The 56,872-nt window shown below is 73.7% G+C and carries 51 protein-coding genes and 1 pseudogene (2 of these 52 cut by a window edge); 16 read left to right on the top strand and 36 right to left on the bottom strand.

Going from position 1 to position 56,872, the window contains the following annotated elements; translation table 11 throughout:
- Nucleotides 1-560 carry the 5' portion of a sporulation protein gene (locus tag ACQP12_RS08110; RefSeq protein WP_433289176.1) on the bottom strand. Its footprint begins 229 nt before the window's first position, so 560 of the gene's 789 nt are visible here — the first part of the coding sequence; the start codon lies at nt 558-560; its stop codon lies off the left edge, out of view.
- A 226-nt stretch (nt 561-786) separates the two neighbouring features.
- On the opposite strand from ACQP12_RS08110, the gene sigB reads away from it, so the two are divergent.
- Complete coding sequence (sigB, locus tag ACQP12_RS08105) at nt 787-1,773, top strand: RNA polymerase sigma factor SigB (RefSeq protein WP_433286289.1); 987 nt, start codon at nt 787-789, stop codon at nt 1,771-1,773.
- Between the two features lie 140 nt (nt 1,774-1,913).
- Here sigB and ACQP12_RS08100 read toward each other — a convergent pair whose 3' ends face one another.
- The 3 genes and pseudogenes from ACQP12_RS08100 to ACQP12_RS08090 all read right to left on the bottom strand — a co-directional run.
- Nucleotides 1,914-4,469, bottom strand: a complete 2,556-nt coding sequence (locus ACQP12_RS08100) for a GNAT family N-acetyltransferase (protein ID WP_433286287.1) — start codon at nt 4,467-4,469, stop codon at nt 1,914-1,916.
- A gap of 25 nt (nt 4,470-4,494) precedes the next feature.
- Entirely contained in the window at nt 4,495-5,676 is a 1,182-nt protein-coding gene (locus tag ACQP12_RS08095) for an acetoin utilization protein AcuC (RefSeq protein ID WP_357942177.1), read from the bottom strand.
- A gap of 41 nt (nt 5,677-5,717) precedes the next feature.
- A pseudogene (locus ACQP12_RS08090) lies at nt 5,718-6,582 on the bottom strand (sulfurtransferase); the annotation flags it as partial.
- Nucleotides 6,583-6,710: 128 nt separating this feature from the next.
- Between ACQP12_RS08090 and ACQP12_RS08085 the strand changes: the two are divergent.
- Nucleotides 6,711-7,367, top strand: coding sequence for a metal-dependent transcriptional regulator (locus ACQP12_RS08085; RefSeq protein WP_433289174.1), 657 nt, complete (start codon nt 6,711-6,713; stop codon nt 7,365-7,367).
- A gap of 22 nt (nt 7,368-7,389) precedes the next feature.
- Here ACQP12_RS08085 and ACQP12_RS08080 read toward each other — a convergent pair whose 3' ends face one another.
- The 4 genes from ACQP12_RS08080 to ACQP12_RS08065 form a co-directional block, all read right to left on the bottom strand.
- Nucleotides 7,390-7,938, bottom strand: a complete 549-nt coding sequence (locus tag ACQP12_RS08080; protein WP_433286284.1) for a hypothetical protein — start codon at nt 7,936-7,938, stop codon at nt 7,390-7,392.
- Between the two features lie 87 nt (nt 7,939-8,025).
- Nucleotides 8,026-8,268, bottom strand: a complete 243-nt coding sequence (locus ACQP12_RS08075; RefSeq protein ID WP_357942169.1) for a DUF5522 domain-containing protein — start codon at nt 8,266-8,268, stop codon at nt 8,026-8,028.
- Between the two features lie 35 nt (nt 8,269-8,303).
- Nucleotides 8,304-9,281 carry an asparaginase gene (locus tag ACQP12_RS08070; RefSeq protein WP_433286282.1) on the bottom strand — a complete coding sequence of 326 codons (978 nt, stop codon included), beginning with the start codon at nt 9,279-9,281 and terminating at the stop codon, nt 8,304-8,306.
- Nucleotides 9,278-9,919: a class I SAM-dependent DNA methyltransferase gene (locus ACQP12_RS08065; RefSeq protein WP_433286280.1), complete on the bottom strand. Its 642-nt coding sequence runs from the start codon at nt 9,917-9,919 to the stop codon at nt 9,278-9,280. The genes ACQP12_RS08070 and ACQP12_RS08065 overlap by 4 nt, the downstream gene beginning before the upstream one ends.
- A gap of 186 nt (nt 9,920-10,105) precedes the next feature.
- Here ACQP12_RS08065 and ACQP12_RS08060 point away from each other — a divergent pair, with 186 nt between their 5' ends.
- The 3 genes from ACQP12_RS08060 (at nt 10,106) to ACQP12_RS08050 (ending at nt 13,104) form a co-directional block, all read left to right on the top strand.
- Complete coding sequence (locus ACQP12_RS08060) at nt 10,106-11,362, top strand: MFS transporter (protein WP_433286278.1); 1,257 nt, start codon at nt 10,106-10,108, stop codon at nt 11,360-11,362.
- Between the two features lie 96 nt (nt 11,363-11,458).
- Nucleotides 11,459-11,800 carry a YciI family protein gene (locus ACQP12_RS08055; protein WP_433286276.1) on the top strand — a complete coding sequence of 114 codons (342 nt, stop codon included), beginning with the start codon at nt 11,459-11,461 and terminating at the stop codon, nt 11,798-11,800.
- 32 nt (nt 11,801-11,832) lie between these two features.
- Entirely contained in the window at nt 11,833-13,104 is a 1,272-nt protein-coding gene (locus ACQP12_RS08050; protein ID WP_433289172.1) for an RNA polymerase sigma factor, read from the top strand.
- A 19-nt stretch (nt 13,105-13,123) separates the two neighbouring features.
- On the opposite strand, the gene ACQP12_RS08045 is transcribed toward ACQP12_RS08050, so the two are convergent.
- The 4 genes from ACQP12_RS08045 to nrdR form a co-directional block, all read right to left on the bottom strand.
- A complete protein-coding gene (locus tag ACQP12_RS08045) occupies nt 13,124-13,849 on the bottom strand; it encodes a nucleotidyltransferase domain-containing protein (RefSeq protein WP_433286274.1) in 726 nt (241 codons plus the stop codon).
- Nucleotides 13,850-14,021: 172 nt separating this feature from the next.
- Nucleotides 14,022-14,969, bottom strand: a complete 948-nt coding sequence (locus tag ACQP12_RS08040) for a DUF2332 domain-containing protein (RefSeq protein WP_433286272.1) — start codon at nt 14,967-14,969, stop codon at nt 14,022-14,024.
- Nucleotides 14,970-15,080: 111 nt separating this feature from the next.
- Nucleotides 15,081-17,978: a vitamin B12-dependent ribonucleotide reductase gene (locus ACQP12_RS08035; protein WP_357942153.1), complete on the bottom strand. Its 2,898-nt coding sequence runs from the start codon at nt 17,976-17,978 to the stop codon at nt 15,081-15,083.
- Between the two features lie 35 nt (nt 17,979-18,013).
- On the bottom strand, nt 18,014-18,508 hold the full coding sequence (gene nrdR, locus ACQP12_RS08030; protein WP_357942151.1) for a transcriptional regulator NrdR: 495 nt from the start codon (nt 18,506-18,508) through the stop codon (nt 18,014-18,016).
- Between the two features lie 544 nt (nt 18,509-19,052).
- Between nrdR and lexA the strand changes: the two genes are divergently transcribed.
- Nucleotides 19,053-19,835, top strand: a complete 783-nt coding sequence (gene lexA / locus ACQP12_RS08025) for a transcriptional repressor LexA (RefSeq protein WP_433286269.1) — start codon at nt 19,053-19,055, stop codon at nt 19,833-19,835.
- Nucleotides 19,836-19,889: 54 nt separating this feature from the next.
- Here the strand turns inward: lexA and ACQP12_RS08020 are convergent, their stop codons facing one another.
- The gene (locus ACQP12_RS08020; protein WP_433286267.1) at nt 19,890-21,494 is read right to left on the bottom strand and encodes a hypothetical protein; all 1,605 of its coding nucleotides are present in this window, start codon (nt 21,492-21,494) and stop codon (nt 19,890-19,892) included.
- A gap of 50 nt (nt 21,495-21,544) precedes the next feature.
- Nucleotides 21,545-23,008 (bottom strand): GTPase HflX, encoded by a 1,464-nt coding sequence (gene hflX / locus ACQP12_RS08015; protein WP_433286265.1) that lies wholly within the window; start codon nt 23,006-23,008, stop codon nt 21,545-21,547.
- 196 nt (nt 23,009-23,204) lie between these two features.
- Here hflX and ACQP12_RS08010 point away from each other — a divergent pair, with 196 nt between their 5' ends.
- A complete protein-coding gene (locus tag ACQP12_RS08010; protein ID WP_357942143.1) occupies nt 23,205-24,677 on the top strand; it encodes an NAD-dependent malic enzyme in 1,473 nt (490 codons plus the stop codon).
- 110 nt (nt 24,678-24,787) lie between these two features.
- On the opposite strand, the gene dapF is transcribed toward ACQP12_RS08010, so the two are convergent.
- Genes dapF through ACQP12_RS07995 form a run of 3 tightly spaced genes read right to left on the bottom strand, consistent with a single transcriptional unit; the run spans nt 24,788 to nt 27,259 of the window.
- On the bottom strand, nt 24,788-25,633 hold the full coding sequence (gene dapF, locus ACQP12_RS08005) for a diaminopimelate epimerase (RefSeq protein ID WP_433286262.1): 846 nt from the start codon (nt 25,631-25,633) through the stop codon (nt 24,788-24,790).
- A 7-nt stretch (nt 25,634-25,640) separates the two neighbouring features.
- A complete protein-coding gene (miaA, locus tag ACQP12_RS08000) occupies nt 25,641-26,660 on the bottom strand; it encodes a tRNA (adenosine(37)-N6)-dimethylallyltransferase MiaA (RefSeq protein WP_433286260.1) in 1,020 nt (339 codons plus the stop codon).
- Nucleotides 26,543-27,259 carry a class III extradiol dioxygenase subunit B-like domain-containing protein gene (locus tag ACQP12_RS07995; protein ID WP_433286257.1) on the bottom strand — a complete coding sequence of 239 codons (717 nt, stop codon included), beginning with the start codon at nt 27,257-27,259 and terminating at the stop codon, nt 26,543-26,545. The genes miaA and ACQP12_RS07995 overlap by 118 nt, the downstream gene beginning before the upstream one ends.
- 202 nt (nt 27,260-27,461) lie before the next feature.
- On the opposite strand from ACQP12_RS07995, the gene ACQP12_RS07990 reads away from it, so the two are divergent.
- Nucleotides 27,462-28,670 (top strand): DUF349 domain-containing protein, encoded by a 1,209-nt coding sequence (locus ACQP12_RS07990; RefSeq protein WP_357942135.1) that lies wholly within the window; start codon nt 27,462-27,464, stop codon nt 28,668-28,670.
- A 343-nt stretch (nt 28,671-29,013) separates the two neighbouring features.
- On the top strand, nt 29,014-30,630 hold the full coding sequence (locus ACQP12_RS07985) for a cellulase family glycosylhydrolase (protein ID WP_433286255.1): 1,617 nt from the start codon (nt 29,014-29,016) through the stop codon (nt 30,628-30,630).
- Between the two features lie 51 nt (nt 30,631-30,681).
- Here ACQP12_RS07985 and miaB read toward each other — a convergent pair whose 3' ends face one another.
- The 3 genes from miaB to selD all read right to left on the bottom strand — a co-directional run bounded on the left by miaB (nt 30,682) and on the right by selD (nt 34,081).
- Entirely contained in the window at nt 30,682-32,217 is a 1,536-nt protein-coding gene (gene miaB / locus ACQP12_RS07980) for a tRNA (N6-isopentenyl adenosine(37)-C2)-methylthiotransferase MiaB (protein WP_433286253.1), read from the bottom strand.
- 178 nt (nt 32,218-32,395) lie between these two features.
- The gene (locus ACQP12_RS07975) at nt 32,396-32,875 is read right to left on the bottom strand and encodes a hypothetical protein (protein ID WP_107078199.1); all 480 of its coding nucleotides are present in this window, start codon (nt 32,873-32,875) and stop codon (nt 32,396-32,398) included.
- 216 nt (nt 32,876-33,091) lie between these two features.
- On the bottom strand, nt 33,092-34,081 hold the full coding sequence (gene selD, locus ACQP12_RS07970) for a selenide, water dikinase SelD (RefSeq protein WP_433286250.1): 990 nt from the start codon (nt 34,079-34,081) through the stop codon (nt 33,092-33,094).
- A gap of 196 nt (nt 34,082-34,277) precedes the next feature.
- On the opposite strand from selD, the gene ACQP12_RS07965 reads away from it, so the two are divergent.
- The 4 genes from ACQP12_RS07965 to ACQP12_RS07950 are packed head-to-tail and all read left to right on the top strand — an operon-like array spanning nt 34,278 to nt 37,676.
- Nucleotides 34,278-35,033 carry an amino acid ABC transporter ATP-binding protein gene (locus tag ACQP12_RS07965; RefSeq protein WP_357942127.1) on the top strand — a complete coding sequence of 252 codons (756 nt, stop codon included), beginning with the start codon at nt 34,278-34,280 and terminating at the stop codon, nt 35,031-35,033.
- 57 nt (nt 35,034-35,090) lie between these two features.
- Nucleotides 35,091-35,966: a glutamate ABC transporter substrate-binding protein gene (locus ACQP12_RS07960; RefSeq protein WP_357942125.1), complete on the top strand. Its 876-nt coding sequence runs from the start codon at nt 35,091-35,093 to the stop codon at nt 35,964-35,966.
- A 37-nt stretch (nt 35,967-36,003) separates the two neighbouring features.
- Nucleotides 36,004-36,711: an amino acid ABC transporter permease gene (locus tag ACQP12_RS07955; protein WP_357942123.1), complete on the top strand. Its 708-nt coding sequence runs from the start codon at nt 36,004-36,006 to the stop codon at nt 36,709-36,711.
- Nucleotides 36,708-37,676: an amino acid ABC transporter permease gene (locus tag ACQP12_RS07950; RefSeq protein WP_357942121.1), complete on the top strand. Its 969-nt coding sequence runs from the start codon at nt 36,708-36,710 to the stop codon at nt 37,674-37,676. Before ACQP12_RS07955 ends, ACQP12_RS07950 begins: the two co-directional genes overlap by 4 nt.
- Before the next feature lie 64 nt (nt 37,677-37,740).
- On the opposite strand, the gene rny is transcribed toward ACQP12_RS07950, so the two are convergent.
- The 7 genes from rny to ACQP12_RS07915 form a co-directional block, all read right to left on the bottom strand.
- Nucleotides 37,741-39,507 carry a ribonuclease Y gene (rny, locus tag ACQP12_RS07945; protein ID WP_433286247.1) on the bottom strand — a complete coding sequence of 589 codons (1,767 nt, stop codon included), beginning with the start codon at nt 39,505-39,507 and terminating at the stop codon, nt 37,741-37,743.
- Nucleotides 39,508-40,732: 1,225 nt separating this feature from the next.
- Complete coding sequence (locus ACQP12_RS07940) at nt 40,733-41,386, bottom strand: 3-keto-5-aminohexanoate cleavage protein (protein WP_433286245.1); 654 nt, start codon at nt 41,384-41,386, stop codon at nt 40,733-40,735.
- Between the two features lie 143 nt (nt 41,387-41,529).
- Nucleotides 41,530-42,228, bottom strand: coding sequence for a regulatory protein RecX (locus ACQP12_RS07935; RefSeq protein ID WP_433286243.1), 699 nt, complete (start codon nt 42,226-42,228; stop codon nt 41,530-41,532).
- A 14-nt stretch (nt 42,229-42,242) separates the two neighbouring features.
- Nucleotides 42,243-43,289 carry a recombinase RecA gene (gene recA / locus ACQP12_RS07930; RefSeq protein WP_091269420.1) on the bottom strand — a complete coding sequence of 349 codons (1,047 nt, stop codon included), beginning with the start codon at nt 43,287-43,289 and terminating at the stop codon, nt 42,243-42,245.
- Between the two features lie 184 nt (nt 43,290-43,473).
- Complete coding sequence (locus tag ACQP12_RS07925; RefSeq protein WP_355060932.1) at nt 43,474-43,674, bottom strand: DUF3046 domain-containing protein; 201 nt, start codon at nt 43,672-43,674, stop codon at nt 43,474-43,476.
- A gap of 3 nt (nt 43,675-43,677) precedes the next feature.
- Nucleotides 43,678-45,021, bottom strand: coding sequence for an MFS transporter (locus ACQP12_RS07920; RefSeq protein ID WP_433286239.1), 1,344 nt, complete (start codon nt 45,019-45,021; stop codon nt 43,678-43,680).
- Between the two features lie 71 nt (nt 45,022-45,092).
- Nucleotides 45,093-46,235, bottom strand: a complete 1,143-nt coding sequence (locus ACQP12_RS07915) for an acyl-CoA dehydrogenase family protein (RefSeq protein WP_433286237.1) — start codon at nt 46,233-46,235, stop codon at nt 45,093-45,095.
- A 165-nt stretch (nt 46,236-46,400) separates the two neighbouring features.
- Between ACQP12_RS07915 and ACQP12_RS07910 the strand changes: the two genes are divergently transcribed.
- Nucleotides 46,401-47,054 carry a 4a-hydroxytetrahydrobiopterin dehydratase gene (locus ACQP12_RS07910; RefSeq protein ID WP_433286235.1) on the top strand — a complete coding sequence of 218 codons (654 nt, stop codon included), beginning with the start codon at nt 46,401-46,403 and terminating at the stop codon, nt 47,052-47,054.
- On the opposite strand, the gene ACQP12_RS07905 is transcribed toward ACQP12_RS07910, so the two are convergent.
- Nucleotides 47,051-47,749 (bottom strand): UdgX family uracil-DNA binding protein, encoded by a 699-nt coding sequence (locus ACQP12_RS07905; protein WP_433286232.1) that lies wholly within the window; start codon nt 47,747-47,749, stop codon nt 47,051-47,053. The genes ACQP12_RS07910 and ACQP12_RS07905 overlap by 4 nt on opposite strands.
- Before the next feature lie 227 nt (nt 47,750-47,976).
- Nucleotides 47,977-49,314, bottom strand: coding sequence for an aminotransferase class I/II-fold pyridoxal phosphate-dependent enzyme (locus ACQP12_RS07900; protein WP_433286230.1), 1,338 nt, complete (start codon nt 49,312-49,314; stop codon nt 47,977-47,979).
- Between the two features lie 38 nt (nt 49,315-49,352).
- Here ACQP12_RS07900 and ACQP12_RS07895 point away from each other — a divergent pair, with 38 nt between their 5' ends.
- Both ACQP12_RS07895 and leuE read left to right on the top strand, forming a co-directional pair.
- The gene (locus ACQP12_RS07895; protein ID WP_433286228.1) at nt 49,353-50,600 is read left to right on the top strand and encodes a bifunctional pyridoxamine 5'-phosphate oxidase family protein/GNAT family N-acetyltransferase; all 1,248 of its coding nucleotides are present in this window, start codon (nt 49,353-49,355) and stop codon (nt 50,598-50,600) included.
- Nucleotides 50,597-51,265, top strand: coding sequence for a leucine efflux protein LeuE (leuE, locus tag ACQP12_RS07890; RefSeq protein ID WP_357942100.1), 669 nt, complete (start codon nt 50,597-50,599; stop codon nt 51,263-51,265). The genes ACQP12_RS07895 and leuE overlap by 4 nt, the downstream gene beginning before the upstream one ends.
- A 40-nt stretch (nt 51,266-51,305) precedes the next feature.
- Here the strand turns inward: leuE and ACQP12_RS07885 are convergent, their stop codons facing one another.
- From ACQP12_RS07885 to ACQP12_RS07855, 7 genes are all read right to left on the bottom strand, one after another.
- Nucleotides 51,306-52,232 carry a sporulation protein gene (locus ACQP12_RS07885; RefSeq protein ID WP_433286226.1) on the bottom strand — a complete coding sequence of 309 codons (927 nt, stop codon included), beginning with the start codon at nt 52,230-52,232 and terminating at the stop codon, nt 51,306-51,308.
- Nucleotides 52,233-52,347: 115 nt separating this feature from the next.
- A complete protein-coding gene (locus ACQP12_RS07880) occupies nt 52,348-53,412 on the bottom strand; it encodes a hemolysin family protein (RefSeq protein ID WP_433286224.1) in 1,065 nt (354 codons plus the stop codon).
- The gene (locus ACQP12_RS07875) at nt 53,409-54,761 is read right to left on the bottom strand and encodes a hemolysin family protein (protein ID WP_357942094.1); all 1,353 of its coding nucleotides are present in this window, start codon (nt 54,759-54,761) and stop codon (nt 53,409-53,411) included. Before ACQP12_RS07875 ends, ACQP12_RS07880 begins: the two co-directional genes overlap by 4 nt.
- A gap of 161 nt (nt 54,762-54,922) precedes the next feature.
- Nucleotides 54,923-55,252 (bottom strand): monovalent cation/H(+) antiporter subunit G, encoded by a 330-nt coding sequence (gene mnhG, locus ACQP12_RS07870; RefSeq protein WP_357942092.1) that lies wholly within the window; start codon nt 55,250-55,252, stop codon nt 54,923-54,925.
- Between the two features lie 118 nt (nt 55,253-55,370).
- Entirely contained in the window at nt 55,371-55,634 is a 264-nt protein-coding gene (locus ACQP12_RS07865; RefSeq protein ID WP_357942090.1) for a monovalent cation/H+ antiporter complex subunit F, read from the bottom strand.
- Nucleotides 55,631-56,287 (bottom strand): Na+/H+ antiporter subunit E, encoded by a 657-nt coding sequence (locus tag ACQP12_RS07860; protein WP_433286221.1) that lies wholly within the window; start codon nt 56,285-56,287, stop codon nt 55,631-55,633. Before ACQP12_RS07860 ends, ACQP12_RS07865 begins: the two co-directional genes overlap by 4 nt.
- Nucleotides 56,284-56,872 carry the 3' portion of a Na+/H+ antiporter subunit D gene (locus ACQP12_RS07855; RefSeq protein ID WP_433286219.1) on the bottom strand. 905 nt of this gene lie beyond the right edge of the window, so 589 of the gene's 1,494 nt are visible here — the last part of the coding sequence; the start codon falls outside the window, past its right edge; it ends in the stop codon at nt 56,284-56,286. Before ACQP12_RS07855 ends, ACQP12_RS07860 begins: the two co-directional genes overlap by 4 nt.

Genomic DNA, 56,872 nt, shown 5'->3' with positions numbered 1-56,872 from the left:
GCCGGGTGGAACTCGATCTCCTGGTAGAACGGCAGGCTCTGCCGTACGCCGTAAAGGTGGCCGCGCTCGACGTCGGCCCGGGCGAACCGGAAACCCAACCGCAGCAACGCCTCCAGCAGCCGCTCCTGAGCGGGCAGCGGGTGCACCGCCACGGCGTCCAGGTCGCCCTTGTCGACGGCCCGCGCCACCTCCAGCTCGGTGCGCAGCCCCATGGTCATCCCGTGCAGGTGCTGGCCGTAGAGGTCGGTGAGCGGGGTCTCCCAGGGCACCTGGAAGCGGAACGGCACCTCGTACCGCTGCCCCGGGTCCAGCCGGAACGGGCCGGCCACCTGGGCGCGGCCGAACTCCTGCGTGGTGTCGTACTCCGAGTCGCCGCTCTCCACCTCGACCCGGGTGACCAGGCCGAGCGCGACGTAGCTCACATCCACCGGGTGGTCCCCGCCGACCACCTGGATGCGGCCCTCCACCTGCCCGCCGGGACGGCAGTTCGGGTTGGCCAGGACCGTCTCCACCGACGGTCCACCCACACCCATCGCCTGCATGAGCCGCTTGAAGACCACCACGTCCTCCGATCGCCTGTGCGTCGCCGCGCCTCGCTGGCCGGCCGCTGGCACGGTAACCGGGCCCGGCAAGGCACAGCCGCTGTTCCGCCCGGATTGCTGTCGGGTCCCCGATCGCCTCACTCCCGTTTCACGCCCCGCCCGCCAAGCTGTTCCTCACCGGCACCACTGCGGCAACGGACGGCACGGAACCGGTACGGCACGACGGACACGGGGAGAAATCGAGATGGCCCAGCAGATGATCGAGCACCAGGACATGGACGTCACCCTGACGGACCTGGACGCCACCGACGAGCGCGGCGTCTCCACGGATCTGGTCCGGGCGTACCTGAACGGCATCGGCCGCACCAAGCTGCTCACCGCGGCGCAGGAGGTGGAGCTGAGCAAGCGGATCGAGGCCGGCCTCTTCGCCGAGGAGAAGCTCTCCACCTGCACCCCCGTCTCGGGCGAGCTGCGCGCCGACCTGGAGCTGATCGCGGCCGAGGGCCGCGCCGCCAAGGACCACCTGCTGGAGGCGAACCTGCGGCTGGTGGTGAGCATCGCCAAGCGCTACACCGGCCGCGGCATGGCCTTCCTCGACCTCATCCAGGAGGGCAACCTCGGCCTGATCCGCGCGGTCGAGAAGTTCGACTACACCAAGGGCTACAAGTTCTCCACCTACGCCACCTGGTGGATCCGCCAGGCCATCACCCGCGCCATGGCCGACCAGGCCCGCACCATCCGCATCCCGGTGCACATGGTCGAGCAGGTCAACCGGATGGTCCGGGTCCGCCGCGAGCTGGCGGTCACGCTGGGCCGGGAACCCACCGTCGCCGAGGTGGCCATCGCGTTGGAGGTCCCGGAGTACCAGGTGATCGAGCTGATCTCGTACGACCGTGAGCCGGTGAGTCTGGACCAGACGGTCGGCGAGGACGGCGAGAGCGCGCTGGGCGACTTCGTGGCCGCCGTGGACCCCAACGCCGACCCGGGTGACGCCGCCGGCGACGGCGAACTCCGCAACGAGGTGCGCATCGTGCTGGCCACCCTCTCCCAGCGGGAGCAGGCGGTCATCCGGCTGCGGTTCGGCCTGGACGACGGCCGGCAGCGCACCCTCGACGAGGTGGGCCGCGAGTTCGGGCTGTCCCGGGAGCGGATCCGGCAGATCGAGAAGGTGACGCTGCTGAAGCTGCGTGACCCGGAGCGGGCCAACCGGCTGGAGGCGTACGCCTGCTGATCCTGACCGACCCGACAGGCCCCGGCGGTGCGCCGGGGCCTGTCGCGCGTGAAGCGGCGGCCCCCGGCGGTCACCCTGGGACGATGAACCCGGACGGCAACGCCTGGGCGGTGCAGCAGATCTCCAGCCGGGGCTGAGCCTCACAGCCGGCGCGGGCCGGTGTCCGGGCGGGGCGCCTCGGCGCCGGTGCGGACGGTGGCGTGCAGCACCGCGAGGCCGTCCGGCCGGGCCAGCACCGGGTTGAGGGTGAGCGACCGGACGCGGGGCTGCTCGTCGGCGAGCCGCCCGACCCGCAGCAGCAGGTCGACCAGGGCGGCCCGGTCCACCGGCGCGGCGCCCCGGTGGCCGCGCAGCAGCGGCGCGGCCCGGGGCTCGTCGACCAGCTCGGCGGCGTCCCGGTCGGTCAGCGGCACCGCCCGCCACGCCCGGTCGCCGAGCAGTTCGGTGGCCACGCCGCCCAGGCCGAAGCCGACCACCGGCCCGAACGCCGGGTCCTCCACCAGCTCCACCACGCAGGCCACCCCGGGCGGGACCATCGGCTGGACCAGCACGTCCGCGCCGAAGACCGGGGCCATCTCGGCGTACGCGCGGCGCAGCGCGGCGGCGTCGGCCAGGTCGAGCCGGACCGCGCCCAGGTCGAGGCGGTGCCGCAGTCCGGAGGCGGCCGCCTTCAGTGCGACGGGCCACCCGAGCCGCTCCGCCGCCGCCACCGCCTCCTCGGCCGAGTGCGCCGGCGCCGACTCCACCACGTCGATCCCGTAAGCCCGCAGCAGCGCCGCCGGATCGGCGCCGTCCGGGCGCAGCGCGGCCTGACCGGCCACCCGGTCCAGCCGGTCCAGCTCGGGCAGCGTGCCGGGCGGGCGGCGCAGCCAGTCGGCGTACGTGGTGACCCGGGCCAGGGCCCGGACGGCCTCCTCCACGCTCGGGTACGCGGGCACCCCGGCGGGCACCCGGCCGGCGAGGAAGGTGGCCACCACGGGCTTGCCGGTGGCCCGCGCGTCGGGCAGGGCGGCGGTGAAGTCGGCCTCCGGGTCGGTGAGCTGGCCGGGCAGCGGCGGGGCGAACACCGCCACCACGGCGTCCACCCGCTCGTCGGCGGCGGACGCCGCGAGCGCGGCGGCGTACCGCGCGGCGGTGGCCCGGGGGCCCACGTCGTGCGGGTAGCCGTCGGCCACGGTGAGGCCCTGGGCCGCGCAGGCCGTGGCGGCCAGCCCGGTCAGCGCGGAGGAGTTGCCGACCACGGCGACCCGCCGGCCGGCCGGCAGCGGCTGGTGGGCCAGGAGCACGCCGACGTCGAGCAGCTCGGCGACGGTGTCCACCCGGATCACACCGGACTGGGCGAACAGGGCGCTCACCGCGGCGGCGTCCAGGGCCGGCGCGTCGCCGACCCCCGGCGGGCGGGCCAGCGAGGCGAGCGCCACCACCGGCTTGCTCCGGCCGATCCGCCGGGCCAGCCGGGCGAACTTGCGCGGGTTGCCGAACGTCTCCAGGTAGAGCGTGATGACGTCGGTGCCCGGATCGTCCTGCCAGTACTGGAGCAGGTCGTTGCCGGAGACGTCGGCCCGGTTGCCGGCGGAGACGAAGCTGGACAGGCCGAGCCCCCGCCGGGACGCCTCGGCGAGCAGGGCCACGCCGAACGCGCCGGACTGGCTGAACACGCCGACACGGCCGGGGGCGGGCAGCACCGGGGCGAGGGTGGCGTTGAGGCGTACCGCGGGGTCGGTGTTGGCGACGCCCAGGCAGTTCGGGCCGACCACCCGCATGCCGGCCAGGTGGGCGGCGCGGACCAGGGCGCGCTGGGCGGCCGCCCCCGCCGGGCCGGACTCGGCGAACCCGGCGGAGATCACCACCAGCCCGTGCGCGCCGGCCCGCGCGGCGTCGGCGACCACCCCGGTCACCGCCTCGGGGGCCACGGCCACCACGGCCAGGTCGACGTCCTCGCCGGCGTCGACCGCCGACGGGTACGCGGGCAGCCCCGCCACGGTCGCCGCGGTCGGGTGCACGGGGACGATCGCGCCGGTGAACCCGCCGTCGCGCAGGTGCCCGAGCAGGGCCGCGCCGACGCCCTGGCCGGTGGTGCTGGCGCCGTAGACGGCGATGCCGCGCGGGGCGAGCAGCCGGGCGATCGAGCGGGACTCCGTGCGGTGCTCCCGGCCGCGCTGCACCTCCAGGGTCGCCTCGGTGGGGGCGATCGGGAAGTTCAGGTGCACCACGCCGTCGGCGAACTGGCGCTGGACCTGGTAACCGAAGTCGGAGAACACCCGCAGCATCGTCCCGTTGGCCGGCAGCACCTCGGCGACGAAGTGCACGATGCCGTAGCGCCGGGCCGCGTCGGCCAGGTGCTCCAGCAGCACCGAGCCGATGCCCCGGCCCTGGTACGCGTCCTCCACCACGAACGCCACCTCGGCCTCCGGCGAGCCGGGACCGAGCCGCTCGTACCGGCCGACGGCGACGATCAGATCGCCGGCCAGCACCACGAACGCCTCCCGGTCGCGGTGGTCGACGTTCACGAACCGCTGCAGGTCCCGCTCGGGGATGCGCGGGTACGGCGAGAAGTAGCGCAGGTAGCGGGTGCGCTCGGAGAAGCGCGAGTGCATGGCCACGATGGCCGCGGCGTCGTCCGGGCGGATCTGCCGCAGCTGCACGGTCGTGCCGTCGCTGAGCAGCACGTCCACCGGTTGCTCGACGGTGGTCACCGGTCGGTCCTCCCCCACCGCCGGATCAGTCGCGCGGGTCGTGCGGGTCGAGCCCGTGCAGCGGGAAGACCGCCTTGCGGGTCGCCGCGATGGCCCGGTCCACGGCGGTCGGCTCGCCGCTCGGCTGCCACGGCTCGTACGACGGGTCGACGTCGTCGGTCATCCGCAGCGGGATCTCGTGCCCGGGCCGCCGTCGCGCCGCCAGCTCCCGCCAGCCCGGCGGGGTGAGGGTGGCCGGGTCCAGCGGCTCCCCGGTGGCCACCGCGAGCAGGTGCGTCCAGGCCCGCGGCACGACCTCGACCAGCGCGTACCCGCCGCCGCCGGTGGCCACCCAGCGGCCGTCGCAGAGCTCGTCGGCGAGCGCGCGCAGCGCCCGGTAGGTGGCCCGCTGCCCGTCGACGGAGAGGTGCAGGTCGGCCAGGGGATCCAGCCGGTGCCCGTCCGCCCCGCACTGGCTGACGAGCACCTGCGGCCGGAACCGCCGCAGCACCGACGGCACGATCGCGTGGAACGCCCGCTGCCAGCCCGGGTCGCCGACCCCCGGCGGCAGCGGCACGTTGACCGCCGACCCCTCCGCGCCCGGGCCGCCCGTCTCGTCGGGGAACCCGGTGCCGGGGAAGAGCGCGAGCGGCGTCTCGTGCAGGCTGACCGTGAGCACCCGCGGGTCCCGGTAGAAGATCTCCTGCACCCCGTCGCCGTGGTGCACGTCCACGTCCACGTACGCGATGCGCTCCGCGCCCAGGTCGAGCAGGCGGGCGATGGCCACCGCCGGGTCGTTGTAGACGCAGAACCCGGAGGCCCGGGCCGGCATGGCGTGGTGCAGCCCGCCGGCCACGTTGACCGCCCGCCGGGCCTCGCCGCGCCAGACCGCCTCGGCGGCGGCCACGCTCGCCCCGGCGATCAGGGCGCTCGACTCGTGCATGCCGTCGAAGACGGGGTTGTCCGAGGTGCCGAGGCCGAAGCCGGCGAAGAGAGGGTCGCGGGGCGCGGCCCGCACGGCCTCCAGGTAGCGCGGGTCGTGCACCCGGGTCAGCAGCGCGTCGTCGGCCGGCTCCGGCTTCACGAGCCGGACCCCGGGCCGGTCCAGCACCCCCAGCTCGCGGGCGAGCGCCATGGTCAGCTCGACCCGCACCGGGTCGAGGGGATGGTCACCCATGTCGTACCCGAGCAGGGCCTCGTCCCACACCACCACCGTGTCGTCGGCCATGGGGCCATCGTCGCACGCGGGCCGGGACCGGCCCATCGCACGCACGGCGCAGCGGCCGGGTGTCTACCCGGTGGCGACCGGACGGTCCGGGTCGGCCACCCAGTTGCTCTACGAGCCGACGTACAGGGCGGCGTCCGGGCGACCGGCCAGGTGCAGCGCCAGGACCGCCTGGGCGGCGGTCACCCCCGAGCCGCAGTACGCGCCGACCGGCGTGCCCTCGGCCACCCCGGCGGCCGCGAACCGCTCGCGCAGCGCGTCGGCGGCGGGGAAGCGCCCCTCGGTGACGTACTCCGGGGCGGGCAGGTTGACCGCGCCCGGGACGTGCCCGGCGACCGGGTCGACGGGCTCGGTCTCGCCCCGGTAGCGCGGGGCGGCCCGCACGTCGAGCAGCACCCCGGCGTCGGCGGCGGCCAGCCGGGCGGCCTCCCCCGCGTCCAGCACCGGCAGCTCGCCGGGGGTGACCGTGACGTCCCCGGGCGCGGGCGCCGGGGCCTGGGTCGAGACCGGTCCACCGGCCGCGATCCAGGCCGGGAAGCCGCCGTGCAGCACCCGGACCGCCCGGTGACCGGCCCAGCGCAGGGTCCACCAGGCGCGGGCGGCCGACATGCCGTCGCCGCCGTCGTACACCACGACGGAACGGCCCGCCCGGACGCCCGCGGCGCGCAGCGCGGCCTGGAGCGCGGCGGGGTCGGGCAGCGGGTGCCGGCCGGCGGCGCCCGGCCGGCCGCAGAGGTCGGTGTCCAGGTCGACGAAGACCGCGCCGGGCAGGTGACCGGCCTGGTAGTCCTCCCGGCCGGGCGGCCCGGCGAGCCGCCAGCGGACGTCCAGGAGGGTGGGCGGATCGGTGCGATCGAGCTCGGCGGCGAGCCGCTCGGGCTCGACGAGGAGGTCTTCGGTTCCGGACATGCGGTCCAGTCAACACCATCCGGGCAGCGACCTCCCGGTTCGGCGTCCGTGGATCGTCGGGGGTCCGGGGTAGCATCGAACGCCGGGAGGCCGCTGACGTGAAGCATGACCTGGTCGATACGACCGAGATGTACCTGCGCACCATCCTCGAGCTGGAGGAGGAGGGGGTGCCGCCGCTGCGTGCCCGCATCGCGGAGCGGTTGAAGCAGAGCGGTCCCACCGTCAGCCAGACCGTGGCCCGCATGGAGCGCGACGGCCTGCTCACCGTCGAGGGCGACCGCCACCTGATGCTCACGGCGCTGGGCCGCACCTCGGCCGTTTCGGTCATGCGCAAGCACCGGCTCGCCGAGCTGCTGCTCGTGAACGTGATCGGGATGCCCTACGAGGAGGCCCACGAGGAGGCCTGCCGGTGGGAGCACGTGATGAGCGACGCGGTGGAGAAGCGGGTCTACGACCTGCTCAACCGGCCGAGCCGCTCCCCCTACGGCAACCCGATCCCGGGCCTGGAGGAGCTGGGCGACCCGGGCCTGCCCGAGGCCGAGACCGCGGAGGGCGAGCGCAACCTGGCCTTCCCGGGCCTGTCCGGGCCGGTCGTGGTGCGGCGGATCTGCGAGAGCGTGCAGACCGACGCCGACGTCCTCCGGCAACTGCACGCGGCGGGCGTCGACCCGGGCGCGACCGTGACCGTGGCCCAGGAACGCGACGGCGTCTCCATCGACCGCTCCGGCGACCGGGTCCGGCTGCCCCGCGAGGTGGCCTCGCGGGTCTTCGTCGCGGCCCGCTGACCCGCCCGGTCCCGCCCGGCGGTCAGAGCTGCCGGGTGTCGATCACCTTGGCGAGGGCGACCAGCCTGCCGGTCACCTTGTCGGCCTCGGCCGTGGCGGTGCCGCGCGGGCTGGTCCAGCGCAGCGTGGCCAGCCGCCCCTCGCCCGCGAGCCAGCCCACCTCCGCCACCGGGCCGTTCTTCGCGGTCTTCGGCAGCGTGTGCCGGTAGGCGACCTTCCCGAGCTTGGTCACCTTCTTGGCGCCCCGGGGCAGCACGTCGAGGGTGAAGGTCGACGTGTCGATCGACGTGTCGGTCACCGTGAGGGTCAGCTCCGGCAGCACGGCCTGCTCGGCCCGGACCACGCACGTGTGCGTGTCGCCCTTGTCCATGGCGGCGGCCACGTCGAACGTGCCGCCCGTGTGCTTGGCGATCACCGCGAAGTCGAGCAGCCGGCACGCCCCGCCCGACGAGGCGGCGGACACCTCGACCGCCTTCGGCTCCGCCGCCGGCACCGCCACCGGCGTGGCCTCCTTCGCGCAGCCGGCCGTCAGCAGTACGGCCGAAGCGGCCAGCCAGATCCGGGCGCGCACGTAGAGACCTCCGCAGTCGTCGGCGGGGGCCGCCCGCCGGGATGTCCGTCGGACACCGTACGGGCTGCCCGCCGGGGACGGAAGTCCTCAATCGTCCACATACGGACAGTGCCGGCATCCTCGCCCGCAGCACGTGCCACGGCGGGCCAGGAAACCGGCGCTGAGCACGAACAGTCCGGTCGCCGGATCCAGGTAGCCGGCCTCCCCGGCGGCCAGGGCGGCGGTGTGCGCAGCCAGGATCCGCTCCCGGTCCGGGTGGTCGGTCGACAGCCGCGACGGGTGCGGCTCGGTCAACGGCCGGTCCGCCAGCGGTCGTCGCTCTCCGGTCACCGCGCGAGTCTACGGAGCCGCCCCGAGGCGCCGGCTCAGCCGTGCCGGGTGAACGCCTCGGCGACCGCCGCCCGGTCCGCGCCCCCGGCCAGCAGCAGCCGCAGCAGCACCTTGGCCTTGTACGGGTCGAGCAGCCCGCCGCAGACCAGCCCGCGCCGCCGCAGGTCGGTCTCCGAGCCGACCGCGCCGTAGGTGCTCCGCAGCACCGAACCGGCCCCGGTCCGGGAGGCGAGCACCACCGGCATCCGCGCCGCCAGCTCGCCCAGCGCCGGGGCGAGGTCCGGCGGCACATGCCCCACCCCGAAGCCGGCCACCACCAGTCCGTCCAGGCCCGGGGCGAGCGCGTCGAGCAGCGCCGGGTCGTCGTCGAGGGTGACGGTGTGCAGCGCCACCCGGGTGGCGGCCAGCCGGTCGCGGTCCACCGCCGGCAGCGGGGCGTGCCGGGGCGGGCGGGTCAGCAGGCGTACCTCGCCCTCGATGACGTGCCCGAGCGGCCCGGCGTTCGGCGAGGCGAAGGTGGCCGTGCTGGTGCTGTGGGTCTTGCGGGCGAAGCGGGCGGCGTGGATCTCGTCGTTGAACGCCACCAGCACCCCGAGGTCCCGTGCGGCCGGCGCGGCGGCTACCCGGGCGGCGGCGAGCAGGTTGGCCGGGCCGTCCGGGCCGGCCAGGGTGGGGTTGCGCATCGCGCCGGTGAACACCAGCGGCGCCGGGTGCGGCCAGACCAGGTCGGCCAGGAACGCGGTCTCCTCCAGGGTGTCGGTGCCCTGGGTCACCACCACGCCGGTCGCGCCGTCGGCGACCGCCGCACCGGCCGCGTCCACCAGGTCCAGGATCTGCCCGTACGCCAGCGCGGCGCTGGGCACCGCCTCGACGTCCCGCACGTCGAGCGGGATGTCGGCGAGCCCGGGCACGGCGGCCGTGAGGTCGGCGCCGGTGAGCCGGCTGACCACTCCCTGCGCTCGTGTGCCGGCCATGGCGATCGTGCCGCCGAGGGTGAAGAGCGCGACGGTCACCCGTCGGCCCTCCGGGCGAGCAGGAACGCCTGCGGCCCCCGGTCGAGTTCCTCCGCCTCGCGGAGCAGCGTGGCGTGCACGGTGAACCCGGCGGCCGTGAGCTGCTCGGCGAGCCGGTCCGCCGGCAGCCAGTACACGTCGTAGGAGACCGTGTGGCCGTACGCCTGCTCCAGCCGGATCCGCTGGTCGCCGGCCTTCACGGCGACCAGCAGGTGGCCGCCCGGGGCGAGCACCCGGTGGAACTCGGCGAACACCCCGGGCAGCAGGTCCGGCGGCAGGTGGATGATCGAGTACCAGGCGACGAGGCCGGCCACCGCCGCGTCGGGGGTGGCCAGCGCGGTCATCGAGCCGACCTCGAAGCGCAGCTCCGGATAGTTCCGGCGGGCCACCTCCACCATGCCCGGGGAGAGGTCGACCCCGGAGATGTCGAGCCCGAGGGCGCGGAGGTGGGCGGTGACCCGGCCGGTCCCGCAGCCCGCCTCCAGCACCGGGCGGCCGGGGCCGACCAGCTCGGCGAACGCGGCCAGCATCCCCCGGTCGAGCGGGCCCTCCACCACCTCGGGGATCAGCCGCGCATAGTCCACAGCGACCGTGTCGTAGGCGGCGCGCGTCTCGGTGAGCCAGGTCGGTTCGATCATGAAAGCCGACCCTAGTCGCCGGCCGGCTCCGCGTCCGCCCGCCCCGCCCGGGGAACGCCTCCGCGCTGGCACCGCCGCCGTGGCCGCCGGCCAGGGCCGGAAAAGGCCGCGCCCGGCGGCGGGCCGGCGGGCCGGCGGGATACCGTGCCGGCGCACATCCGCGACCTCGACGGACAGGCCCGAGCGGTGACCCAGCAACTGACACACCCGACGACCGGAACCCGCAGCTCGCTGTGGCGGAGCCGGAACTTCCTGCTGCTGTGGAGCGGCCAGACGGTCAGCGAGGTGGGCACCCGGGTCTCCGGGGTGGCGGTGCCGCTGCTCGCCGCGGACGTGCTCGACGCCACCGTCTTCCAGATCTCCCTGCTCACCGTCCTGGCCTGGCTGCCGTACCTGATCTTCTCGCTGCCGGCCGGGATGCTGGCCGACCGGGTCGACCAGCGCCGGCTGATGGTCGCGTGCGACCTGGGCCGGGCGGCACTGCTGCTGTCGGTGCCGGTGGTCGCCCTGGTCGGCCATCTCACGCTGGCCTTCCTGTACGCGGTGGTCGGGCTCGCCGGCGTGCTGACCGTGGCGTTCACGGTGGCGTACCGGAGCCTGCTGCCCGCGCTCGTCGCGCCGGAGCAGTTGACCTCGGCCAACGCGCGCCTGGAGGTGAGCGAGAACCTGGCCCACCTGGCGGGGCCGAGCGCGGGCGGCGTGCTCGTCGGGTTGCTCGGCGCGGCCCGGACCTTCGTCGCCGACGCGGCCAGCTTCCTGGCCAGCGCGGTCACGCTGCTGCTGGTGCGGCACCGCCCGGCGCCCCGCGCCCGGGGACGGGTGCCGGTCCGGGCGGCGCTGACCGAGGGGCTCGGCTTCATCCGCCGGCAGCGGATCCTCGCCCTGGTGCTCGCCTGCACCGCCACCTCGAACTTCTTCGTCATGGCCACCCGGGCCATCGAGGTGCCCTACCTGCTGCGGGTGCTGCACGCCGGGCCGGCCACCATCGGGCTGCTGTTCAGCCTGGGTTCGGTGGGCGGGCTGCTGGCGGGCGTGCTGGCCGGGCGGGTGACCGCGCTGCTCGGCGGCGCCCGGACCATCTGGGTGTCGATGGCCGTGCCGGGGCCGCTCTACCTGCTCATGCCGCTGGCCCGGCCGGGCTGGGGCGCCCTGCTCTACGCGATCGGCACGGCCGCGTTCGCGGCGAACGCGGTGCTGTTCAACGTGGCCGCCATGTCCTACCGGCAGCGGGTCACCCCGGCCCGGCTGCTCGGCCGGGTCAACGCCGCGTTCCTCTGGATCTGCTACGGCGCGATCCCGCTCGGCGCCCTGCTCGGCGGCGCCCTCGGCACCCGGCTCGGGCTGCGCCCGGCGCTGCTGGTCTGCGTGCTCGGCATGTGGAGCGCGGCGCTGTTCGTGGTCTTTTCGCCGCTGCGCCGGATGCGGGACTTCGCGACGTCCTGAAAAGAGGCAGGATTTTTCCCGGGCCGCTGTCGATTCCGGCCGCGCCCGTCCGTCGGTGAGGCGGAAGAGGGAAACGACAACCTCAAGGAGAGACCCATGGCCCAGTACGCAGTCCTCGTCTACTCGCCCGCGCCGGCCGACCCGATGGACCTGACCCCGGACTACGTGGCCCTGCTGGAGCGGTACGGCGACCACGTCACCGAGCTGGGCGGGCAGATCCTCACGGGGTTCGCGCTCCAGCCGAGCACCACCGCCACGGCGATCCGCGGCGACGTGGTCACCGACGGCCCGTTCATCGAGGCCAAGGAGGTCGTCGCCGGGTTCTTCATCCTGGAGGCGCCCGACCTGGACGTGGCCCTGAAGATCGCCAAGCTGAACCCGGCGACCATCGACGGCGGCGTCGAGGTCCGGCCGCTCTTCCAGCCGCCGGCCGAGTGAGCGACGCCGCAACGGTCGCCGCCGAACGCGCGGTGGCGGACGCGCACCGTCGCGAGTGGGCCTTCGTGCTCGCCGCGACGGCGCGCGTCGCCGGCGACCTCGACGTGGCCGAGGAGTGCGTGCAGGACGCCTACCTGGCCGCGCTGGCCGCGTGGGCGCGGGACGGCGTACCCGACAAGCCGGGCGCCTGGCTGACCGCCACGGCGAAGCGCAAGGCGCTCGACGTGCTGCGCCGGGAGAAGGTGTTCCGGTCGAAGATGCCCCTGCTCGTCGAGCCGGCGGAGGCCGAGATGGCGGAGGAGCCCGGCGCGGACGCCGTCCCCGACGACCGGCTGCGGCTGGTCTTCACCTGCTGCCACCCGGCGCTCGCCCGGGAGGCCCAGGTGGCGCTGACCCTGCGCCTGGTCTGCGGGGTGGCCACCGGTGACATCGCCCGCGCGTTCCTGGTCACCGAGACGACCATGGCGGCCCGGGTGACCCGGGCCAAGAAGAAGATCGCCGCCGCCCGGATCCCGTACCGGGTGCCGGGGGCCGCCGAGCTGCCCGAACGGCTCGACGCGGTGCTGACCGTGATCCACCTGCTCTTCACCACCGGGCACACCGCGCCGACCGGGGCCGACCTGGTCCGCGCCGACCTGGTCGACCGGGCGGTGCACCTGACCCGGATGCTGCTCGCCCTGATGCCCGACGAGCCGGAGGTCCGTGGCCTGTTGGCCCTGCTGCTGCTCACCGACGCCCGCCGGGCCACCCGCACCGACGGTTCCGGGCGGCTGCTGCGGCTGGAGGACCAGGACCGCTCGGCCTGGGACCGGGCGGCCATCGCCGAGGGCAACCACCTCGTCCTGGGCGCGTTCCGCACCGGCCGGGTGGGCCGCTACGCCCTCCAGGCCGCCGTCGCCTCGCTGCACGCGGTCGCTCCCAGTTACGCCGCCACCGACTGGCCCCAGGTCGTCCGCCTCTACGACGAGCTGCTCAAGCGCTGGTCGTCGCCGGTGGTGGCGCTGAACCGGGCGGTGGCGGTGTCCATGGTCGACGGCCCGGCCGCGGCCCTCGCGGAGGTCGACACCGTGGCCGCCGACCCCCACCTGGCCGGCTACCACTACCTGCCGGCGATCCGCGCCGACCTGCTCCGCCGCCTGGACCGCGATGCCGAGGCGGCGGACGCCTACCGGGCGGCGCTGGCCCTGGTCGACAACGAGGCAGAACGCGCCTTCCTCACCGCCCGCCTGGCCTCGGTCACCGAGGTCCCCCCGCCCGTTGATCATGACGTTGTCGCCCGCCGCCGCGGCGTGTCGGGGCGATAACGTCATGATCGACGCAGCGTCAGATCGCCGCACGGTGAGCCCGGCGGACTGTGCGGCGGGCGTCTCGCCAGGCGATCAGGGCCGTGCGGAGCCGGGGCGAGGTGACCCGCTCTCCCCTGCGCCGGGCCGCTAGCTGACCGATCAGCCAGGCCGGGGCGTGGGCCGCCTCGATCGCCGCGGTCTTGGTGAGCAGGTCGCCGTGGTGGAGCGCGTGCCGGCCGCGGGCCATCGAGGTGAGGCCCAGGTCGGCGAGGGCGGGATCCAGCCACAGCCACGGGCGCCGCGCGGCCCAGGCCCAGTAGCCGATTAGTTCGGCGCGGGCGGCGGCCCGCACGTCGTCGTCGCTGGCCGGCGGGAACACCTCGCCGGGTGGGCGGCCGAAGACGGCGTACCCGTGCCGGGCCAGCTCGGCCCGGTTGATGCCGGACAGGATCCGCTGGACGAGTTGGCCGTGGGTCCACGTCGGATGCCGCAGGTGGACGTCGGGGATGGTGGCGGTGTCGACGTAGACGCAGCCCAGGTGCAGGCCCGCGCCCGCGCCCGCGTCGAGCCGGCGGTGCACGGCGGACAGGGTGGCCTGCCGGGCGCCGTCGACCCGGCCGTCGGTCAGGGCGACCAGGTCGAGGTCGCTGACCGCGGGGAGGTAGTCACCGGTCGCGAGCGATCCCGCGACCAGCAGGTCGGTGACCCAACCGAGCACCGCGAGCTCTTCGGCGAACTCGTCGACGACCGGCAGCCTCACCATGGCCTCTCCCCTCAACCGCTACAAACATGATGACGTGGGTGACTCACTCCGGCCGGACCCCCGGCGGCGCGGGGTGATTCACCTACGACATCACGTTCGTAGGCGCCGAGCAGCAGGCGACCGACCGGCGCGTGCGTCCGCCCACGCCTGTCGAGCTGACGTTCGCAACGACTCAGCGGGGCCGGCCACCGAACCAGGTGACGCCCTGGCCGTGGCCCCGGGTCCAGGCCAGCGGCGTCCCGTCCAGCGCCAGCACGTTGTGGAAACCGCCGGGCGGTTGCTCGGGCAGCGCGGGATACCGCAGCACGTCGGGGTCCTCGTTGGCGATCCAGTGCCCGGGCAGCCCGCGCACGACCTCGGCGAACGCCTCCCGCCGGGGCGGCGGCACCTGGTACAGCACCGAGGTGTGGAAGACCACCAGGGTCGCGTCCGGCGGCGCCTGCGCGGCCAGCGCCGGCAGGTCGTCCACCAGGTCGCCCCGCACCAGCCGTGGCGGCTCGGCCGCGGCGACGGCCGCCGCGGCCCGCAACCGCGCCCGGCGGTGCCCGTGCTCCGGCCAGATGAGCGCGTCCAGCCATGCCACGTCGGCCGGGTCGGTCACGTCGAGCGGGTTGAGGTCCAGGCCGGCCCGCCACACCACCTCGGGCCGGCGGGCCGGCGGCGCCGTCCCGCCGATCGCGCAGTCGAGGACCGGCTCACCGGTGCCGAGCCGGCGGTCGCCGTAGCGGTACGCGTACCGGTCGAGGTAGAGATTCAGGCCCGCGGAGGCGCCGACCTCCAGCAGGGCGAGCGGCTGGGGCAGCGACGCCAGCACCGGCAGGAGTACGGCACACCGGCCCGGCTCGTTCGTCTGCGTGGCCCGGACCCGCATCTCCGCCTCGACGGCCGGCCAGTTCGCCAGCGCGTACCCGCGGAAGGCGGCCGGATCCGTGACCGGGCCGCCGAGCAGCCGGACCACCGCGAAGAGCAGATTCGGCTGGCGCTTGGCCGGCGGCAGGGTGTCGAGCCGGGCCAGCAGCTCGTCGTCGCGGGCGACCGCCTCCGACAGCCGCTCGTACGCGGGCGACACCCCGCGCGCCTCCCGGGCGGCGAAGGTGGCGTAGCGGTCCGCAGTGGTCATGACCCGAGCATCCCAGCGGGACGCCCCGACGGGCGACGTGAGCTTCGTCCCGTCGGTGAGACGCCGCGAGCGCGGCAGGGAATCCCTGCCGCGCTCGCGAGCGGTCGTGCGTCAGCTGCAGCCGCTGGTGGAGCCGCAGCCCTCGCAGACGTAGCAGCTGCCGGCCGGCCGCATCTTCGTGCCGCAGGTGAAGCAGAGCGGCGCGTCCGCGGCCTTGCCGATCACGGCCTCCAGCAGCTCGGTGCTGGAGCCCACCGACGGCGCCGGCTTGACGGCGGCCACCTCGGCCACCTCCTGCGCCGGCTGGGCCACCGGGGCGATCTTCGGCTCGGGCGCTTCGACCGGGGCGGAGGCGGCCATCGCGGTGAGGTCCGCACCGCTCGCCTCCGCCTCCGCCTCGGCCGCGAGCTGGGCGGCCCGCTCCTTGGCCGTGAAGATGCCCAGCTCCGCGCGGCGCTCGTACGGCAGGAAGTCCAGGGCCAGGCGACGGAAGATGTAGTCCATCACCGAGGCCGCCATCCGCACGTCCGGGTCGTCGGTCATGCCGGCCGGCTCGAAGCGCATGTTGGTGAACTTGCTGACGTACGTCTCCAGCGGGACGCCGTACTGGAGACCGATGGAGATGGCCACCGAGAAGGCGTCCATCACGCCGGCCAGGGTCGAGCCCTGCTTCGACATCTTGAGGAAGACCTCGCCGAGGCCGTCGTCCGGGTAGGACGAGGCGGTGAGGTAGCCCTCCGCGCCGCCGACCGAGAACGAGATGGTCTCCGACGGGCGCTTCTTCGGCAGCCGCTTGCGCACCGGCCGGTACTCGACGACCTTCTCCACGACCTTCTCGACCTCGGCGGCCGGGGCCTGGGTCTCGGTGGCGGTCTTGTTGGACTTGGCCACCGAGAGCGGCTGGCCGACCTTGCAGTTGTCCCGGTAGATCGCCAGCGCCTTGAGGCCGAGCTTCCAGCCCTCGAAGTAGATCTTTTCGACGTCCTCGACGGTGGCCTGCTCGGGCATGTTGACCGTCTTGGAGATCGCGCCGGAGACGAACGGCTGGATCGCCGCCATCATCCGCACGTGACCCATCGGCGCGATGGACCGCTCGCCCATGGCGCAGTCGAAGACCGGGTAGTGCTCCGGCTTGAGGCCGGGGGCGTCCACCACGTGGCCGTGGTCGGCGATGTGCTCGACGATCGCCTCGACCTGCTCCTCGGGGTAGCCGAGGCTGCGCAGGGCGCGCGGCACGGTCTGGTTGACGATCTGCATCGAGCCGCCGCCGACCAGCTTCTTGAACTTGACCAGCGCCAGGTCCGGCTCCACGCCGGTCGTGTCGCAGTCCATCATGAAGCCGATGGTGCCGGTCGGCGCGAGGACGCTGGCCTGCGAGTTGCGCCAGCCGTTCTTGTCACCGATCTTGTTGCCGAGCGTCCACTGCCTGGTGGCCTCGCGCTGGACGGCGGTGGCCACCGTGCCGGTCGGCTTGATGGCGTCGTTGGCGGCGGCGTGCTTGCGCATGACCCGCTTGTGCGGCTCGGCGTTGCGGGCGTAGCCGTCGTACGGGCCGACGACGCCGGCCAGCTCGGCCGAGCGGCGGTAGGCGGTGCCGGTCATCAGCGAGGTGATCGCCGCGGCGACCTCCCGGCCCTGCTCCGAGTCGTACGGCAGGCCGGAGGCCATCAGCAGCGCGCCGAGGTTGGCGTAGCCGATGCCGAGCTGCCGGTAGGCGCGGCTGGTCTCACCGATCTTCTCGGTCGGGAAGTCGGCGAAGCAGATCGAGATGTCCATCGCGGTGATGACGAACTCGACCGACTTGACGAACTTCTCCACCTCGAAGCCGCCGTCGGCGCGCATGAACTTCATGAGGTTCAGCGAGGCCAGGTTGCACGAGGAGTTGTCCAGGTGCAGGTATTCCGAGCACGGGTTCGACGCGGTGATCCGCCCGGTCTCCGGGCAGGTGTGCCAGTCGTTGATGGTGTCGTCGTACTGCAGGCCGGGGTCGGCGCACTCCCAGGCCGCCTGGGAGATGCCGCGGAACAGCTTCTTGGCGTCGATCGTCTCGATGACCTGGCCGTCGAGCCGGCCGCGCAGGTCGAAGCCGCCGCCGTTCTCCACCGCGGTCATGAACTCGTCGGAGACCCGGACCGAGTTGTTGGCGTTCTGGTACTGCACGCTGACGATGTCGGCGCCGCCCAGGTCCATGTCGAAGCCGGCGTCCCGCAGCGCGCGGATCTTGTCCTCCTCGCGCGCCTTGGTGACCACGAACTCCTGGATGTCCGGGTGGTCCACGTCGAGGATGACCATCTTGGCCGCCCGCCGGGTGGCGCCACCGGACTTGATGGTGCCGGCGGAGGCGTCCGCGCCGCGCATGAAGCTGACCGGGCCGGAGGCGTTGCCGCCGGAGGACAGCAGCTCGCGGGAGGAGCGGATCCGGGACAGGTTGACGCCGGAGCCGGAGCCGCCCTTGAAGATCAGCCCCTCCTCCTTGTACCAGTCGAGGATGGAGTCCATCGAGTCGTCGACGGCCAGGATGAAGCAGGCGCTGACCTGCTGCGGCGACGGCGTGCCGACGTTGAACCAGACCGGCGAGTTGAAGCTGAACACCTGGTGCAGCAGCATCCAGGTCAGCTCGTGCGCGAACACCTCGGCGTCGGCCGGGGTGGCGAAGTAGCCGTACTCCTCACCGGCCGTGCGGTAGGTGCCGACCACCCGGTCGATCAGCTGCTTGAGCGACCACTCCCGCTCCGGGGTCCCCACCGCTCCCCGGAAGTACTTGGTGGTCACGATGTTGGCCGCGTTGACCGACCAGGACTCGGGGAACTCCACCCCGCGCTGCTCGAAGTTGATCGAGCCGTCCCGCCAGTTCGTCATCACGACGTCGCGGCGCTCCCAGGTGACCTCGTCGTAGGGATGCACCCCCTCGGTCGTCCAGACGCGCTCGATCTTCAGCCCGGCCCCGGCCTTGTTCCGTGACTTGCTGGTCGTCACGCCCTCGCCCCCCTCGTCAGCGCGGTCACCCACCGCGCGTCGTCAAACTGTCAGAAACCCGTAGGAACTCAACTGGTCGCGCCGGCGGCCCCGACCGCCCCGGCGCCCTCCCGGGCGCGTGCGGCCTCCCGCAGCGTCTCGATCTCGCGCTCGAAGTCGGCGAGCGAGTCGAAGGAGCGGTAGACGCTGGCGAACCGCAGGTAGGCGACCTCGTCGAGGTCGCGCAGCGGCCCGAGGATGGCCAGCCCGACCTCGTGGCTGGGGATCTCGGCGGCCCCCTTGGCCCGGACGGTCTCCTCGACCTTCTGCGCGAGCAGCGCGATGGAGTCGTCGTCGACCGGCCGGCCCTGGCACGCCTTGCGCACCCCGCCGATGATCTTGATGCGGCTGAACGGCTCGGTCACCCCGCTGCGCTTGACCACCGCGAGCACCGCCTCCTCGACGGTGGTGAACCGCTTGCCGCACTCCGGGCAGGACCGCCGCCGCCGGATGAGCTGACCGTCGTCGGCCTCCCGCGAGTCGACCACCCGGGAGTCGGCGTGCCGGCAGTACGGACACCGCATCGCCTGACCTCCTTCATCGACCGCGGCCCGCCGGCCGCCTCCGGGCACGCCTCACCGCGGCGGCACCATCTCTCGATGGCCGCCGCCGGGTCGGCGGTACGGGAGTGCGGTCGGTAACCGGACCCAACCTGTAGGCGACTTACGCCCATGTAACCACAACATCTAGGGGTCGACCGTATGCCGTCGCACTAGCGAGGTCAAGTTGAGCGGCGTGTCCGGCGAGTCGCCAGAATCACGCCCCCGTCCCACCCCGTCCCCGGCGTACCGAGGAACCCAACGGCCGGCGGCCGCCGGGGTCACGGGACGCCGGGATAGAACATTCGTTCGAGAGCGACGTACCATTTATCAGAACAGGCGTTCGGAAATCCAGGATTTCGGGGCGACACGCCGACAACAGGTCGTACAGATGTTTGAAAATGGCCGATCTCACCTATACGGTCAACAACGACCGGGCGCGGCGGATCGCGGCGGACCGGTCGCCAGCACCACCTGAGCACGCACCACGAGCCGACGAGGCACCCAGCGCCGACCAGGGAGGACGGACGTGACCGAGGACCGGGCCAGCCGGCAGAAGAACCCGCAGCCGATCGACGGGGCGGGTCCGCCGGCGACCCGTCGACCCCGCACCGCGCGCAGCCGGGCGGCCCAGCCCGCCGTGCGTGCGGTCACCCCGGTGGTCAGCAGCTTCCCGGACCCGACGACGGTCGACCTCACGGCCCGGCAGCGCCGGATCCTGGAGTTCATCCGCACCTGGGTGGAGCGCCACGGCTACCCGCCGAGCGTGCGCGAGATCGGCGAGGCCGTCGGCCTGGTCTCCCCGTCGAGCGTCGCCTACCAGCTCAAGGAGCTGGAGAAGAAGGGCTTCCTGCGCCGCGACCCCAACCGGCCCCGCGCCGTGGACGTGCGGGCCCCGGGCGACGTCGACGACGAGGCCGCCCGCGCCCAGCGCCCCGCCCCCGCCTACGTGCCGATGCTGGGCCGGATCGCCGCCGGTGGCCCGATCCTCGCCGAGCAGGCGGTGGAGGACATCTTCCCCCTCCCCCGCGAGCTGGTCGGTGAGGGCGAGGTCTTCATGCTCCAGGTCAAGGGCGACTCGATGCTCGACGCGGCGATCTGCGACGGCGACTGGGTGGTGGTCCGGCAGCAGCCGACCGCCGAGGTCGGCGACATCGTGGCGGCCATGCTCGACGGCGAGGCGACCGTGAAGACCTACCGGCGGCGTGACGGGCACGTCTGGCTCATGCCGCAGAACCCGGCCTTCGACCCGATCCCCGGTGACGACGCCACCATCATGGGTCGCGTGGTCGCCGTGCTCCGCCGCATCTGAGACGACAGGAAAGGGGTGACCGCCGGTCCCGGCGGTCACCCCTTTCTCATGCGCTCAGTAGCGGTCGCCCCGGAATTCCCGGCCGCCGCCGGAGACCTGGCCGTACTGCTGACCCCCGCCGCCGTAGCGGCCGTCGCGCGGGTCCCGGCGGTCGGGCTCGCGGCGCGGCGGTTCGGCCCGGCCCGGGCCGTAGCCTCCGCCGCCGGCCGGCCGGCCACCGCCGTAGCCGCCACCGCCCGGGGCGCCGCCGCCGTAGACGCCGCCACCCGGCGGGCGGCCGCCACCCTGGGAGCCGCCACCGCCCTGCGGGCCGCCGCCGTAGACCGCGCCACCGCGGCCGCCGCCCTGCGGACGGCCCCCGCCGTAGACCCCGCCGCCCGGGCGCCCGCCGTTCGCCGGTGCTCCGCCGTAGACCCCGCCCGGGCCGCCACCGCCGCCGTAGACCCCACCGCGCGGCGGGGCGTCGGGCCGGTCGCCCGGCGGGTAGCCGGGGTTGGCCGGGAACCCGTCGCCGCGCTCGTCGGTCGGCTCGGCGGGCGGCGCCGGCTTGCGCCGGGCCCGCAGGATGCCGAAGATGCCCGCGCCGACCATGAGCGCGCCGAGCACGCCGACCGCCGCGATGAGGTACGTGATCTCGTCGAGGCTGAGCCCCTCGATCCAGGACTTCTGCGCGGCCGGCTTGGTGACGGTCTTGCCGGCGTTGGGCAGCGCCTCGACCCCGGTGGCGGCCGGGGTGTAGCTGAGGATGTCGATCGGGTCCGTGGCGTCCAGGAGGCCACCGTCGGAGACGGTGACGAAGGACTTGCCGTCCGGCGTGTAGGAGATGGCCTCGCCGAACGGGTCGGCGAGGGGGGTGACCCGGGGCTTGCCGGTGGTCAGCGCGCCGACGATGTTGCCGCCGGTCACGTCGAACTCGAAGGCGTCGGCGTAGGTGCGCAGCACCACCTTGGCACCGTCGGGCGACCGGGCCGCGCCGGTGACCAGCAGCCGGCCCGTCTTGCCAAGTTTGTTCTCGGTGTTGGTCTCGGGGAGCGTGACCTCGCCGACCTTCTTCATCGGGATCGGCTCGGTGTCGGCAGTGGTCTTCAGCTTGGCCGTCGGCGTGAAGATCTCCGACTTGCCGGACAGCTCCTTGGTGATGACCAGCGGCAGGTTGTCGTCGCCGACGAGCAGCGCCTCGGCGTCGTGCGGCTCCTTGCCCGGGTAGGTGAGCCGGTGCAGCACCGGCTGCTTGGACCCGTTGAGCGGCATGGTCCAGACCGCGACCCGCTCACGCCGGGTCTTGGACTCGACGTTGTCGCCGGTGTCGGCGATGAAGAGCGTCTTCTTGTCCGGCCCGACGGCCAGGTCCTCGGTGTCGGCGGGTCCGTCACCCGAGTAGCGGACCGGGTCCTTCGAGATGTTGCACTTGGCGTCGAGGTAGAAGACGCGCTTCCGGCTCGGGTCATCGGTGCCGTCGTTGATCACGACGTAGCCGGTGCTGGTGGCGATGAAGCCGGACAGCTCCCGGAGTCGCTTGTCGTCGACGGTGCACTTCTTCTTGGGAGCCGCGGCCAGCACGGGGGCCGTGGCGGGAGCCGCCAGGGCGAGCCCGGCCGGCGCCACGACCGCGCCGACGAGGCTCAGCGCGATCGTGACCGAGGAGACAGCGTGCCGCATGGCGCCAAGTGTCGCACGACCCACGTTTCCGGCGGGTGACGCCGGACGGCTCACCGCCCGGCGCCCACCCGCTCCTCGCTGGTGAGCCGGTCTCCCGCCCGGTACGGCACGAGCTCGGCGGCCAGCGCCTGGCCCACCCGGACGTGCAGCAGCGTGCCCTCGGGCAGGTGCGCGGTGCTCAGCACCTCGCCCTGCCGGTGCACCCGGGCCACCAGGTCGCCCCGGTCGTACGGGAGCACCGCCCGGACCTCGACGGCCGGCCGCGGAAGCCGCTGCTCGACGGCCTCGCGCAGCCCGTCGATCCCGCGCCCGCTGTGGGCGGAGACGAGGACGGCCTCGGGCCAGAGCCGCTTGAGCCGCAGCAGCGTCTCCTCGTCGGCGGCATCGATCTTGTTGACCACCAGCAGCTCGGGCAGCCGGTCGGCGCCCACCTCGGCGAGCACCTCGCGGACCGCCCGGACCTGCTCCTCCGGGTCCGGGTGGGTGCCGTCGACCACGTGCACCACCAGGTCGGCGTCGGCGACCTCCTCCAGCGTCGAGCGGAACGCCTCGACGATCTGGTGCGGCAGGTGCCGGACGAACCCGACCGTGTCGGAGAGGGTGTAGAGCCGGCCGTCGGAGGCGGTGGCCCGGCGGGTGGTCGGGTCCAGGGTGGCGAACAGCGCGTTCTCCACCAGCACGCCCGCCCCGGTGAGGCGGTTGAGCAGGCTGGACTTGCCGGCGTTGGTGTAGCCGGCGATGGCCACCGCGGGCACCGCGTTGCGGGTGCGGCGGGCACGCTTGGTCTGGCGTACCGTCGTCATGCTCTTGATCTCGCGGCGCAGCCGCGCGATGCGGTGCCGGATCCGGCGCCGGTCGGTCTCCAGCTTGGTCTCACCGGGACCGCGCAGGCCCACGCCGCCGCCGGCGCCACCGCCACGGCCGCTACCACCGGTCTGCCGGGAGAGGGTCTCACCCCAACCGCGCAGTCGCGGGAGCAGGTATTCGAGCTGGGCCAGCTCGACCTGCGCCTTGCCCTCGCGGCTCTTGGCGTGCTGGGCGAAGATGTCGAGGATCAGGGCGGTGCGGTCGACCACCTTGACCTTGGTGCGCTGCTCCAGGTTGCGCAGCTGCGACGGGGACAGCTCACCGTCGCAGATGACCGTGTCGGCGCCGGTGGCGAGCACCACGGCGCTCAGGTCGTCGACCTTGCCCCGACCGATGTACGTGGCCGGGTCCGGCCGGTTGCGCCGCTGGATCAGCCCCTCGAGCACCTGCGAGCCGGCCGTCTCGGCCAGCGCCGCCAGCTCGGTGAGGCTGTTGTCGGCGTCGGCCTGGGTCCCCTCGGTCCAGACGCCCACGAGGACGACCCGCTCCAGCCGGAGCTGGCGGTATTCGACCTCGGTGATGTCGCTGAGCTCGGTGGAGAGGCCGGGGACCCGCCGCAGCGCCTGCCGCTCCGACAGCTCGAACTCGCCGGTGGTGGCGTCGAGCTCGTCGTCCTCGTAGGGAAGGAAGGTCTCCTGGTCTCGCAAACCGCGACTCCTGTCCGTTATGTCTTTTGCCGGGGGATTTCCCGTTCGCATGAGCATCCTGACATGTGCCAACGCCCGACGCACCCGCTATATGCCCGTGGCGTTACTAACCGGTAGCGGGGTCGGATGCCGGCCGACCTGGGCGGGCGAGTAGAAATGCCAGGCGAGCCGCTCAGCGTCGACGGAGGAGTTATTCGTGGCCAACACCCGACTGCCGAGTGCCGGATTCTCGATCACGATCCGGATCGCGGTCCCCGCGGACGCCTCCTCCATCGGGCGGCTGACCACCGCGGCGGGCGAGGCCGGCGCCATCGTCACCGCGCTGGACGTGGTCGACTCCGACCCGGCCCACGTGATCGTCGACCTCACCTGCGACACCGCGGACGCGACCCACGCCGACCAGGTGGTCGACGCGCTGACCGCCCTCGACGGGGTGGACGTCCGCAAGGTCTCCGACCGGACGTTCCTGCTGCACCTGGGCGGCAAGATCGAGGTCAGCTCGAAGGTCGCGCTGCGCACCCGCGACGAGCTGTCCCGCGCGTACACCCCCGGTGTGGCCCGGGTCTGCATGGCGATCGCCGAGAACCCGGCCGACGCCCGCCGGCTCACCATCAAGCGCAACACCGTCGCCGTGGTCAGCGACGGCTCGGCCGTGCTCGGCCTGGGCAACCTCGGGCCGGCCGCCTCGCTGCCCGTCATGGAGGGCAAGGCGGCGCTGTTCAAGCGCTTCGGCGGGGTGGACGCCTGGCCGGTGGTGCTGGACACCCAGGACACCGACGAGATCGTGCAGATCGTCAAGGCGATCGCGCCGGCGTACGGGGGCATCAACCTGGAGGACATCGCCGCGCCGCGCTGCTTCGAGATCGAGGCCCGGCTGCGCGAGGCGCTGGACATCCCGGTCTTCCACGACGACCAGCACGGCACCGCCATCTGCGTGCTGGCCGCGCTGACCAACGCGCTGCGGGTGGTGGGCAAGCACCTCTCGGACGTGCGCGTCGTCGTCTCCGGCGCCGGCGCGGCCGGCACCGCGATCATGAAGCTGCTGCTGCGGCAGGGCGTGGGCGACATCATCGCGTACGACCGGCAGGGCGCCCTGCACCGCGACCTGCCGGACCTCAACCCGGCCTGGCGGTGGCTGGCCGAGCACACCAACAAGGAGAACTACTCCGGCGACCTCCCCGGGGCGATCCGGGGCGCGGACGTGTTCATCGGGGTGAGCGCCCCGAACCTGCTCACCGGCGAGGACATCGCCGGCATGGCCAAGGACGCCATCGTCTTCGCGCTGGCCAACCCGGACCCGGAGGTCGACCCGCGGGAGGCGCGCAAGCACGCGGCCGTGGTCGCCACCGGCCGGTCCGACCAGCCGAACCAGATCAACAACGTGCTCGCCTTCCCGGGCGTCTTCCGGGGCATGCTCGACGCGCACGCCGAGGAGTTCACCGAGGAGATGGCGATCGCGGCGGCCCGGGCCATCGCGGATGTGGTCGGCGAGGACAAGATCAACCCGACGGTGATCGTGCCGAGCGTCTTCGACTCGCGGGTCGCCCCCGCGGTGGCCGCCGCCGTGCGCGCCGCCGCCCAGAACCCGGCCGCGACGCCGCCCCCGGCCGCCGACCCGGGCCCGGCCGACCTCCCCGAGATCGCCGCCAACGCCAGCGCCACCCCCTGACGGCACCTTCCGGGTGCGTTTGTCGTCGCTCCGGCGACAACAAACGCACCCACAGGCCTGGGGCTTGCCGCCGCGACCGACGCGCGAGGGCGCGGGGCCTGGGCGGGGGTTCAGGCTGCCAGGGCGGGCAGGGTGATCTCGCCGGTCGCGATCAGGACGGCGGGGCCGGAGAGCCAGCAGGTGTCGTCGGTGATCGTGATGGTGAGGCGGCCGCCGGGGACGTCGACCGTCACGGTGCCGGTCTGCCGGCCGGCGTCGCGCAGCGCCACGGCGGCCACCGCGCAGGCGCCGGTGCCGCAGGAGAGCGTCTCGGCCGAACCCCGCTCGTAGACCCGCATGAGCACGTGCCCGTCGGTGCCCTGGACCGGCTCGCCCGGGGTGATGAACTCGACGTTCACCCCGGCCGGGAAGGCGGAGGGATCGACGTCGGGAGCGCGGCTGAGGTCCAGGCCGCCCAGGTCCAGGCTGGCGGGCAGCGCGCAGACCAGGTGCGGGTTGCCCACGTCCACGGCCGCGCCGGTCAGGGTGAGCCCGCCCAGGGTGGCGGTGGCCGTGTCGTACAGCCGGGGGCGGCGCATCTCGACGGCGACGTCGGCCCCCTCGACCCGGGCCCGGACCAGGCCGGCCCGGGTGGCCAGCGGCAGCGCCGCGCCGGACGGGGTGGCCAGGCCGGTCTCCAGCAGGTAGCGGACGAAGACCCGCGCGCCGTTGCCGCACATCTCGGCGAACGAGCCGTCGGAGTTCCAGTAGTCCATGAACCACTCGGCCTCGTCGGCCAGCGCGGCGCCGTCCGGGTGCTTCGCGGCGCGTACGACGCGCAGCACGCCGTCGCCGCCCAGGCCGCGCCGCCGGTCGCAGAGCGCGGCGACCAGGCCGGGCGTCAGGTCGAGCGCCCCGTCCGGGTCGGGCAGGATGACGAAGTCGTTGCCGGTGCCGTGGCCCTTGGTGAACTCCACGCCCCCATCATCGCCGATGCTCGGCGACCATCCGCAGCGCAGTGTCGAGAAACTCCGGCGAGGCCGAGTCCAGCCAGTGGATCCGCGGGTCCCGGCGGAACCAGGAGCGCTGCCGGCGGACGAACCGCCGGGTGGCCCGGACGGTCTCCTCGTGCGCCTCGGCCTCGCTCAGCTCCCCGGCCAGGAAGCGCAGGACCTGCTGGTAGCCGAGCGCCCGGCTGGCCGTCCGCCCCTCGGGCAGGCCCTGGCCGACCAGCGTCCGCGTCTCGGCGACCAGGCCGTCGGCCCACATGCGGTCCACGCGGAGCGCGATCCGCTCGTCCAGCAGCGCGGTGTCCAGGTCGACGCCGAGCTGCACCGACGGGTAGTACGGCGTCGGCGCCGGCAGCGACGCGGTGAACGGCGCACCGGTCAGCTCGACGACCTCCAGGGCCCGGACGATCCGCCGGCCGTTGCTCGGCAGGATGCCCGCCGCGGCCACCGGGTCGGCCTCGGCCAGCCGGGCGTGCAGCGGGCCCGGACCGACCTCCGCCAGTTCCGCCTCCAGCCGCTCCCGCACGGCCGGGTCGGTGCCGGGGAACTCGAACTGCTCCAGCACCGCCCGCACGTAGAGCCCGGAGCCGCCGACCAGCAGCGGCACCCGCCCCCGGGCCAGGATGTCGTCGACCGCCGCGCGGGCCAGCTTCTGGTATTCGGCGACGCTGGCCGGCTCGGTCACCGGCCAGATGTCGAGCAGGTGGTGCGGCACGCCCTCCCGCTCGGCCGGGGTCAGCTTGGCGGTGCCGATGTCCATGCCCCGGTAGAGCTGCATGGAGTCGGCGTTGACCACCTCGCCGTCGAGGGCGTGCGCCAGGGCGATGCTCAGCGCCGACTTGCCCGCCGCGGTCGGCCCGACCACGGCGACGACAGTCACACCCGCTCCCAGTTGGCCACGAAGTAGGCAACGCCGTAGGGGGCCTCGTGGTAGCTCAGGTCGCCGCGCCAGTCGCCGCCCGCCGCCCGGACGGCGCCGGCCAGCACCTGCCACGGCGCCCGCCCGGCGGCCTTCAGCTCCGCCGACAGCGCCGGGTCCAGGCCGAGCAGGGCCTCGGCGTCCGCGCCGGCGAGGGCCCGGGCAACCCCCTCGTCGTACGCGGGCGCGCGCGGGTCTTCGTAGCCGGGCGCCTTGACGCCCCGGCAGGCCGACCCGTCCCCGAGCACCAGCAGCGCCGCGCGCCCGTCCTCGCCGACCAGCTCGCCGCCGAGGGCGGCGCACTCGGCCGGGGACGCGTCGGAGGCGACCGCCCGGGCCAGCCGGGGCAGCTCGGTCCCCGACCGGTTCACCAGCCAGGCGCCGATGGTCAGGCTCAGCGGCAGGCGGTCGCCCCCGGCGCAGTTGACCTTCCAGAGCCGGACGTCCCGGTCCAGCCCGAACGGGCGCAGCGAGCCGTGGTCGGCCGTGCCGAACCGTTCCGTCTGCGGCCCGGCGCCGAGCAGCAGGATCACCTCGGGGTCGGCGGCGAGCAGCCGGGCCACGGCCGCGTCGGCGGCGGCGCGGAGGTCGTCCAGCTCGGACGCGGCGGCGCCGGCCAGCGCGGGCACGATCAGGGGCGGGTGGGGGCAGACGGCGGCGGCGACCAGGGGCACGGCACCAACCTATCCGTATCCCCCGGTGCGTCCCCGCGCCGATCCGGTCATCGAGGCGCTACGACACCGTATGGTCACGGTCGACGACAGGCGCTCGACACGGACCGGGTCGGACCTGTGACAATGCCGGGAGAACTTTGCTGCGCCGTGGCGGCGATCGCGGGAGGTGTCCCGACGACGCCGGGAGAACGAGGATGGGCACATGAGCGACTGGACTGCCTTCGGACGGGTGGACGAGGACGGCACCGTCTACGTCAAGACCGCCGAGGGCGAGCGGGTGGTCGGATCCTGGCAGGCAGGGGCACCGGAGGAGGGGCTGGCCCATTTCGCCCGGCGCTTCGCCGACCTCGTGACGGAGGTGGACCTGACCGAGGCCCGACTCAACTCGGGCGCGGCCGACGCCGGCCACTCGCTGACCACGATCCGGCGGATCCGCGCCTCGCTGCCCGAGGCGCACGTCGTCGGTGACATCGACGCCCTGGCCGCCCGCCTGGACAAGCTGGCCACGGTGGCCGAGGAGAAGGCCGGCGAGGCCCGCGCCGCCCGGGACGCCGCCCGCGGCGAGGCCCTCGCGCGCAAGACCGCCCTGGTCGAGGAGGCGGAGAAGCTGGCCGCCGAGTCGACCGGCTGGAAGACCGCCGGCGACCGGCTCAAGGAGATCCTCGACGAGTGGAAGACCATCCGCGGCGTCGACAAGAAGGCCGACGGTGAGCTGTGGAAGCGGTTCGCCGCCGCGCGGGACGGCTTCACCCGCCGCCGGGGCGCCCACTTCGCCTCCCTCGACCAGCAGCGCAAGCAGGCGCAGGGGGTCAAGGAGGAGCTGGTCGCCGAGGCCGAGAAGCTCAAGGAGTCGACCGACTGGGGCGCGACCGCCAACCAGCTCAAGGACCTGATGGCCCAGTGGAAGGCCGCACCGCGCGCCTCCAAGGAGGCCGAGCAGAAGCTCTGGGAACGGTTCCGGGCGGCGCAGGACGAGTTCTTCACCCGGCGCAGCGAGGTCTTCTCGGCGCGGGACAACGAGCAGCGCGCCAACCTGGAGCGCAAGCAGGCCCTGCTCGCCGAGGCCGAGGCGCTCGACGTCGACGGCGACCCGAAGGGCGCCCAGGCGAAGCTGCGGGAGATCCAGGCGCAGTGGCACGAGGCCGGCCGGGTGCCGCGCGAGGCGGCCGCCGGGCTGGAGCGCCGGCTGCGCGCCATCGACGACAAGGTCCGCGAGGTCATGGACTCGGCGTGGCGGCGCACCTCCAAGGAGGACAACCCGCTGCTGGCCCAGATGCGGGCCCAGGTCGCCGAGGCCGAGGACCGGCTGGCCCGGGCGCAGGCGGCCGGCGACACCCGCCGGATCAAGGAGGCCGAGCAGGCGCTCGCCTCGAAGCGGCAGTTCCTCCAGCTGGCCGAGCAGGCCGGCTGACCTGACGCATCCCGGAAGCCCCGGTCCCGCCACGGGACCGGGGCTTCCGTCTGTCCAGCGGCGGGGTCGGGAAGGAAAAGCTGCCCGACTTCCGTGGTCGCATGTTGACGCATCGAGGCCGGCTGATCAAAATGGGCGGCGGAGCCAGGTTCCGGCACCGGCACGAGGGCACCGACAGCTGATCCCGCCGTCGACGATCGCCGGTGCTCCCCCACGGGTGGCCGTCCACGTGACACGGCCCGGCGCGCGCTGTCCGCGTACTCGATGACGAGCGGGCCGTCTCCCCCTGGTCTTCCCGCCCGCGGCGCTCGTGCGGCGCGGGCATCCGAAGTGGAGCTCGCCAATGCACCGACCCACCGCCCTCGGCGGCGCCCTCGCGGCGCTCGCCACCGCCGCGGCCGGCGTCCTCGTCGCCGCCGCCGTCAGCACCACCCCGGCCGCCGCTGCCACCGCCGGGACCGGCACCGGCTACCTGCACACCAGCGGCAACAAGATCGTCGACAGTACGGGGGCCACGGTCCGGCTCACCGGCATCAACTGGTTCGGCATGGAAACCGACAACAAGACCTTCCACGGCCTGTGGTCGAGCAACCCGTGGCGTGGCCAGCTCGACACCATGGCCCGGCTCGGCTACAACACGCTGCGCATCCCCTACTCGAACGATGCGCTGAAGCCCGGCGCGACGGCCACCGGCATCAACGACTTCGTCAACCCGGACCTGGTCGGCCTCTCCCCGTTGCAGATCCTCGACAAGGTGATCGACTACGCGGGCGGCAAGGGGATGCGGGTCATCCTGGATCGCCACCGGCCCACCTCGGCCGGGCAGTCGCCGCTCTGGTACACCTCGACGGTCTCCGAGGCGACCTGGATCGCGGACTGGAAGATGCTCGCCCAGCGGTACGCGAACAACCCCACGGTGATCGGCGCGGACCTGCACAACGAGCCGCACGCCGAGGGCACCAACCCGGCCGCCACCGGCGCCTGCTGGGGCTGCGGCGACACCGCCCGCGACTGGCGGCTGGCCGCCGAGCGGGCCGGCAACGCGATCCTCGGGGTGCAGCCGAACTGGCTGATCTTCGTGGAGGGGGTGAGCTGCCCGAGCGGCGGCCTGTCGAACGTCTGGGACAACGACCCCAGCAACGACGAGGACTGCGGCTGGTGGGGCGGCAACCTGTCGAAGGCCGGGCAGTTCCCGGTGCGGCTGAACGTGGCCAACCGCCTGGTCTACTCCCCGCACGAGTACGCGACCTCGGTCTACCACCAGGCCTGGTTCGACGACCCGACCTACCCGGCGAACATGCCGGCCATCTGGGACAGGTACTGGGGCTACCTCCACAAGCAGAACATCGCGCCGATCATGATGGGCGAATTCGGCACCACGCTCCAGGACCCGAAGGACAAGGTGTGGCTGCAGAACCTCATGGCGTACACCGGGACCGGGGTGACCGGGATGTCCTTCACCTACTGGTCGTGGAACCCGAACTCGGGTGACACCGGCGGCATCGCCAACGACGACTGGACCACCATCAACCAGGCCAAGCAGGACATCCTCCAGCCCTACCTGATCCCGCCGACCGGTGGCGGCGGCAACCCCACCCCGACCCCGACCGGCACCGGCTCGCCGTCGCCGTCGCCCACCACGCCGGCGCCGAGCGGCGGCTGCACGGCCACGTACAAGCAGGTCAATGCGTGGCAGGGCGGCTTCCAGGGCGAACTGACCGTCAAGAACACCGGCACCGCCGCGCTCAACCCGTGGTCGGCCACCTGGACCTGGCCGTCCGGGGTGACCCTGGCCAGCGGCTGGAACGCCACCGTCACCCAGTCCGGCACCACGGTCACCGCGGCCGCACCGGGCTGGGCCGCGTCGCTCGCGCCGGGCGCGTCGGTGACCGTCGGCTTCACGGCCAACGGCACGGCCGCCGCGCCGGGCGCCGTGAAGCTCAACGGCACCGCCTGCTGAGCACGCGACGGCCGGGGCCGCCACGGGGCGGTCCCGGCCGTCGGCGGTCGGTCAGTGCGCGGCGCAGCCGCCGGTGGGGGCGGGCACCGCGGCCGGCGCGCCGATCGTCGGCAGCCCGAGCAGCACCCCGGGGGTACGCGGGGCGCGCCCCGCCTCGGCCGCGTCGCCGGCCCGGGTACGCCGGTGCGACAGCGGCTCCCCGTCGGCGTTGAGGTGGTGCGGGGCGGCGTAGGTGACCCTGGTGTGCACGATGTCTCCCGGGCGGATCTGCCCGGCGAGCGAACCGGCGTCGCCGGGCCGGCCGTTCGCTCCGGCTGCGCCCGTCGCGAAGTGGACCAGACGGCCGTCGCGGGCGCGGCCGGACATCCGGCCGGTGCGCTCGTCCTTGCGCCCCTCGCCGACCGCGACCAGCACCTCGACGGTCTCCCCGACCAGCTTCCGGTTCTCCGCCCAGGTGATCTCCTCCACGCAGGCGATCAGCCGCTCGTACCGCTCCTGCACGACCTGCTTGGGCAGCTGGCCGTCCATGGTCGCGGCCGGGGTGCCGGGGCGCTTCGAGTACTGGAACGTGAACGCCGACGAGAAGCGGGCCTCGCGGACCACGTCGAGGGTCCGCTCGAAGTCGGCCTCGGTCTCGCCGGGGAAACCGACGATGATGTCGGTGGTGATCGCCGCGTCGGGCATCGCGGCCCGGACCTTCTCGATGATCCCCAGGTACTTCTCCGACCGGTACGAGCGGCGCATCGCCCGCAGCACGTCGTCGGAGCCGGACTGCAGGGGCATGTGCAGCGAGTGGCAGACGTTGGGCGTCTCGGCCATCGCCGCGATCACGTCGTCGGTGAAGTCCTTCGGGTGTGGGCTGGTGAACCGGACCCGCTCCAGCCCGTCGATGTCGCCGCAGGCGCGCAGCAGCTTGCCGAACGCGTACCGGTCGCCGAACTCGACACCGTAGGAGTTGACGTTCTGCCCGAGCAGGGTCACCTCCAGCACGCCCTCGTCGACCAGGGCGCGCACCTCGGAGAGGATGTCGCCGGGGCGGCGGTCCTTCTCCTTGCCACGCAGCGAGGGCACGATGCAGAACGTGCAGGTGTTGTTGCACCCCACCGAGATCGACACCCAGCCGGCGTACGTCGACTCGCGCCGGGTCGGCAGCGTGGACGGGAAGACGTCGAGGGATTCGAGGATCTCCACCTCGGCGGCGGTGTTGTGCCGGGCCCGCTCCAGCAGCACCGGCAGCGAGCCGATGTTGTGCGTGCCGAAGACGACGTCCACCCAGGGCGCCTTGCGGACGATCTCGCCGCGGTCCTTCTGGGCCAGGCAGCCGCCGACCGCGATCTGCATCCCCGGGTGCTTGTCCTTCACGGGGCGCAGATGACCCAGGTTGCCGTAGAGCCGGTTGTCGGCGTTCTCCCGGACGGCGCAGGTGTTGAACACCACCACGTCGGGCTGCTCGTCGGCCTCGGCGGCACGCACGTAACCGGCCTGTTCGAGCAGGCCGGAAATGCGCTCGGAGTCGTGCACGTTCATCTGGCAGCCGTACGTGCGCACCTGGTAGGTGCGCGGGCTGCCCGCGGCTGCGGTAGTCATGACCCGCACAGCGTATCCGGGCCGAGCTGGCCGGACCGAACGAGGAGCAGCCGTGTTCCGGGGGCGCTCGGCGAGCGCTGGCTGAGGCCCGATCGTTGACGCGGGAGCCACGCGACACGCCGGCCCCCGCATCGCTGAGACGCCAACGATCGCGGCGCCCCGCCCCCCTCGCCGCCGGTCAGGCGGCGGCGAGGGCCGGGGCGACCGAGTCGGGGGCCCACCGGGAGCGGTGGCACTGCGACCAGCCGCGGCAGCGGGGGTCCGCCACGGTGCAGAGCCGCTGGTCGCTGAGGACCTCGCCGTCGTCGGTCTCGACCACGTCGAAGTGCACCGGGCGGATCGTGCCGTCCGGGGCGACCAGCAGGTGCCGCCCGGCGTCGAGGGTGTCGTCGCGCATCAGGCAATTGCGGTCCAGCAGCCGGGCCAGCGCCGCGATGCTGGGCAGCTCGGGCAGGCGCTCCGGCACCCCGTAACAGTCGACAACGGTGCCGTACACCCCGGGCGCCTCCCACACGTCGCAGACCACCGCGTATGCGGGCAGTCGGACCGGGTCGGCGACGGCGAGGGGCATCACCACCCGGCCGAGCGCCTCGGCCAGCGCCGGGTAGACCTCCACGGGCGCCGCGCCGTCGATTCTCCAGTTCCACAGCTCGGTCATGCCGCCTCCTCGCTGCGCTCGTCCCACCGGCCTCCGGATCGGGCCTTACTCACGATGGTGGGGTGCTTTTGACCTCAGCCGGGCGCAAGTTACCGGTCTGTGACCATTCTGGGCAGAATTTCCCAGGGCGACCTTGCCCAGAGTAGCGGGAAGGTGACAGTTTATCGGGTATGGTGCCGCGCCCGCGAGGCGAAACACCGGGTGGTGACGGACTCCTCAGCGCACCTGGATCAGGTGCCCGCTCGCCGGCAGCAGTTCGCCGATCACGGTGCCGCCCGGCACCTCGCCCGCGACCAGCAGCCCACCCGAGGTCTGCGCGTCGGCCAGCAGCAGCCGCTCCCCCTCGTCGGCCCCGCCGAAGTCGGTCCACGGGGCCACCCAGTCCAGGTTGCGCCGGGTGCCGCCGCTGACGAACCCGTCGCGCAACGCCTCCCGGGCGCCGGGCAGGTAGGGCACCGCGGCGGCGTCGATCGCCACGGTGAGCCGGCTGGCCCGGGCCAGCTTCGAGGCGTGCCCGAGCAGCCCGAACCCGGTCACGTCGGTGCCGCAGCGGATCCCGGCCGCGACGGCCGCCCGGGCCGCGTCCCGGTTCAGCCGGGCCATCGAGGCGACCGCCTCCGGGAACCGCTCCCCGGTGCGCTTGTGCCGGGTGTTCAGCACCCCGACGCCGAGCGGCTTGGTCAGCGACAGCGGCAGGCCGGCCCGGCCGGCGTCCAGGGTGATCAGCTCCTCGGGCCGGACCACACCGGTGACGGCCAGCCCGTACTTCGGGCCGTCGTCGTCCACGCTGTGCCCGCCGGCCAGGTGGCAGCCGGCCTCCCGGGCCACGTCCTGGCCGCCGCGCAGCACCTCCCGCGCCAGTTCCAGCGGCAGCACCTCGCGGGGCCAGCAGAGCAGGTTGAGCGCGACCAGCGGGGTGCCGCCCATGGCGTACACGTCGGAGAGCGCGTTGGCCGCGGCGATGCGCCCCCAGTCGTAGGCGTCGTCGACCACCGGGGTGAAGAAGTCGGCGGTGCTGACCAGGCCGGTGCGCTCGTCCAGCCGGACCACCGCGGCGTCGTCGCCGTGCTCCAGACCGACCAGCAGATCGGCGGCGCCGACGGCCGGGGCCAGCCCGGCCACCATCGTCTCCAGCTCGCCCGGCGGGATCTTGCAGGCACACCCGCCGCCGCGGGCGTAATCGGTCAGCCGGAGCGGGACTGTCATGCCCACATGATCGCCGTGCACCGGCGTGACCGCCACCCGGACGCCCCGTTCGGTGACGGAATTCGGACGCATGGGTACGGCGGTGACCGGTGTTACCGCTCCGTGACCATTCGAGTTGCGTTCTGCCACATCACGCCGCCTACAGTGGCCCAACCAGGGGCTCGCGGCCCCGCTTTCCGTACGGACGACAGGGACGGTGGACGACGTGACGACGGGCGAACCGCTGATCGTGCTGGACGGGGTGAACAAGTGGTTCGGCCCCCTGCACGTGCTGGACGACGTCTCGCTCTCCGTCGGCAGGGGCGAGGTGGTCGTGGTCATCGGCCCGTCCGGCTCCGGCAAGTCGACGCTGTGCCGGACGATCAACCGGCTGGAGCCGATCAACTCGGGCACCATCACCTTCGACGGCACCCCGCTGCCGGCCGAGGGCAAGGCGCTGGCCAAGCTGCGCAGCGAGGTCGGCATGGTGTTCCAGTCGTTCAACCTCTTCGCACACAAGACCATCCTGGAGAACGTCACCCTCGGCCCGGTCAAGGTGCGCCGGGAGAAGGCGGCCGCCGCCCGTGAGCGCGGCCTCGCCCTGCTCGACCGGGTGGGCATCGCCAACCAGGCGGACAAGTACCCGGCGCAGCTCTCCGGCGGCCAGCAGCAGCGGGCGGCGATCGCCCGCGCGCTTGCCATGCAGCCCAAGGCGATGCTCTTCGACGAGCCCACCAGCGCGCTCGACCCGGAGATGGTCGGCGAGGTTCTGGAGGTCATGACCTCGCTGGCCCGCGACGGCATGACCATGGTCGTGGTCACCCACGAGATGGGCTTCGCCCGCCACGCGGCCAACCGGGTCGTCTTCATGGCCGACGGCCAGCTGGTCGAGGAGGCCCCTCCCACGGAGTTCTTCGCGAACCCGCGCAGCGAGCGGGCCCGGGACTTCCTGTCCAAGATCCTCACGCACTGAGCGTCCGTAGTTGGAGTGCGCCGTCCCCCGGTGGCTCCGTCGTAGAAGGAGATGAGTATGCGTTTGAAGCGCGTGGCCGCGGTTGCCGCGGCGGCGACCCTGGCGCTGGGCATGGCCGCCTGTGGTGGTGACAGCGACGAGGGCACCGGCTCGGGCAGCAAGTCCTTCGCCGCCGGCAGCACGATGGAGCGCCTGAACAAGGCGCAGAAGATCAAGATCGGCACCAAGTTCGACCAGCCGGGCTTCGGCCAGAAGGGCCTGTCGGGCAAGCCGGAGGGCTTCGACGTCGAGATCGCCAAGATCATCGTCAAGGAACTCGGCATCCCCGAGGACAAGATCGAGTACGTCGAGGCCCCGTCGAAGGTCCGCGAGGACGTGATCGTCAACGGCACCGTCGACCTGGTCGCGGCGACCTACACGATCAACGACAAGCGCAAGGAGCGCATCGCCTTCGCCGGGCCGTACTACGAGGCCGGCCAGAACATCATGGTGAAGAAGGACGACACCACCATCACCGGCCCGGACTCCTTCAAGGACGGCACCAAGAAGGTCTGCTCGGTGACCGGCTCGACGCCGGCCGAGGAGATCAAGAAGTACGTGAAGGACGTCGGCACCCAGCTGGTGCTCTTCGACACCTACGACAAGTGCCGCGACGCCCTCAAGGGCGGCCAGGTCAACGCCGTGACCACGGACAACGTGATCCTGCTCGGCTACATCGCCAAGGACGAGGCCTCCTTCAAGATGGCCGGCGACAACTTCACCAAGGAGCCCTACGGCATCGGTGTCAAGAAGGAGGACACCGACTTCCGTAACTTCATCAACGACACCCTGGAGAAGGCCTTCCAGGACGGTAGCTGGAAGAAGGCCTGGGACGACACCGCCGGCAAGTTCGGCGCCACCCTGGGCAGCGCTCCGACCGTCAACCGCTACTGATCCGACCTGATCTGGAGGGTGGGGAGGAAACCGACCCGTGAGTGTGCTCATCGACAAGTTCGACGTCTTCGCGGGTGGATTCTGGCTCACCCTCCAGATCTGCGTACTCGCCGCGATCGGCGCCCTGATCCTGGGCGCCGTCGTGGCGGTGCTGCGGATCTCCCCGGTGCCACCGCTGCGGGCGCTCGGCACCGGTTACGTGAACGTCTTCCGGAACATGCCGCTGACCGTGGTCATGTTCTTCGCCGCCTTCGGGCTGCCGGCGCTCGGCTCGAACGCCGACTTCCTGCGCATCCCGGGGCTGGACGCGATCTTCAGCCGGCTCGGCACCGACCTGCCGTACTTCCGCTTCGCGCTCATCGCGCTGGTGCTCTACACGGCGGCGTTCGTCTGCGAGGCGCTTCGCTCCGGAGTGAACGCGGTCCCGGCCGGGCAGGCGGAAGCGGCCCGGTCGCTGGGCCTCACCTTCGGCCAGAACCTCCGGTACGTGGTGCTGCCCCAGTCCTGGAAGGCATCCGTGGTGCCGCTCGGTTCGGTCATCATCGCGATGATCAAGAACTCGGCGCTGGTCGGCTTCTTCGGCGTCGTCGGTGACCTGTCGCAGACCGCCGACCAGCTCACCTCGGCCGGCGGCTACGCCTTCATCCCGGTGGCCATCGGCATCTCCGTCGGCTACCTGATCATGACGGTGCCGCTCGGTGCCCTGCTCGACCGGATCGAGAAGCGACAGGCGGTGGCCCGGTGAGCCAGCAGACGACCGTCCTCTACGACGTCCCGGGTCCTCGCCAGCGGCGCGTCACGCTGATCAGCAGCCTGGTCGCCACCGTCCTGGTGCTGGTCGGAGCGTACTTCCTGATCTACCGGCCGCTGGCCGACAAGGGCCAGTTCTCGATGGAGCTGTGGGGGCCGCTGGTCGACCCCTCGAACGAGAACTTCCCCCTCGTCTGGGACCGGATCGGCCTCGGCCTGAAGAACACCCTGACCGCCGCCGCGCTGGCCATCGTCGCCTCCCTCGTGGTCGGCACCCTGATCGCCGTGCTGCGGATCCAGCTCAAGAGCCTGACCCGGCGGCGCTTCACCGGGCTGGCCACCCCGCTGGCGTACCCGCTGCGGGGGCTGAGCTGGCTGCTGTCCGCGGTCACCCGGGTCTGCGTCGAGGTGTTCCGGGGCCTGCCCGTGGTCCTCACCATCTTCTTCGTGGCGCGTGGCTTCCCCGAGTTCGGCATCTCGTTCGACAACCTCTGGTACCTGGTCATCGGCCTGACCGTCTACAACTCCGTGGTCATCGCCGAGATCCTCCGCTCCGGCATGGAGGGTCTGCCCGGCGGCCAGGCCGAGGCCGCCGCCGCGATCGGGCTCTCGCCCGCCCAGACCACCCGGATGATCCTGCTGCCGCAGGCGTTCCGGATCATGCTTCCGGCGCTGATCAGCCAGCTCGTCGTGGTGCTCAAGGACACCTCGCTCGGCTTCATCATCAGCTACGAGGAGACGCTCAACATCGGCAAGCAGATCATCGGCGTGCTGGGCAACCCGATCCAGGTGTACGTGGTGATCGCGGTGCTGTTCATCGCGGTGAACTACTCGCTGTCGAAGCTGGCGCAGTACGTCCAGCGCCGGCTCTCCCGGGGCCGCAAGACCGCCGGCACCCCGGCGCAGAACCCGCCGCCCGCGGCACTGATGTCGCAGGCCGAGGGCGCCGGCGGCATCTGAGATCACCTGACCCGACGAAAAGGCCGGCCCGGATCCCCGGGCCGGCCTTTCGCATTCCCTGTCCTCAGCGGGCGATCTCGGTGACCCGGGACTCGCGGACCACGGTCACCCGGATCTGACCGGGGTAGGTCAGCTCCTCCTCGATCTGCTTGGCCACGTCCCGGGCCAGCACCGCCGCGCCGATGTCGTCGACGTCCTCCGGCTTGACCATCACCCGGATCTCCCGGCCGGCCTGCATGGCGAAGACCTTCTCCACGCCAAGCTTGCCGGCCGCGATCTCCTCGATCCGCTCCAGCCGCTTGACGTACGCCTCCAGGCTCTCCCGCCGCGCCCCCGGCCGCCCGCCCGAGCAGGCGTCCGAGGCCTGGGTGAGCACCGCCTCGATGGTCTGCGGCGGCACCTCGTTGTGGTGCGCCTCGATGGCGTGCACCACGTCCTCGCTCTCCCCGTACTTGCGGGCCAGGTCGGCGCCGATGATCGCGTGGCTGCCCTCCACCTCGTGGGTGAGCGCCTTGCCGATGTCGTGCAGGAACGCGCAGCGCTTGATCGTCGGCACGTCCAGCCGCAGCTCGGCGGCCATGATCCCGGCGATGTGCGCGGTCTCCACCAGGTGCTTGAGCACGTTCTGCCCGTACGACGTCCGGTAGCGCAGCCGGCCCAGCAGGGTGACCAGCTCCGGGTGGATCTCGGTGATGCCGACCTCGACCAGGGCGTCCTCGGCGGCCCGGTGGCAGAGCTCCTCCACCTCGTGCCGGGCCAGGTCGTAGACCTCCTCGATCCGGTGCGGGTGGATCCGGCCGTCGAGCACCAGCTTCTCCAGAGTGAGCCGGCCGACCTCCCGGCGCACCGGGTCGAAGCAGGAGAGCAGGACCGCCTCGGGGGTGTCGTCGATGATCAGGTTGACCCCGGTGACCGACTCGAAGGCGCGGATGTTGCGCCCCTCCCGGCCGATGATCCGCCCCTTCATCTCGTCCCCGGGCAGGTGCAGGACGCTGACCACGCTCTCCGCGGTCTGCTCGCTGGCCACCCGCTGGATGGCGTCCACCACGATGTGCCGGGCCCGCTGCTCGGCGGTGCCACGGGCGTCGGCCTCGATCTCCCGGACCAGCAGCGCGGCCTCCCGCTTGGCCTGCCCCTCGATCGACTCGACCAGCTCGGCCCGGGCCGTGTCGGCGGTCAGGCCCGCCACCCGCTCCAGCTCGCGGCGGCGCTGCTCCTCGGCCTCGGCGAGCGCCCGCTCCCGCTCCACCAGGGCGGCCTCCCGGGCGGCGAGTGCGGCGCTCGCGGCGGTGAGCTGCCGCTCCCGCTCGGCGAGCCGCTCCACCTCCTCGGTGTGCAGCCGTTCCCGCTCGTCCATCCGGGCCGCCCGCCGCTCGACCTCGGCGGCCTGCTCACGGGTGGTCGCGGCGAGCACCGCCACCTCCCGCTCGCCGCTGCGCCGGGCGGCGGCGCGGAGCTGGTCGGCGTCCGCCTCGGCCTGCTTGTGCGCCCGCTCCAGCACCGTGTCGGCCTCGGCCCGGGCGTCGTCGAGCACCCGCCGGGCCTCGGCCCGGGCCGCCTTCGCCTCGGCCTTGGCGGCGGCCGCCTCGGCACGGGCCGCGGCGGCGGCCGACTTCGCCACGTCGATGGTGCTGTTCGCCTCGTCGGCGGCGCTGCGCAGGGCCGCCAGGGACTGCTCCTGGCGGTCCTTCTCGGCGATGAAGGCCGGGTCCTCCGGTGCGGGCGCGAGGCTGAGCCGGCGCATGGTGCGCACACCGAACAGGACTGCGCCGACCACCACCACGACGAGCAGCAGCACCACCGCGAGGATCACGACGTCGAAGGCGCTCATGCGGCCGCTCCGGGCCGGTGGGCGCCCACTCCGACCAGGGCCGGCGCGCCGACGCCGATCAGGGCGCGCTCACCTGCTCCGATCAGGGCCGGCCCACCTGCTCCGATCAGGGCCGGCCCACCTGCTCCGATCAGGGCCGGCCCACCTGCTCCGATCAGGGCCGGCCAAGCTGCTCCGATCAGGGCCGACCCACCTGCTCCGATCGGGTGCCGCGGATCGGCAGCGAGCCCACCCCGAGTTCGGTCCGGGCCGTCGCCCGGCGAGGAGCGGCCGGCGGCGTGTGGAAGACCGCCGGTGAACCTGTGCCGCCCCGCCATGGCTGCCTCCCCTGAACGTCGGCACCGCAGGCGGCGTGCGGACGGCACGCACCTGCGGCTCTGAACGCCCGACCGGAGCGGCTGGCTGTGGGTAGCTTCCGTCGGCGGTGCCCACCTCGGGGCATCGCCGGCGGCCGGTTGCAGTTGTCGGTCGGCCCCGGACCGGTCGTCCGGAGCTTGCCGTCAAGGGCCGGTGAAGCTGGCCAAAGTGATGCTGTTCTGTTACGCGATCTATGTTGTGCGCTTAGCCTGCGCTGGTCGGGCAAAGTGAGCCTGTATGGCGAGGCTAGGTCTCCAGGGGCCGTTCGGTCAAGAACTCATGATCAAACCACCCGGACGGAGAGAAGTTGTGACGTCACGCAGCGGTGTCCAGATGCCGGACACGGCCGGACAAACCTCGCCGGTCCCGGCCTCCCCGGTCACGTTCCCGACCTGCTCAGAGCCGCAAGGCGACCGTTCTCGGCACCTGCCGGGGTGACCTCGTGCCGGCTCCGGCGGGCTCACCACTTCCCGCAAGAGTGATTCGCGTTTCACCGGCTATCCGGATCTCGGCGGAGGTGTGCGCGCGGCATCCGCCGGCACTCTCCCGCCGCCTGGCGACTGATGTCGTGACCGACTCACCGCGCCCGCGCTCCGCTCCGGGCGCTGACATGACCAGATCTTGGCGAGTTTTCGTTCGGGGCGAACAGTAACTCGCCAAGATCTCGCCGCGCATCGAGAGGCGGAGGAGCGGCAGGACAGGAATGGCGACACAGCGACGCCCAGGCGTTGCTCCCGCGTCCCGGTCGCCGGCCCGGCGCTCGCGCAACCGCCGGCCCAGCGGACCCACGGCTACCGACGCAACGGACGCACGGCTACCGGCACAGCGGGCGCACAGTCACCTGCCCAGCGGGCGCACGGTTGCCGGCTCAGTGGGCCCCGAGGGCTCGGGCCGCCGTCACGAGCGCCACGTTGTCCGGGGCCACGGTGCCGTCCGGCAGGAGCAGGGTGTCCTCCAGGCCGATCCGGGTGTGCAGGCCGCGGCGGACGGCCTCGGCGAGCACCGGCCAGGTCGCCGGGCCCTCGCCGTGCAGCAGCACGGGCGGGCGCTCGGCGGGCAGCGCGGCCAGGATGGCGGTGGCGTCGGCGAGGGCCACGTCGACCTCCTCGGCCAGGCACTCGACGAGGATCCGCCCGGTCGGCGCCGGCCAGCGGCGCCAGGCCTCGACCGCGGCCACCGTCCACAGGCCGGCCTCGACCATGACGCCCCGCTCGTGCAGGGCGGCCGCGACGGCCGCCGCGCCGGGTTCGTGGGCGTTGACGGAGGCGAAGTCGGGCAGCACCGTCCAGGCGCGTACGGCGGCGACCCGGTCGGCGGGCTCGGGGGCGATCCAGGCGCCGGTGCTCACCCCGACGGGCAGGCCGGGCCGGGCCGCCCGGATCGCGGTGACCGCCGCCGCGATCACGCCCGGGTCGAGCGACTCGGCGCCGCCGGCGTCGCGCGGGTGCACGTGCACGGCCGCCGCCCCGGCCGCCGCGCACCGGACCGCTTCGGCAGCCAACTCGTCCGGCGCAACCGGCACGGCGGGGTGCTCCCGCCTACCCCGTCCCCCGTTCAGACAGGCCTTCAACACGGCCGCACACCTCCCCAGGAGTCGATCATGAAGTTGTTGCGCCGACACGCCACCGCGCCGGGCACCAATTCATGATCACCAGGGCGGGCGGGTCAGTCGAGGGGGCGGGAGGCCGGGTCGAGGTCGTGCTCGGCGTCGGCGAGGGCGTCGGCGTCGATGTGCTCGGCGAACTCGGCCGCCTCGGCGCTCTGCGCGGCCAGCGCTTCCTTGACGGCCCGGATGGCCACGCCGGCCGGGTAGCCCTTGCGGGCCAGCATGCCGACCAGGCGACGGAACACCGCGTCGGGCGCGCCCCGGGTCACGCGCAGCTTCCGCTCCACCAGGGCCCGGGCGGTCTCCGCCTCGGTCTCCTCGTCGAGCTCGTCGAGAGCCTCGCTGGCCACCTCACCGTCGACGCCGCGCTGGCGCAGCTCGTTGGCGAGCGCCCGGCGGGCCAGCCCGCGACCGTTGTGACGGCTGCTCACCCAGGCGCGGGCGAAGGCGGCGTCGTCGACGAGGCCGACCTCGTCGTAGCGGTCGAGGACCTGGTCGGCGACCTCCTCGGAGATGCCCCGCTTCGCCAGGGCGCCGGCCAGCTCGGCACGGGTGCGCGGCCGGACCGCGAGCTGCCGAAGGCAGATCTCCCGGGCCACCTCGGCCTCGTCGCGGGGCGGCGCCGGGGTCGCCCCGGCATCGGGCTCCTCGGACCGGCCCCGGCGGCCACGGCGCGGCCGGGGTGGAGTGGTGGCGTCACCCGTGCGGGGCGGGCTGGCATCCCAGCCCCGCCCCGTACGGGCGCGTCGTCCTGCCACGGGTCAGCCGGGGATCAGAAGTCGACCGGCGGCAGCTCCGGGCCGCCGGCGGCGTCGCCCGCGCCGGTGCCGACGCCGAGCTTCTCCAGGATCTTCTTCTCGATCTCGGCCGCCACGTCCGGGTTCTCCCGGAGGAACTCGCGGGCCTTCTCCTTGCCCTGGCCGAGCTGGTCGCCGTCGTAGGTGTACCAGGCGCCGGACTTGCGGATGATCGCCTGCTCCACGCCGACGTCGATCAGCGAGCCCTCGCGGGAGATGCCCTTGCCGTACATGATGTCGAACTCGGCCTGCTTGAACGGCGCGGCGACCTTGTTCTTCACGACCTTGACGCGGGTGCGGTTGCCGACCACGTCGGTGCCGTCCTTGAGGCTCTCGATGCGACGCACGTCGAGCCGGACCGAGGCGTAGAACTTGAGCGCCCGACCACCGGTGGTGGTCTCCGGGCTGCCGAACATCACGCCGATCTTCTCGCGGAGCTGGTTGATGAAGATCGCCGTGGTGCCGGTGTTGTTGAGCACGCCGGTGATCTTCCGGAGCGCCTGGCTCATGAGCCGGGCCTGCAGACCCACGTGGCTGTCGCCCATCTCGCCCTCGATCTCGGCGCGCGGCACCAGGGCCGCGACCGAGTCGATCACGATGATGTCGATCGCGCCGGAGCGGACCAGCATGTCGGCGATCTCCAGCGCCTGCTCGCCGGTGTCCGGCTGGGAGACCAGCAGGGCGTCGGTGTCGACGCCGAGGGCCTTCGCGTATTCCGGGTCGAGCGCGTGCTCGGCGTCGATGAAGGCGGCGATGCCGCCGGCCCGCTGTGCGTTGGCCACCGCGTGCAGGGCCACCGTGGTCTTACCGCTGGACTCGGGACCGTAGATCTCGACGACCCGGCCGCGGGGCAGGCCGCCCACGCCCAGCGCCACGTCGAGCGCGATGGAACTGGTCGGGATGACCGCCGTCTGGACGACGGGTCGCTCCCCCAGCCGCATCACCGAACCCTTGCCGAACTGCTTGTCGATCTGAGCGAGAGCAAGGTCGAGTGCCTTCTCCCGGTCCGGCCCTGCCGCCATCGTTGCCACCCCTGCCTTCGCCGGCGTCTTCCCTGAGCTTCGCGTCACGCGGACACGCTAGGCGCTGGGTCCGACAGAAAACCAGCCGACGGGCCGCGAGCTGTGGACGAGCACCCCGCTGTGGACAATAGCCGAACAGGTGTACGACTCGACAAGCGACACGCGGAACCGGCGAAAAGGCTGCTCAGCGTAGTCGCGCGGGCACCCGGTCGGGATACGCGGCGACGACCGCGCGCCACACCACGTGTGTCTCCACCCCCGCCGCCAGGGCCTGCTCGATGGTCCGCCCGCCGAGCTGGGACAGCACCTGGTCGCTGGCGATGCTGGTCGCGTAGCCCGGCCCGAACGCCTCCGCCAGCCGCGCCCAGAAGTCGGTCAGCCGCACGTGTCACTCCTCCTCGTCGGGCACCTCGTCCGAGGGACGCCCGAGTTCGTCCGCCGCCCCGACGGGCGCCGGACGCAACGCTAGCGCCACCAGCGGCACCACCGCGATCGCCGCCAGCAGGGTCAGGGTCGGATAACCCGCGGCCCGCATGACAAACCCGCTCGCCGCCGCCGCGCCCGCCCCGGCCAGGCCCATGACCAGGTCGGACAGGCCCTGCACGCCGGGCCGGTCGGCGGTCGGCACCGACTCCGACAGCAGGGTCGAGCCGGCCACCATGGTGCCCGACCAGCCCAGCCCGAGCAGGGCCAGACCCACCGAGAGCAGCGGGGTGTGGTGCCCGGCGGTGCCGGCGACCGCGCAGGCGGCCAGCAGCAGGGCCACCCCGCCGAGGATCACCGGGCGCCGGCCCAGCCGGTCGGTGAGCCAGCCGACCAGCGGGGAGAGCGCGTACATGCCGGCGATGTGCAGGCTGAGCACGATGCCGACCACCCGCAGCACGTCCGCGTCGGAGTGCGACTCGCCGAGGCGTACCGGGGTCATCGACATCACGGCGACCATCACGAGGTGGCCCACGGCCACGGCGGCGATGCCGAGGCGGGCGGCGGGCCGCCCGCGTACCGTGCGCCAGGCCGCGACCATGCCCGCGCGACGCCGGGCCGACGACGCCGGTGCGGCGCCCGGGCCGACCGGGGTCTCGGCCGCCGCCAGCCGGCGCGCGGTGAGCAGCGGGTCCGGCCGGAGCAACACCGCGAGTACGGCGGCGGCCAGCACGAACGCGGCGGCGCTGAAGGCGAACGGGCCGGCCAGCGCCGGCAGGCCCCAGCCGCGGGTGGTGGCGTCGGCGAGCGCGGCGAAGTTCGGCGCCGCCACCGCGCCGATGGTGGTGGCCCAGACGACCAGTGAGAGCTGGCGCCCCCGGCGGGCCGGCTCGGCCAGGTCCACGGCCGTGTAGCGGGCCTGGAGGTTGGCCGCGGTCCCGCCCCCGAAGAGCAGCATGCCGACGAAGAGCAGCGGCACCAGGTGCAGCACGGTGGAGACCACCACGAGCACGCCCCCGACCGCCCCGACGAGGTACGCGGTGACGAGCCCCGGCCGCCGCCCCCGGGCCGCCATGATCCGGGTGACCGGAACGGCGAGCAGCGCGGCGCCGACCACCCCGGCGCTCTGCGCCACGCCGGCCAGGGCGGTGCCGGCGACCCGGGCGGCGAGCAGCGCGCCGACCGAGATGCCGATGGTGACGCCGATGCCGCCGATGATCTGGGTGAGGAAGAGCAGCCGGACGGTGCGCCGCTGGATCGGGGCGACGTCGAGCCGGCTCGGGGCCGGCGTGGTCAGGTCGGTGGCCATGGCGGATGCTCCTGGGAGTAAGGGGTGACCCATCCTCCCGCACCCGACCCGGTCGCGGGCACCCGGTTTCGCTAGAGGCCGAGGCCCCGGCCGATGATCTCCTTCATGATCTCGGTGGTGCCGCCGTAGATGGTCTGCACCCGGCTGTCCAGCCAGGCCTTCGCCACCGGGTACTCCAGCATGAAGCCGTAGCCGCCGTGCAGCTGCACGCAGCGGTCGGCGACCCTGTTCTGCAGCTCGGTGGTCCACCACTTGGCCTTCGCCGCGTCGGTCACCGAGAGCCGGCCGGCGTTGAACTCGGCCACGCAGTGGTTGACGAACGTCCGCGCGATGGTGACCTCGGTGTCCAGCTCGGCCAGGAGGAACCGGTTGTGCTGGAACCGCCCGATCGGCCGGCCGAACGCCTCCCGGGAGCGGGCGTAGTCGAGGGTGAGCGCGAGCAGCTTCTCGGCCGCGGCCACCGCGGCGACCGCGATGCTCAGCCGCTCCCGGGGCAGGTTGCCCATCAGGTGGTAGAAGCCGTGGTTCTCGGTGCCGATCAGGTTCTCCGCCGGCACCCGGCAGTCGTCGAAGAACAGCTCGGCGGTGTCGTTGGCCTTCAGGCCGACCTTGGCCAGCCGCCGGCCGCGGCCGAAGCCGGGCGTGCCGGCCTCCACCACGATCAGGCTCACCCCGTGCGCGCCCTGGTCGGGGGCGGTCTTGGCGACGACCACCACGAGGTCGGACAGCTCGCCGTTGGTGATGAACGTCTTCTGCCCGTTGAGCACCCAGCTGTCGCCGTCGCGGACCGCGCTCGTGCGGATGCCGGCCAGGTCGCTGCCCGCGCCCGGCTCGCTCATCGCGATGGCGGTGACCAGGTCGCCGGAGCAGAAGCCCGGGAGCCAGCGCTTGCGCTGGTCGTCGGTGGTCAGCTCGGTCAGGTACGGGGCCACCACGTCGTTGTGCAGCCCGAAGCCCAGCCCGCTGCAGCCGGCCGCGACGATCTCCTCGTCGAGCACCGCGTTGAACCGGAAGTCGCGCTGCCCGCCGCCGCCGTGCTCGGGGTCCACGTCCATGCCGAGCAGCCCGGCCGCGCCCGCCTTGCGCCACACCTCCCGGTCGACGATCCCGTCGGCCTCCCAGCGCTCGTGGTGCGGCACGGCCTCCCGGGCGAGGAACTGCCGGCACAGGTCCCGGAACTCCTGGTGGACGGGCTCGTAGAGATGCTGCTCCATGGCGGCCAGTCTGGCACCGCCGACCCTCGCTGCCCAGAGGTGATCCACGCTCAGCTCCACCAGGTGGCGCCGGTGACCGGGACGAAGCCGGGCGAGTCGTGGAGCGGGCGGCCGGCGCGCGCCGTGGCACTGGTCCAGCGCCCCCGGGTACGCCAGCATTGCGGGATGAGCACGCTGACCGGAACGCAGATCGCCGACGCCGGCCTGGACGGGTGGACCTACCTGCTCGGCGCCCTGCACACCCGTATCCGTACGCCGGACTTCGCCGCCGGGCTGTCCCTGGTGGACGCCATCGGCGCGGAGGCCGAGCGGCGGGACCACCATCCCGACCTGGACCTGCGCTACACCCACGTCGACGTGCGGCTCTGGTCGCACGACGCGCGCGGGGTCACCGACCGCGACATCCGGCTGGCCCGGGCCATCTCCGCGCTCGCGGCGGAGGCCGGCCTGTCGCCGGCGCACACCGGTGTGTCCCGGCTCGAACTCGCCCTGGACAGCCCGGACTTCGCCGCCGTGCTGCCGTTCTGGCGGGCGGTGCTGGCCGTCGAGCACCTGGCCGGGCCCGGGTTCGGCGACGAGCTGCGCGATCCGGCCGGCGCGCTGCCCACGGTGTGGTTCCAGGAGTCCGGCCGCGAGGAGCCCCGCCAGCGCTGGCACCCCGACGTGTGGGTGGACCCGGCGGAGGTGGCGCCGCGCATCGAGGCCGCGCTCGCGGCGGGCGGGACGCTGGTCAGCGACGCGGCGGCGCCGCACTTCTGGGTGCTCGCCGACTCCGACGGCAACCGGGTCTGCCTCTGCACCTCGCAGGGGCGCGACTAGCGCAGCGCGCGGGCGGCCACCTTCAGGTCCTTCACGAGGCCGTCGTAGGCGACGTCCTGGTTGTCGGCGCGGAGCACGGCGGAGGGGTGGATGGTGGCCAGCAGCCGGGCCTCCGGCGCGTCGGCGACCTTGCCGGCGCTGTCGACCGGGACCCGGGCGAAGTCCTCCGGATGCTGGGCGGCGGCCGGCCAGGGCAGCAGCTCGCCGCGTTGCTTCGTCACGCGGAAGGCCGGGCCGAGCAGGGCCTTGGCGGCGGTGGCGCCGAGCACCACCACGATCTCGGGGTGCAGCCGGGCGAACTCGGCGACCAGCCAGGGCCGGCAGGCGGTGATGTGCACCCGGTCGGGCGTCTGGTGGATCCGCCGCTTGCCGCGCAGTTCGAAGCGGAAGTGCTTCACGGCGTTGGTGAGGTAGATGTGGCCGGGGTCGATGCCGGCGTCGTCCACGGCCTTGCGCAGCAGCCGGCCGGCCGGGCCGACGAACGGCAGCCCCTTCTGGTCCTCCATGTCGCCGGGCTGCTCACCGACGAGGACCACCCGGGCGCTCTCGTCGCCGCGGCCGAACACCGTCTGCGAGGCGTCCCGGTAGAGCTCGCAGCCCCGGCAGCCGGTGGCGGCCGCGCGCAGCTCGTCGATGGTGTCCGCCTGCGGCGGGATGAACTCCTGGGCTCCGGGGGCGTTCTCGGTCTCGGCCATGCCAGCTTTATATACCGGTTTCGACATCGACGCCGGATGCGCCCGGGGCCCGCGTCAGTATCCGGAGCCGCCGCCACCGCCGCGCGAGGCCAGCGCGATCGCGATGATCACCAGGATGATCACGACCGCCGCCACGCCGATCCAGAGACCGGTCCGGGATCCGTTCCTAGCCATGCCACACACCTCCCGGCCGCGGTTACCCGCCGGCGGCCCCGCCATGCCGCGGCTCAGGCGGTGAAGCCGGCGGGCGCCGGCCGGACCGCGCGGGCCACGGCGTCGGCGAGCGGGCCGAGGTCGGCCTCGTCGAGCCGGCTGACGGTGATCCGCACGCCGGGCGCGGCGGCGATTCGGTTCAGCGCGCCGGGGGCCACCGACCAGCCGGCGTCCCGCAGGGCGGTGACCGCGACCGTCTCGTCCGGCACCGGCACCCAGACGTTGATGCCGGTCCGACCGTGCGCGGCGAGCCCGCGCGCCGCGAGGGCGTCGACCAGGCCGTCGCGCCGTCGCTCGTAGCTCTCCGCCGCGCGACCCACCAGGCCGGCGGTGGCCGGATCCCGCCAGAGCGCCAGGACCAGGCGTTGCAGCACGGTGGAGACCCAGCCGGCGCCCACCCGGGCGCGGCCGGCCACCCGGGCCACGGTGGCCTCGTCGCCGGCGAGCAGCGCGAGCCGCAGGTCGGGCCCGTAGGGCTTGCTCACCGACCGGACGAAGGCCCACGCCGGGGCCGCCCCGGCCAGCGGGTGCAGGGGTACGCGGGCCAGCTCGGCGGCGTGGTCGTCCTCGATCAGCAGCAGGTCGGGGCGCCCGGCGAGGAGCGTGCGCAGCTCGGCGGCCCGGCCGGCGGAGACGGCGGCGCCGGTCGGGTTCTGGGCCCGGCTCGTCACGATCAGCGCGCGGGCGCCGGCGGCCAGCGCGGCACCGACCCCCGGCGCGGTGGGGCCCTCGTCGTCCACGGGCACCCCGATGGCGCGCAGCCCGAGCGCGGCGACCAGGTCGAGCAGGTTGGCCCAGCCGGGATCCTCGACGGCCACCGCGTCGCCGGGGCGCAGGTGGGCGGTGAGCAGGCGTTCGATGCCGTCGAGCGCGCCGCCGGTCACGGTGATCTCGTCGGCCGGCACCCCGTCGGCGGCGAGCCGGTCCCGGGCGGCCGCGGCCAGCTCGGGCAGGACGGCGCTGGCCGCGTACCCGACGGGTGCGTGGAACTCGGCGGCGAGCGCGGCCAGGTGCGGGCCGAGCGGCGGCAGCAGCCGGCTGTCGGGATTGCCGGCGGAGACGTCGCGGGCGCCGGGCAGCGGCGGGGGCATCAGCGCGGAGCGGCGGCTCGCCACCGGCGGGCGGGGGCGGACCCGGGTGCCGTGCCGGCCGGCGGTGGCGACGAGGCCGCGCTGCCGCAGCTCCTGGTACGCCTTCGCGACGGTGGCCGGGCTGACGCCCAGCTCGGTGGCGAGGGCGCGGACGGCGGGCAGGGCGTCGCCCGGGGCCAGGTCGCCAGCCCGGATGCCGGTTTCCACGCTCGCCGAAATCGCCGCCGAGGAGGAGCCGCTGATCTGATAACGTGCTGCCACAGTTCAGGGATTGTACTAGAACGAAGGTGGGATGTCGCATGTACCCCGCGACCGAACGGACGACCGCCACCCGCACCCGCGACCGGATGCACTACGACCGGGAAACCGCCCACGCGCTGCTCGACGAGGCGTACCACTGCGCGCTCGGGTTCACGGTGGACGGCGAGCCGCGCGTCCTGCCCACCCTGGTCGTGCGCGTCGACGACACCCTCTACGTGCACGGCTCCACCGGCAGCCGCCCGCTGCTGGCCGCCCGGGGCGAGGACGGGCTGGCGATCTGCGTCGCGGTCACCCACCTCGACGGGCTGGTCTTCGGCCGCTCCCAGTTCCACCACAGCGCCAACTACCGGTCGCTCGTGGCGCACGGCACCGCCCGGCTGGTCACCGACGAGCGGGAGAAGGCCCGGGTGCTCACCGCGCTCGTGGAGAAGCTGGGCGCCGGGCGCAGCACGGACAGCCGGCCGCCGAACCGCCGGGAACTGGCGGAGACGGCCGTGCTGGCGCTGCCGCTGCGCGAGGTGTCGGTCCGGATCCGAGCCGCCGGGGTGAGCGACGAGCCGGCCGACTACGACCTGCCGTACTGGGCGGGGGTGGTGCCGCTGCGGCTCACCGCCGGCGTGCCCGAGCCGGACGCCGGGGTGACCGCGCCGGTGCCGGCGTACCTGCGGGCGGTCCCGTCGCCCTGGCTGGAGCCGGTGGTGCTGCGCGGCGAGCACGTCGTGCTGGAGCCGCTCGACGAGTCCCACGCCGAGGAGCTGTACGCCGCCCTCGACGACGAGGAGGTCTGGCGGTACGTCGGCAGCCCCCGCCCGGGAAACGTCGCGGAGACGGCCGCCCAGATCCAGGCCGCGCTGGACGCCCACCGGCGCGGGGTGCGGATGCCCTGGGTGCAGCGCTGCGCGGTGACCGGGGCGGTCGTCGGCACCACCTCCTACTACCAGCCCGACGAGGAGCTGCGGACCGTCGAGATCGGCTACACCCAGCTCGGCCGGCCCTGGTGGCGCACCGGAATCAACACCGAGGCCAAGCTGCTGCTGCTCACCCGGGCCTTCGAGGAGCTCGACGCCGTCCGGGTCACCTGGCAGACCAGCTCGCTCAACGAGCGCTCGCAGCGGGCCATCGAACGGCTCGGCGCGACCCGGGAGGGGACGCTGCGGTCCAACCGGCGGCGCGCCGACGGCACCTGGCGGGACTCCGCGCTCTACTCGATGCTCGCCGCGGAGTGGCCAAACGCACAGGTCACGCTGCGGGAACGGCTTCGCCCCGCGGCCCCCGTGGCGTCATGATGACCGGCGTGCTGGGGATCACCGACATCTGGACGTACGTGCTGGGCACCGTGGCGATCGTGCTGCTGCCCGGGCCGAACTCGCTCTTCGTGCTGTCCACGGCCGCCCGCCGCGGGGTCGGGGCGGGCTACCGGGCCGCCGGGGGCGTGTTCGTCGGCGACTCGGTGCTGATGATCCTCTCCGCCGCCGGGGTGGCGTCGCTGCTCCGGGCGTACCCGGCGCTCTTCCTCGTGATCAAGTACGCCGGCGCCGCGTACCTCGGGTGGTTGGGGTTGACCATGCTGCGCGGCGCCTGGCGGCGCTGGCGCGACCGCAACGACCCCGCGGCGCCCCGGCTGATCGACGCGGCGGAGCCGGCGGCGGTGCGCGACCCGTTCCGGCGGGCGCTGGTGATCAGCCTGCTCAACCCCAAGGCGATCCTCTTCTTCATCTCCTTCTTCATCCAGTTCGTCGACCCCGGCTACGCCTGGCCGGCGCTGTCGTTCCTGCTGCTCGGCCTGATCGCGCAGGTGACCAGCGCGCTCTACCTGACCGCGCTGATCCTCACCGGCACCTTCCTGGCCGCCCAGTTCCACCGCCGGCGGCGGCTCGCCGCGACCGGGACGACGGCCATCGCGGTGCTCTTCCTCGGCTTCAGCCTGAAGCTCGCCACCGCCTCGGTCTGACCCGGCCTCCCCGGGGGGCCCACCCCGGCCGCGGCCGGCCTCAGGTGCCGTCGCTGCCTCCACCGCCGCCCACACCCGCGCCGCCGGCCGTGCCGCCGAGGCCGTAGCCAGGGGCGACCGGCTCGTCCGGCGGGCGGCTGACGTGCGCGGACTCGCGGATCATGGCGGACCAGTCGGCAGGAGCGGCGGCCGCCGCGTGCCGGTCGATGGCCTGCCGCAGCCAGCCGTCCACGGTGGCGACCCAGTCCCGCCGGTCGGCGCCCGCGTGCCAGACCCGGAACCGGCTGATGCTCTGGTGGGTCACCCCGGCCAGGGAGAGCCGGCGGTCCATCCAGAGCAGCACCTCCAGCCCCGCCGCGTTGGTCACGAAGATCACCTCCAGTTCGGTGATCGGGCCGGCGTAGAGGGGGGCCACCCAGAACCCCAGCCGCTGGTGGAGCGGGAGCGCCTGCTCCACCCCGGGCAACCGCCCGTGCTGGAGCCCGGCCTGCCGCATGAGGAAGCCCAGGGTGTCCAGCGCGGCGAGAATGTGCTGCTGGGTGGGCAGCGGGTGGACGAGGACCGGCACCATGGCGCCCTGGTCCAGGTCCGGGTCGACGGACACCTCGGTACGCAACCCCGTGCGCAGGCTCATCAGCGGCACCCCGCCGAACATGGTCACCGGGGTCTCCCAGGGCAGCGGCATCGCGAAGTCGACCGCCCGCCGCCGCCCGGCCGGCACCACGAACCGGCCGGCGATCGGCACCTGGTGATACTGCAACAGCCGGTGGGGCGCGTCAGGATCCTCCGGCTCGACCTGCGCCACGAGCCCGAGCCGGATGTGCCGGACGGCGACGTCGGCGCCGCCGGCGGACAGGGTGACCCGGCCGGGAAGGCGCAGGCCGGGGCGGGTGCTCGGGTTGGGCAGCGTGGTGCTCACCGACAGCCCGGTCCACACGGACTCCGACGACACCCCGGTCACCCGCATGGAGCCGGCTTTCCCACCGCCCGCTCCCCCATGCGCCGCCCGCGGCGCACGGTGTGGGTGCGTCTGTTGTCGCCCGAGCGACAACAGACGCACCCGGAGCGGTCGGAGAACCGCGTCAGCGCATGCGGCGGCCGCGCGGCACCGGGTCGGTCTCGTCGTCGAACTCGCCGATGACCTCCTCGAGGAGGTCCTCCAGCGCGACGAAGCCGATCGGCCGGGTCGGGCCGCCGCCGTTGCGGACCAGCGCCAGCTGGGCCTGCCGGCCCCGCATGGCCGCCACCGCCTCGGTGACCGACGCCTCGCCGGGCAGGGTGAACGCCGGGGTCATCAGCTCCTCGGCGATCGCCGGCCGGCCGGTGGTGACCGCGCGGACCGCCTCGCGGACATGGACCAGACCGCAGACCTCGCCGCCGGCGTCGACCACGGCGAGCCGGGACCGGCCGCTGTCGCGGGAGACGTGCTCGATCCGCTCGGCGGTGTCGTCCCGGCGCACCGTGACGATCCGGTCGAACGGCTCCATCACCTGCGCCACCCGCGTGCCCTGCAGCTCCAGCATGCTGGTCAGCAGCTGGTGCTGCTCGGCGCCGAGCAGCCCGTGCTCGCGGGACTGCTCCAGCAGGATGCGCAGCTCGTCCGGGCCGTGCACCTGGGCGAGCTGGTCCTGCTGGCGTACGCCGACCAGCCGCAGCACGGCGTTCGCGAGGGCGTTCAGCGCGGACAGCACCGGGCGGGCCACCCGGGCGAAGGCCCGGAACGGCAGCGCCAGCAGCATGGCCGAACGCTCCGCGTCGGTGATCGCCCAGGACTTCGGGGCCATCTCGCCGACCACCAGGTGCAGGAAGGTCACCAGGGCCAGGGCGAACAGCAGCCCGACCAGGTGACTGACCGCGTCCGGCAGCCCGACCGCGTGCAGCAGCGGGCTGAGCAGGTGCTCGATGGCCGGCTCGGCCAGCGCGCCGAGACCCAGGGTGCACAGGGTGATGCCGAGCTGGGCGCCGGCCAGCATGAGGCTCAGCTCGCGGACGCCGTCCAGCGCCGCGCGGGCCGCCCGGCCGCCGCCGGCCGCCGACTGCTCCAGGCGGTACCGCTTGGCGGCCACCAGCGCGAACTCGGCCGCCACGAAGAAGCCGTTGAGCGCCAGGAGCACCACGGAGAAGAAGAGCGCGAAACCGGGGCTCATGCCGCCTCCTCCCCCTGCGCGCCGGCCGTCGTGCGGAGCCGGACGGAGTCGGCCACGTGCCGGTCCACGGCGAGCACCTCGACCAGGGCCCGCGGCTCGTCCGGCTCGTCGCCGTCGACGGCGAGCGCGATCTCCAGGCGGTCGCCGACCTCGGGCACCCGGCCCAGCTCGCGCATGACCAGGCCGGAGAGCGTGTCGTACTCGGGCGCCTCGGGCAGCGCGATGCCGGTGCTGTCGGCGACCTCGTCGATCCGCCAGCGGGCCGGCACCACCCAGGAGCCGTCCTCCTGCCGGGCGGGGGCCCGCTCCGGCGGATCGTCCTCGTCGCGGATCGGCCCGACCAGCTCCTCCGCGAGGTCCTCCAGCGTGATCACACCGGCGAAGCCGCCGTACTCGTCGACCACGCAGGCGAGCTGGCGGTGCCCGACCCGGAGCCGGTCCAGCACCGTCGGCAGCGGCAGCGTCTCCGGCACCAGCAACGGGGGTACGGCCACCGCGGCGACCCGGGTGGTCGCCCGCTCGGCCGGCGGCACCCCGAGCACGTCGGCGATGCCGATCACGCCGACCAGGTCGTCGACGCCCTCGGCGCCGCTCACCGGGAACCGGGAGTGGCCGGTGTCGAGCAGCTCGACGACCCGGCTGACCGGCTCGTCGGCCCGTACGGTGTGCACGTCGACCCGGGGGACCATGGCCTCCCCGGCGGTGAGCTCCCGGAAGTCGAGCCCCCGGTCGAGCAGGTCGGACATCTCGGCGTCGAGGTGCCCCTCCTCCCGGGACTCGGCGATGATCTGCTCCAGGTCCTCCGGGGTGGCCCCGCTGGGCAGCTCCTCGATCGGCTCGATGCCGACCCGCCGGAGCAGCCGCACGGCGGCCCGGTCGAAGAGGGTGATCACCGGTCCGGCGATCCGCAGGTACATGAGGGTGGACGGGGCGAGTGCCCGGGCGAGGGGCTCGGCGCGGGCGATGGCCAGGTTCTTCGGGGCCAGCTCGCCGAGCACCATCTGCACGACGGTGGCGACGAGCAGGGCGAGCACCACCGACAGCGGCAGCGCCACCGCGTCCGAGACGCCGGCCAGGCCGAGCAGGTCGGCCAGCCCGGCGCCCAGGTACGGCTCGGCGGCGTAACCGACCAGCAGGGCGGTCACGGTGATGCCGAGCTGGGCGCCGGAGAGCATGAACGAGAGCCGGCCGGTCACCTCCAGGGCCCGGGCGGCGGCACGGTCGCCACCGTCGGCGAGCTGCTTGAGCTTGCCCCGGTCCACGGCGACGTAACCGAACTCCTGGGCCACGAAGTAACCGGTGGCGGCGGTGAGCACGATGATGAGGACGAGTCCGACGAGGATCAGCACGGGAGGGTCAGGGCTCCCGGGGCCGTCGGGTCCAGAGGTTGCCGGGCACGACCCGGCTGGCTACTGCTGCCCTCCTGGGCAGAGGAGTCGATCATGCCGCCATTTTATCGGCGGCGGCTGGACGTTCGCTGAGGGTGCCGGAAGCCTCCCCGCTGTCCGGTTCACCGACCGGACAGCTCGTCGGCGTCGAGCAGCTTCGGTTCGAACCGCCCGGAACGGTAGGCGGCCCGCCCGATCATCTGCGCGGAGACCGGCGCGGTGGCCAGCTGGAAGACCGCCACCAACGCGATCATGCCGAGATCCGACGGCGTACGCAGGCGCAGCGCGAGGCCGACGAGGAGCAGCAGCACGCCGAGCACCTGCGGCTTGGTGGCGGCGTGCATCCGGTCCAGCACGTCCGGGAAGCGCAGCACACCGATCCCGGCGACCAGGCTGAGCAGCGCCCCGGCCAGCAGGCACGCCCCACCGAGCCAGTCAGCGACGGCGCTCACGCTGTGCCTCCTTCCGTTCGCGACTGCGGGGCTCGCAAACCCGGCTCACTCCTCGCGCTCACTGAGCCTCCCTTCGTTCGCGACTGCGGGGCTCGCAAACCCGGCTCACTCCTCGCGCTCACACTTCCTCCCGGACCGCGAAGCGGACCAGGGACACCGAGCCGACGAAGCCGAGCAGGGAGAGCACCACGAGCACGGGCAGGGTGGTGGCGTGCCCGTTCACCGCCGCCTCCGCGCCCACCGCGCCGAGCATGGCGGAGAGCAGCAGGTCGGCGGCGACGACCCGGTCGAGCAGGGACGGGCCGCGGTAGATCCGGGCCAGGGCGAGCAGCGCGGTGACCGAGAGCAGCACGGTCAGCGCGAGGGCGAGCAGCGCGGTCACGGATGGTTCCTCCGATCGACGGGTTCGAGGCTGAGCTGGCGTACCTCCGCGGGGGAGCCGACGGCGCGGACGATGCGCCGCTCGACGGCGAGGACCCGCTCCCGGCTCCCGGTCAGGTCCTCCGGGCCGCGGACGTCGAGCACGTGCACGTAGAGCACCCCGCGGTCGCGGTTCACGTCGAGGATCAGGGTGCCCGGCACCAGGGAGATCACCTCGGCGGTGAGCGCCAGGTTGAGGTCGGTGCGCACCCGCAGCGGCACCGCGATGATCGCGCTGCGCGGGACGTAGCCGGGGCGCAGCGCGACGGCGGCGACGTGCAGGCTCGCGGTGACCAGTTCGCTCACGAAGGTGACCGCGAGGACCAGCAGTGCGCCGGGGCGCAGCCGCCCGCCGAAGGTGACCGGCGGGAGCGGGAAGAAGAGCAGCACGGCCGCGCCGACCAGCAGGCCGGCGAGCAGGTTGCCCCAGGACAGGTCGCCCCAGAGCAGCACCCAGATGGCGACCAGCCAGCCGAGCGCCACGGCCTGGTCGCGCCGCCGCCCGCCCCGGCCCACGGCGGGCACGGGGGCATCGGGCGCCAGGTCGTCCGGTGGCGGGCCACCGGGCGGTTCCCCGCCGCCGGCCGCCCGGCCCGGGGGCACGTTGTCGGTCACGGCAGGACCGCCCGGACGTACGGGGTGCGCTGGCGCAGGTCGGTCGCGGCGTCCGCGGTGACCCGGAACAGCGGCCCGGCGGCCAGCGTGAGCACCAGGCCGAGCAGCACCAGGGCGGCGGTGGCCCCGACCATCAGCCCGGGCAGTCGGACGGGCGGGCCGGCGCTGGCCACCCGGGGCGCCCGCCAGAACGCGATGTTCCACACCCGGGAGGCGGCGTAGAGGGTGAGCAGGCTGGTCAGCGTGCCCGCACCGACGACCACGGCGGGCAGCGCCCCGCCGGCCGCCACGCCGGCCTGGAGCAGGCCGAGCTTGCCGAGGAACCCGGAGAACGGCGGGATGCCGGCCAGGTTCATGGCCGGGACGAAGAAGAGCACGGCGAGCAGCGGGGCGATCCGCGCCAGCCCGCCGAGCCGGCGGAGGTCGGTGCTGCCGGCGCGCTCCTCGACCAGGCCGGCGACCAGGAACAGGGTGGTCTGGATGGTGATGTGGTGCACCACGTAGAAGATCGCCCCGGCCAGGCCCGCCACGGTGCTCAACGCCACCCCGAAGATCATGTAGCCGATGTGGCTGACCAGGGTGAAG

The sequence above is a fragment of the Micromonospora sp. CA-244673 genome (assembly GCF_050948395.1).
Classification (GTDB): domain Bacteria; phylum Actinomycetota; class Actinomycetes; order Mycobacteriales; family Micromonosporaceae; genus Micromonospora.
Note: the sequence above shows the minus strand (reverse complement) of the source record. Positions and strands in the feature narration are given on the sequence as shown.

What these genes read in the sequence shown, in the direction of transcription:
- rny (WP_433286247.1), bottom strand. Translation starts at nt 39,507, where the DNA reads ATGAGCGCCTTCGACGTCGTGATCCTCGCGGTGGTGCTGCTGCTCGTC.
- selD (WP_433286250.1), bottom strand. Translation starts at nt 34,081, where the DNA reads ATGACAGTCCCGCTCCGGCTGACCGATTACGCCCGCGGCGGCGGGTGT.
- sigB (WP_433286289.1), top strand. Translation starts at nt 787, where the DNA reads ATGGCCCAGCAGATGATCGAGCACCAGGACATGGACGTCACCCTGACG.
- ACQP12_RS07905 (WP_433286232.1), bottom strand. Translation starts at nt 47,749, where the DNA reads ATGGCCGAGACCGAGAACGCCCCCGGAGCCCAGGAGTTCATCCCGCCG.
- ACQP12_RS08085 (WP_433289174.1), top strand. Translation starts at nt 6,711, where the DNA reads ATGTACCTGCGCACCATCCTCGAGCTGGAGGAGGAGGGGGTGCCGCCG.
- ACQP12_RS08040 (WP_433286272.1), bottom strand. Translation starts at nt 14,969, where the DNA reads ATGACCACTGCGGACCGCTACGCCACCTTCGCCGCCCGGGAGGCGCGC.
- ACQP12_RS08045 (WP_433286274.1), bottom strand. Translation starts at nt 13,849, where the DNA reads ATGGTGAGGCTGCCGGTCGTCGACGAGTTCGCCGAAGAGCTCGCGGTG.
- ACQP12_RS07985 (WP_433286255.1), top strand. Translation starts at nt 29,014, where the DNA reads ATGCACCGACCCACCGCCCTCGGCGGCGCCCTCGCGGCGCTCGCCACC.
- miaB (WP_433286253.1), bottom strand. Translation starts at nt 32,217, where the DNA reads ATGACTACCGCAGCCGCGGGCAGCCCGCGCACCTACCAGGTGCGCACG.
- ACQP12_RS07960 (WP_357942125.1), top strand. Translation starts at nt 35,091, where the DNA reads ATGCGTTTGAAGCGCGTGGCCGCGGTTGCCGCGGCGGCGACCCTGGCG.
- ACQP12_RS07920 (WP_433286239.1), bottom strand. Translation starts at nt 45,021, where the DNA reads ATGGCCACCGACCTGACCACGCCGGCCCCGAGCCGGCTCGACGTCGCC.
- ACQP12_RS07885 (WP_433286226.1), bottom strand. Translation starts at nt 52,232, where the DNA reads ATGCGGGTGACCGGGGTGTCGTCGGAGTCCGTGTGGACCGGGCTGTCG.
- ACQP12_RS08055 (WP_433286276.1), top strand. Translation starts at nt 11,459, where the DNA reads ATGGCCCAGTACGCAGTCCTCGTCTACTCGCCCGCGCCGGCCGACCCG.
- ACQP12_RS08020 (WP_433286267.1), bottom strand. Translation starts at nt 21,494, where the DNA reads ATGCGGCACGCTGTCTCCTCGGTCACGATCGCGCTGAGCCTCGTCGGC.
- ACQP12_RS07880 (WP_433286224.1), bottom strand. Translation starts at nt 53,412, where the DNA reads ATGAGCCCCGGTTTCGCGCTCTTCTTCTCCGTGGTGCTCCTGGCGCTC.
- ACQP12_RS08095 (WP_357942177.1), bottom strand. Translation starts at nt 5,676, where the DNA reads ATGGCCGACGACACGGTGGTGGTGTGGGACGAGGCCCTGCTCGGGTAC.
- ACQP12_RS07895 (WP_433286228.1), top strand. Translation starts at nt 49,353, where the DNA reads ATGTACCCCGCGACCGAACGGACGACCGCCACCCGCACCCGCGACCGG.
- ACQP12_RS07910 (WP_433286235.1), top strand. Translation starts at nt 46,401, where the DNA reads ATGAGCACGCTGACCGGAACGCAGATCGCCGACGCCGGCCTGGACGGG.
- ACQP12_RS08065 (WP_433286280.1), bottom strand. Translation starts at nt 9,919, where the DNA reads ATGATCGAACCGACCTGGCTCACCGAGACGCGCGCCGCCTACGACACG.
- ACQP12_RS07990 (WP_357942135.1), top strand. Translation starts at nt 27,462, where the DNA reads ATGAGCGACTGGACTGCCTTCGGACGGGTGGACGAGGACGGCACCGTC.
- ACQP12_RS07915 (WP_433286237.1), bottom strand. Translation starts at nt 46,235, where the DNA reads ATGGAGCAGCATCTCTACGAGCCCGTCCACCAGGAGTTCCGGGACCTG.
- ACQP12_RS07975 (WP_107078199.1), bottom strand. Translation starts at nt 32,875, where the DNA reads ATGACCGAGCTGTGGAACTGGAGAATCGACGGCGCGGCGCCCGTGGAG.
- leuE (WP_357942100.1), top strand. Translation starts at nt 50,597, where the DNA reads ATGATGACCGGCGTGCTGGGGATCACCGACATCTGGACGTACGTGCTG.
- recA (WP_091269420.1), bottom strand. Translation starts at nt 43,289, where the DNA reads ATGGCGGCAGGGCCGGACCGGGAGAAGGCACTCGACCTTGCTCTCGCT.
- nrdR (WP_357942151.1), bottom strand. Translation starts at nt 18,508, where the DNA reads ATGCGGTGTCCGTACTGCCGGCACGCCGACTCCCGGGTGGTCGACTCG.